The sequence below is a fragment of the Marinobacter alexandrii genome (assembly GCA_039984955.1).
In the GTDB taxonomy this organism is placed as follows: Bacteria; Bacteroidota; Bacteroidia; order Cytophagales; family Cyclobacteriaceae; genus Ekhidna.
The window spans coordinates 57,672-101,601 of the sequence record JBDWTN010000008.1 but is presented as its reverse complement, the minus strand read 5'-3'; the positions used below and the strand labels follow the sequence as shown (position 1 = coordinate 101,601).

Annotated in this window: 38 protein-coding genes and 2 pseudogenes (1 of these 40 running past the window's edge); 13 read left to right on the top strand and 27 right to left on the bottom strand. The window is 38.3% G+C overall.

Features of this window, described 5'->3' with window-relative positions; all coding sequences use genetic code 11:
- On the bottom strand, nucleotides 1-180 hold a 180-nt coding region (locus tag ABJQ32_21295; GenBank protein ID MEP5292201.1), incomplete at its 3' end, for a hypothetical protein.
- Nucleotides 181-490: 310 nt separating this feature from the next.
- Between ABJQ32_21295 and ABJQ32_21290 the strand changes: the two genes are divergently transcribed.
- From ABJQ32_21290 to ABJQ32_21275, 4 genes are all read left to right on the top strand, one after another.
- On the top strand, nucleotides 491-697 hold the full coding sequence (locus ABJQ32_21290) for a hypothetical protein (GenBank protein MEP5292200.1): 207 nt from the start codon (nucleotides 491-493) through the stop codon (nucleotides 695-697).
- Nucleotides 698-792: 95 nt separating this feature from the next.
- Nucleotides 793-3,228 carry a glycoside hydrolase family 9 protein gene (locus ABJQ32_21285; GenBank protein MEP5292199.1) on the top strand — a complete coding sequence of 812 codons (2,436 nt, stop codon included), beginning with the start codon at nucleotides 793-795 and terminating at the stop codon, nucleotides 3,226-3,228.
- 3 nt (nucleotides 3,229-3,231) lie between these two features.
- Entirely contained in the window at nucleotides 3,232-3,972 is a 741-nt protein-coding gene (locus ABJQ32_21280) for a sugar-binding protein (GenBank protein MEP5292198.1), read from the top strand.
- Nucleotides 3,973-4,045: 73 nt separating this feature from the next.
- Nucleotides 4,046-5,140: a serine hydrolase gene (locus tag ABJQ32_21275; GenBank protein MEP5292197.1), complete on the top strand. Its 1,095-nt coding sequence runs from the start codon at nucleotides 4,046-4,048 to the stop codon at nucleotides 5,138-5,140.
- A 28-nt stretch (nucleotides 5,141-5,168) separates the two neighbouring features.
- Here the strand turns inward: ABJQ32_21275 and ABJQ32_21270 are convergent, their stop codons facing one another.
- The 3 genes and pseudogenes from ABJQ32_21270 to ABJQ32_21260 form a co-directional block, all read right to left on the bottom strand.
- On the bottom strand, nucleotides 5,169-6,047 hold the full coding sequence (locus ABJQ32_21270; GenBank protein ID MEP5292196.1) for an AraC family transcriptional regulator: 879 nt from the start codon (nucleotides 6,045-6,047) through the stop codon (nucleotides 5,169-5,171).
- A 1,476-nt stretch (nucleotides 6,048-7,523) separates the two neighbouring features.
- Nucleotides 7,524-7,691 (bottom strand): annotated as a pseudogene (locus ABJQ32_21265) (thrombospondin type 3 repeat-containing protein).
- Nucleotides 7,686-7,856: pseudogene (locus ABJQ32_21260) on the bottom strand (thrombospondin type 3 repeat-containing protein). The pseudogenes ABJQ32_21265 and ABJQ32_21260 overlap by 6 nt, the downstream one beginning before the upstream one ends.
- A gap of 329 nt (nucleotides 7,857-8,185) precedes the next feature.
- Between ABJQ32_21260 and ABJQ32_21255 the strand changes: the two are divergent.
- From ABJQ32_21255 to ABJQ32_21245, 3 genes are all read left to right on the top strand, one after another.
- Nucleotides 8,186-9,580, top strand: a complete 1,395-nt coding sequence (locus ABJQ32_21255; GenBank protein MEP5292195.1) for an amidohydrolase family protein — start codon at nucleotides 8,186-8,188, stop codon at nucleotides 9,578-9,580.
- 46 nt (nucleotides 9,581-9,626) lie between these two features.
- On the top strand, nucleotides 9,627-10,256 hold the full coding sequence (locus ABJQ32_21250; protein MEP5292194.1) for a CPBP family intramembrane glutamic endopeptidase: 630 nt from the start codon (nucleotides 9,627-9,629) through the stop codon (nucleotides 10,254-10,256).
- 102 nt (nucleotides 10,257-10,358) lie between these two features.
- The gene (locus tag ABJQ32_21245) at nucleotides 10,359-11,081 is read left to right on the top strand and encodes a DUF547 domain-containing protein (protein ID MEP5292193.1); all 723 of its coding nucleotides are present in this window, start codon (nucleotides 10,359-10,361) and stop codon (nucleotides 11,079-11,081) included.
- Between the two features lie 78 nt (nucleotides 11,082-11,159).
- Here ABJQ32_21245 and ABJQ32_21240 read toward each other — a convergent pair whose 3' ends face one another.
- The 11 genes from ABJQ32_21240 to ABJQ32_21190 form a co-directional block, all read right to left on the bottom strand.
- Nucleotides 11,160-11,717 carry a porin family protein gene (locus ABJQ32_21240; GenBank protein ID MEP5292192.1) on the bottom strand — a complete coding sequence of 186 codons (558 nt, stop codon included), beginning with the start codon at nucleotides 11,715-11,717 and terminating at the stop codon, nucleotides 11,160-11,162.
- A 101-nt stretch (nucleotides 11,718-11,818) separates the two neighbouring features.
- Nucleotides 11,819-12,430 (bottom strand): NADH:ubiquinone reductase (Na(+)-transporting) subunit E, encoded by a 612-nt coding sequence (nqrE, locus tag ABJQ32_21235; protein MEP5292191.1) that lies wholly within the window; start codon nucleotides 12,428-12,430, stop codon nucleotides 11,819-11,821.
- 12 nt (nucleotides 12,431-12,442) lie between these two features.
- A complete protein-coding gene (locus ABJQ32_21230; protein MEP5292190.1) occupies nucleotides 12,443-13,156 on the bottom strand; it encodes an NADH:ubiquinone reductase (Na(+)-transporting) subunit D in 714 nt (237 codons plus the stop codon).
- Complete coding sequence (gene nqrC, locus ABJQ32_21225; GenBank protein ID MEP5292189.1) at nucleotides 13,153-13,902, bottom strand: NADH:ubiquinone reductase (Na(+)-transporting) subunit C; 750 nt, start codon at nucleotides 13,900-13,902, stop codon at nucleotides 13,153-13,155. The genes ABJQ32_21230 and nqrC overlap by 4 nt, the downstream gene beginning before the upstream one ends.
- Nucleotides 13,889-15,079, bottom strand: coding sequence for an NADH:ubiquinone reductase (Na(+)-transporting) subunit B (locus tag ABJQ32_21220; GenBank protein ID MEP5292188.1), 1,191 nt, complete (start codon nucleotides 15,077-15,079; stop codon nucleotides 13,889-13,891). The genes nqrC and ABJQ32_21220 overlap by 14 nt, the downstream gene beginning before the upstream one ends.
- 5 nt (nucleotides 15,080-15,084) lie before the next feature.
- Nucleotides 15,085-16,449, bottom strand: coding sequence for a Na(+)-translocating NADH-quinone reductase subunit A (locus ABJQ32_21215; GenBank protein MEP5292187.1), 1,365 nt, complete (start codon nucleotides 16,447-16,449; stop codon nucleotides 15,085-15,087).
- A 140-nt stretch (nucleotides 16,450-16,589) separates the two neighbouring features.
- Entirely contained in the window at nucleotides 16,590-17,480 is an 891-nt protein-coding gene (locus tag ABJQ32_21210) for a 4-hydroxy-3-methylbut-2-enyl diphosphate reductase (GenBank protein MEP5292186.1), read from the bottom strand.
- The gene (gene cmk, locus ABJQ32_21205; protein ID MEP5292185.1) at nucleotides 17,470-18,135 is read right to left on the bottom strand and encodes a (d)CMP kinase; all 666 of its coding nucleotides are present in this window, start codon (nucleotides 18,133-18,135) and stop codon (nucleotides 17,470-17,472) included. Before cmk ends, ABJQ32_21210 begins: the two co-directional genes overlap by 11 nt.
- 148 nt (nucleotides 18,136-18,283) lie before the next feature.
- Nucleotides 18,284-19,162, bottom strand: coding sequence for an ACP S-malonyltransferase (gene fabD, locus ABJQ32_21200; protein ID MEP5292184.1), 879 nt, complete (start codon nucleotides 19,160-19,162; stop codon nucleotides 18,284-18,286).
- Nucleotides 19,163-19,200: 38 nt separating this feature from the next.
- Complete coding sequence (locus ABJQ32_21195) at nucleotides 19,201-19,620, bottom strand: DCC1-like thiol-disulfide oxidoreductase family protein (GenBank protein ID MEP5292183.1); 420 nt, start codon at nucleotides 19,618-19,620, stop codon at nucleotides 19,201-19,203.
- The gene (locus ABJQ32_21190; GenBank protein ID MEP5292182.1) at nucleotides 19,599-22,478 is read right to left on the bottom strand and encodes a gliding motility-associated C-terminal domain-containing protein; all 2,880 of its coding nucleotides are present in this window, start codon (nucleotides 22,476-22,478) and stop codon (nucleotides 19,599-19,601) included. Before ABJQ32_21190 ends, ABJQ32_21195 begins: the two co-directional genes overlap by 22 nt.
- Nucleotides 22,479-22,702: 224 nt before the next feature.
- Between ABJQ32_21190 and ABJQ32_21185 the strand changes: the two genes are divergently transcribed.
- The 3 genes from ABJQ32_21185 to ABJQ32_21175 are packed head-to-tail and all read left to right on the top strand — an operon-like array spanning nucleotide 22,703 to nucleotide 26,162.
- Nucleotides 22,703-23,371 carry a succinate dehydrogenase cytochrome b subunit gene (locus ABJQ32_21185; GenBank protein ID MEP5292181.1) on the top strand — a complete coding sequence of 223 codons (669 nt, stop codon included), beginning with the start codon at nucleotides 22,703-22,705 and terminating at the stop codon, nucleotides 23,369-23,371.
- Nucleotides 23,372-23,383: 12 nt separating this feature from the next.
- Entirely contained in the window at nucleotides 23,384-25,393 is a 2,010-nt protein-coding gene (locus ABJQ32_21180; protein MEP5292180.1) for a fumarate reductase/succinate dehydrogenase flavoprotein subunit, read from the top strand.
- A 7-nt stretch (nucleotides 25,394-25,400) separates the two neighbouring features.
- Complete coding sequence (locus ABJQ32_21175; GenBank protein ID MEP5292179.1) at nucleotides 25,401-26,162, top strand: succinate dehydrogenase/fumarate reductase iron-sulfur subunit; 762 nt, start codon at nucleotides 25,401-25,403, stop codon at nucleotides 26,160-26,162.
- 80 nt (nucleotides 26,163-26,242) lie between these two features.
- Here ABJQ32_21175 and ABJQ32_21170 read toward each other — a convergent pair whose 3' ends face one another.
- Nucleotides 26,243-27,409, bottom strand: a complete 1,167-nt coding sequence (locus ABJQ32_21170; protein ID MEP5292178.1) for a thioredoxin fold domain-containing protein — start codon at nucleotides 27,407-27,409, stop codon at nucleotides 26,243-26,245.
- Between the two features lie 190 nt (nucleotides 27,410-27,599).
- On the opposite strand from ABJQ32_21170, the gene ABJQ32_21165 reads away from it, so the two are divergent.
- The gene (locus ABJQ32_21165; protein MEP5292177.1) at nucleotides 27,600-30,056 is read left to right on the top strand and encodes an ABC transporter permease; all 2,457 of its coding nucleotides are present in this window, start codon (nucleotides 27,600-27,602) and stop codon (nucleotides 30,054-30,056) included.
- Between the two features lie 181 nt (nucleotides 30,057-30,237).
- A complete protein-coding gene (locus ABJQ32_21160) occupies nucleotides 30,238-30,963 on the top strand; it encodes a lysophospholipid acyltransferase family protein (GenBank protein ID MEP5292176.1) in 726 nt (241 codons plus the stop codon).
- A 54-nt stretch (nucleotides 30,964-31,017) separates the two neighbouring features.
- Here ABJQ32_21160 and ABJQ32_21155 read toward each other — a convergent pair whose 3' ends face one another.
- Together ABJQ32_21155 and ABJQ32_21150 are read right to left on the bottom strand one after the other, a co-directional pair.
- Entirely contained in the window at nucleotides 31,018-33,627 is a 2,610-nt protein-coding gene (locus ABJQ32_21155; protein MEP5292175.1) for an ABC transporter permease, read from the bottom strand.
- Nucleotides 33,617-33,958 carry a helix-turn-helix transcriptional regulator gene (locus tag ABJQ32_21150; protein MEP5292174.1) on the bottom strand — a complete coding sequence of 114 codons (342 nt, stop codon included), beginning with the start codon at nucleotides 33,956-33,958 and terminating at the stop codon, nucleotides 33,617-33,619. Before ABJQ32_21150 ends, ABJQ32_21155 begins: the two co-directional genes overlap by 11 nt.
- 200 nt (nucleotides 33,959-34,158) lie before the next feature.
- Here ABJQ32_21150 and ABJQ32_21145 point away from each other — a divergent pair, with 200 nt between their 5' ends.
- Nucleotides 34,159-34,341: a hypothetical protein gene (locus ABJQ32_21145; GenBank protein ID MEP5292173.1), complete on the top strand. Its 183-nt coding sequence runs from the start codon at nucleotides 34,159-34,161 to the stop codon at nucleotides 34,339-34,341.
- A gap of 205 nt (nucleotides 34,342-34,546) precedes the next feature.
- Here ABJQ32_21145 and ftsZ read toward each other — a convergent pair whose 3' ends face one another.
- The 9 genes from ftsZ to mraY form a co-directional block, all read right to left on the bottom strand.
- Entirely contained in the window at nucleotides 34,547-36,103 is a 1,557-nt protein-coding gene (ftsZ, locus tag ABJQ32_21140; protein MEP5292172.1) for a cell division protein FtsZ, read from the bottom strand.
- Between the two features lie 70 nt (nucleotides 36,104-36,173).
- Nucleotides 36,174-37,469, bottom strand: a complete 1,296-nt coding sequence (gene ftsA, locus ABJQ32_21135; GenBank protein MEP5292171.1) for a cell division protein FtsA — start codon at nucleotides 37,467-37,469, stop codon at nucleotides 36,174-36,176.
- Nucleotides 37,470-37,494: 25 nt separating this feature from the next.
- Nucleotides 37,495-38,253 carry a hypothetical protein gene (locus ABJQ32_21130; GenBank protein MEP5292170.1) on the bottom strand — a complete coding sequence of 253 codons (759 nt, stop codon included), beginning with the start codon at nucleotides 38,251-38,253 and terminating at the stop codon, nucleotides 37,495-37,497.
- A complete protein-coding gene (gene murC, locus ABJQ32_21125; protein ID MEP5292169.1) occupies nucleotides 38,246-39,640 on the bottom strand; it encodes a UDP-N-acetylmuramate--L-alanine ligase in 1,395 nt (464 codons plus the stop codon). Before murC ends, ABJQ32_21130 begins: the two co-directional genes overlap by 8 nt.
- Nucleotides 39,637-40,716 carry an undecaprenyldiphospho-muramoylpentapeptide beta-N-acetylglucosaminyltransferase gene (gene murG / locus ABJQ32_21120; protein MEP5292168.1) on the bottom strand — a complete coding sequence of 360 codons (1,080 nt, stop codon included), beginning with the start codon at nucleotides 40,714-40,716 and terminating at the stop codon, nucleotides 39,637-39,639. Before murG ends, murC begins: the two co-directional genes overlap by 4 nt.
- A gap of 26 nt (nucleotides 40,717-40,742) precedes the next feature.
- Entirely contained in the window at nucleotides 40,743-41,894 is a 1,152-nt protein-coding gene (locus ABJQ32_21115) for an FtsW/RodA/SpoVE family cell cycle protein (protein ID MEP5292167.1), read from the bottom strand.
- 118 nt (nucleotides 41,895-42,012) lie between these two features.
- Nucleotides 42,013-43,392 carry a UDP-N-acetylmuramoyl-L-alanine--D-glutamate ligase gene (gene murD, locus ABJQ32_21110; protein MEP5292166.1) on the bottom strand — a complete coding sequence of 460 codons (1,380 nt, stop codon included), beginning with the start codon at nucleotides 43,390-43,392 and terminating at the stop codon, nucleotides 42,013-42,015.
- The gene (locus ABJQ32_21105; GenBank protein MEP5292165.1) at nucleotides 43,392-43,760 is read right to left on the bottom strand and encodes a hypothetical protein; all 369 of its coding nucleotides are present in this window, start codon (nucleotides 43,758-43,760) and stop codon (nucleotides 43,392-43,394) included. The genes murD and ABJQ32_21105 overlap by 1 nt, the downstream gene beginning before the upstream one ends.
- A protein-coding gene (mraY, locus tag ABJQ32_21100; GenBank protein ID MEP5292164.1) for a phospho-N-acetylmuramoyl-pentapeptide-transferase crosses the window boundary here: on the bottom strand, nucleotides 43,760-43,930 show its final stretch. 1,005 nt of this gene lie beyond the right edge of the window; only the last 171 of its 1,176 coding nucleotides appear in the window; the start codon falls outside the window, past its right edge; its stop codon occupies nucleotides 43,760-43,762. Before mraY ends, ABJQ32_21105 begins: the two co-directional genes overlap by 1 nt.

Here is a 43,930-nt window from a genome sequence, read left to right as displayed (position 1 = left end):
ATACCCATACATCCGCATCCATCTCAAAAGCTGACCGTGTTCTTCCAATTGGCCCGTATACTTCATCCAAATTTCCTGCTTGGTGAAGCTACCGGTAAGGTATTCTTTAATGATATCCTGGCGCTCTGATAAACTTATCTCTCTACCACGTCGTGTGTTTCCATTCTTGAAATAATTCATTTGATTTACAATAAATTGTGTAAACCTATTTCAGGACAAGACAAACTGACTCTGGGAATATTCTATATCAAGGTGCCTTGGTCATTAGAGATCAAATCACATTTTTGATATGGTAACGACTAAAGACCCCAGCGACCGGACAATCAACTACATTCAATTCTAAAAACATACATGTAACAAAAACCATCATCCATAAGCTAATCGAGTCATTTGCAAAAACTGGTGGAACTAGATGATTTTATCGATATTTGAAGAACCCATTTTAATAGGAGCTAACATTATTGACTTAATCATCAAACAACCCTTTATTATGAGAAAAATATTCCTAATTGCTGCTTGTTTCTTGTTCCTCTTTGGATGTAATACGAATCCAAACAAAGAAGCCAGAATTCAAAAACTTGAAACTGAAATAAAGCAAACACTAGACAAAGTTGACGAACTTGAAAATAAAGTTCAAGCACTTGAAGTTGCAAATGATCAACTTAAAACAAGGATTACTGAGCTTGAAAAGCGATAGTGACATATATAAACAGTGCGATTTTTAGGGTCAGCTATAAAAACTGAAAAAACCAGTGCACCTTGAGTAAATAATCAGAGGTTTTAGATATAATAATGATGAGAATTGCTGTTTTAGTTTCACTATTGACCGGTCTAAATTGGGTCATCTATGCACAAGATGGATTGAAAATCAATGAATTAGACTATTTTGAAATGCCCGGTCTAAACGTTACTGTTTTTAGTGACATTTACCCCGATGGGCACCAAACAGGCGTAACTATTATCCAACATGGAGTCAGAACAGCCGCTAACGGTGATTTGCGCTTAGAAGCATCTCCCGGTCAGTGGTCTCCCATACCGAAAGGTGGAAATTTATCCGTAGACAAAATAGAAAATACTATCTCCCAAGAACTCTGGTACCCGGACTCATCCAAAAACAGAAAGGGCTTTAATCCCATCATTTATCCAGATCTACAACTTAAATACAGTGTATCGGTTACTCCTACAGAAGGAAGCTCATTTAAGGTAGAAGTACATTTAGATGAACCTATTCCAGATGAGTGGCATGGCAAAATCGGCTTTAATTTCGAGCTATTCCCTCAACATTTGTTTGGAAAATCCTACCTCATGGATGAGCAAGTTGGGTTGTTTCCTATCCAACCCAACGGACCTCTAAACCCTCAAAACGAACAAATTGCACTTCCCTTGGCTACTGGCAAAAAACTGACTGTGGCTCCAGAAGAAAACCTACAACGACTAACGATCACAAGTGAAAGTGAATTAGAGCTTTGGGATGGACGTACCAATCATAACAACGGATGGTTCATTGTCCGATCAGTCATCCCCAAAGGGAAAGCAAAGAATGCGCTGGAGTGGGTCATAACACCAAATGTGGTAAAGGACTGGACATACAAACCTGCCATTCATGTTTCGCAAGTGGGCTATCATACAAAGCAAAAAAAGAAAGTTCTCTTAGAAACTGGCAAAACGATAAACGAGGCAACAAACCTAACGCTCTACAGAATTACGGATTCAGGTAAAGAGGAAGTAGCCTCCGTGATTCCCAAAGTATGGGGGCAATTCCTTCGCTACAACTATTTTGAATGGGATTTTAGCAACATAGAAAAGACTGGCATCTATCAATTTGCCTATGATAGTATCAAATCCAACCCATTTCAAATAAGCGATGATATTTTTGAGAGACATGTATGGCAGCCGACTCTGGAATATTTTCTACCGGTGCAAATGTGTCACATGCGCGTCAACGAAAAGTATCGTGTTTGGCATGGCCTGTGCCACATGGATGACGCTTTGATGGCACCTCTAGACACCAATCATTTCGACGGGTATGTGCAAGGGTCCTCCACTCTCACTTCATTTAAACCTCTGGAACGAGTGGAAAAACTAAACGTTGGTGGTTGGCATGATGCCGGAGACTATGACTTGCGCGTTGAATCACAAATTGGAACAGTCTGGAACCTGGCCCTTATGGTGGAAGAATTTGGCCTCAACTATGATGCTACTCTCATCGATCAGGAAAAACATATCGTGGAAATTCATACACCCGATGGGAAATCTGATGCCTTGCAGCAAATTGAACATGGCTTGATCAGTATATTAGGAGCCACCAGATCAATGGATAGGCTTTATAGAGGAATTATCTGTTCAGATATAAGGCAGTACACACTCTTAGGAGATGCTTCGGTCATGACAGACAATATTCCCTACTCGAAAGAGTCCGGACTCCCTTTAGATGATCGTTTGGTCTTTACAGAGGACAACCCCGATCGAGAAATGTATGTGATAGCAGGCTTGGCAGCATCAGCCAGAGTTTTGGAAGAATCTAACCCTGAACTCAGCAAAGAATGCCTGGAAACCGCTTTAAAACTCTACAACAGAGCCAAATCGAAAGCAAAAACACCTTCAAAGGTTCTGGCCCTTTCAGAACTGATCATCACAACCAAAGATCAATCCCTTATCAAAGAGTTTGTTTCACTGCAGGATGATATCGTCAAAAACATTGATAAATCGGGATGGGTGATTGGACGTGCCATGTCATTCATCACAGATAAGAAATTTAAAAAGACCATCTATTCGGCCGTTCAAAACTATCAGAATAGATTGAATGAGGAGGCCAAAGAATCTCCTTTTGGAGTTCCTTACAAACCTAATATCTGGGGTGCTGGCTGGTCTATTCAGCAGTTCGGGAAAGAGCAGTATTTCTTTCACAAAACCTGGCCTGAGTTGACAACTTCTGACTTTTTCATCAATTCGTTCAATTTTGTATTGGGTGTTCATCCTGGAGAAAACACCATGTCTTTTGTGTCAGGGGTAGGTTCTAAGTCCGCTACTGTTGCCTATGGAGTTAATCGTGCCGATTGGTCTTTTATTCCAGGAGGTTCAATCTCAGGAACAGCGCTCATAAAGCCGGATCTACCAGAATTAAAGATATGGCCTTACTTCTGGCAACAAACGGAATACGTAATGGGAGGCGGAGCTACTAACTACATGTTCTTGGCACTAGCAGTTAAAGAGCATTTTAAAGAATAAGACATGAGATTGACGATCATCGCGTTCTCTATTGTTATTCTACTATTCAATTGTAGTCAGAAGCCCACCAAAAAACGCTTTAAGGCTCACTATACTCATCTCGCACCGGTTGTTGACGGAGATGCTAAAGACTCTATTTGGCATGCCATACCCTACTGGAACACGGAACAATATACCTGGATCAACAACGTAAATTCAGAGCCTCCAGCAGCTGACTTTTCATGGAAATACAAGTTAGCTTGGGACGAGAATAAGTTTTATGTCCTTGCGGAAATCAGGGATGATGTGATTAGTGATGTACATCCAGATCCAAAAAATTTGTACTACCAAGATGATTGCTTTGAGGTTCTATTTGATGAGGATAACTCTGGAGGAGACCATGAGGTAAGTTATCAGGCGTTCGTCTACCATATATCCATTTTGCATGATGTTCTTGATATTGACACTGAAGGAAACCGAGTCCTACTCAATGATCATGTAGAGATTCGAATGGACACCTTGAATGGAACAAGCATTTGGGAAGCCGCCTTTGATATTTATGACGAAGGTTACATCTCAACAGATAAAAGTAACCCTGTAAAACTTCATAAAGGTAAGGTGATGGGTTGGGGCATGGCTTATTGCGACAATGACGGGGAAGAAAACCGCGATCATTTCATAGGTTCACATTTCATTCCCGGCAAAGACAAAAACGTTACGTGGAGGTCAGCGGATGCTTTTGCTGAGGTCAAGTTAGTTGAATAAAGATCCATGATCTATATTCATCTGGTACTCAAGCACAATATTTTAGCAATAACAACATACCAGATAAACGATAATGAAAAAAATAGCAATCTCTAGTATTATCATTCTATCAATTATCAATACTTGCTATTCACAACAAAGTTATACTTACTCGGAACCGAATAAACTTGAAGACGCGTGGCTAACAACCAGTTTACATTCTCTGAATGTAGATACGTCAAGAATATATCAGTTATTCACTCAAGTCTTAAATAACAAGAATGAACTTCATAGTGTTTTATTGGTAAAAAACGGCAGACTCATCATTGAAGAGTATTTCAATAACTATTCTGTAAATAAGCAGCACGATCTTCGTTCTACTACAAAAAGTATACGATCCATTTTGATGGGCATTGCAATTGATGAAGGTTTTATTGTCAGTATAGAGGACCCCATATCAAAATATCTAAAAAGTCATTCCGTGTCCAAAAATCAAGATTCCCGAAAAAAGGAAATCTCTATCAAACATCTACTGACCATGTCTACTGGTCTAGATTGCAATGATTGGGATAAGAAGTCCGCTGGACAAGAAGACAAAGTGTATAAAAAGAAAGACTGGATCCAGTATACACTTGATCTCCCTATGATTAATGATCCTGGTACAGTTTCAACTTATTGTTCAATGGGTGTGTTGTTAATAGCGGAAATAATCAGTCAGGCTTCAGGCTTGGCTATAGACGAATTTGCTGAAAAATACCTGTTTAACCCTTTAGGAATTACCAATGTAAGTTGGGGACATACCTCGTCCAAAGAAGTTATTCCTTCAGGGAAAAGGATTTACATGACATCACGTGATATGGCAAAAATCGGACAGCTTGTACTCAACAAAGGAAAGTGGGATAATACCCAGGTAGTGTCATCGAAATGGATTGAAGAGTCCACTACTCCAAAAACAAAAATTACGGGTATTGATTATGGTTATTTATGGTGGAACATTCCATTTAAAGCAAAAGAACAAGTAGTTTTATCAAAAACCGCAACCGGCAATGGTGGTCAGTATATCATGATTTTACCGGAATTAGATATGGTGGCCGTGTTTACAGGAGGTGCCTATAATTCACAAGAGGATAAGTTGCCTTTTGCTATCATGAATAATGTTTTATTGCCAACATTTGATAGCGATAAGTAGTCATAATTTCAAAACATCAATAAATCCATTATCTCTTATACAGTGCACTAAATTCTGAAGGGGTTAGTTTTGTCCATTTTTTGAAGAGGCGTGAAAAGTAAGCATAGTCATCGTATCCTAACTCATAAGAGATCTTAGCTAGCGAAGTTGAATCATACACAATCAGTCGTTTTGCTTCCAAAATCACACGTTCCGTGATTAGCTGTGTAGTGGACTTTCCGAGTGTTTCCTGGGTCAGTCGATTTAGATGACGAATGGTGATATTCAGCAAATCAGCATATGCTGATGGTGATTTCTCTTGTTTGAAGTTTTCCTCAATCAATTGCTCTAATTCCCTGAGGTATGCTGAGTAAGCATCCATCTTCACCAAATTTGCATTGACTGGATTCAAATAGACCCTACTGATATCTATATAAATACAATTGAGTAATGAAACAATCTTTTTTATTGACCACACATCCCGATTTCTATATTCTTTAAGAATTAAATTAAATGCATTGGATACTTCGCTTAGCTCACCTTCTTTCAAGGTAAGCATGGATGGATTTCGTACAGGATAGAAAAATGGAAAATCATAAATGGATTGCTCCGTAAAAGAAATTTCATAAAACTCCTGAGAGTGAAAAAAAATAATCCCTTCAATATCATCCGACAGTTCCCAATTATGCGCCTGTCCAGGATTAAGCATAAACACACTTCCGGGACTCACGTCGTATTTTTCAAAATCAATTTCATGCGTACCCGAGCCTTTAGTAAAGAGGACTGTTAAGAAAAAATTATGCTTATGAGGAGCCGTGATATTTTTAGAGTGAGTTTCAAGGTGCTCTCGTAAATCATTGCAATAGAAATTTACTAATTTCTCATTACCATCAAACTCACTAATACTTAATATACGGACTTTACTCACCACCAAATGTCTTAATAATCCAAATTTTAGAACCTTGCATTCAATACTTTAATTACACGTTCTCGCTTATTTTGTATTAACAAAATACATCATTATGTCTAGTTTATTTAAAAATATACAACAGGAAAAATGCCCATCATGTAGTAAGGATAAGGTATTTAGCACAAAAGGAAATGTCTTTTTATTTAAAATGCCATTGATGAAAGAAAAGTGTTCCAATTGTGGATTCAGATTCGAAAAAGAGCCTGGTTATTTTACAGGAGCTATGTATATCAGCTACGGCCTTTGTATTATTGAAATGGTGACGATTTTTATGCTGTTTCAACTAACCACGATTCATTCAGACTATTTGATCTATTTTCTTTCTCTCACCGTGATTCTATTGTGGCCCTTCAACTTTAGGATGTCTAGAATTATTTGGATGTACTTGATATAAAATAAAAGCCTCATTCAAAAAAATTGAATGAGGCTTTTACCTATTGGGTGTATTAGCATCTAGTCATTACCAACATATTTGGTAAACAAGTTTTCTAAATCCATAATGAAATCTTCGTAGTAATCTTCGCTATTTACTGTAGACTCATCTTTGAATTCAAGAAATACGATTACCTCTTCAGACCCATCTTCTTCTATAACAACATCTGCAATCTTGAGGTCTTTGTAAAGCACTTCCAGGTCAAGGAAAGCATTGATTTGACTAACAGAAGGATCTTCAATCTGCAGTAACTCTGCAATTCCTCCAGCAGACTGGATTGTCAAATTATTACTGTATAACTCAAACGTAAGCTTCAAAAGGCTTTTCTCTGTCAGGTTTGCATAGTCATCGCTATCCAACTCTACTTCTGCCTGAATACCTGTGGAACAAACACTACCGTCAGTAGAAAAGTCTAGATTCACTGAAAATTCAGTAGAGGAAGCCTGACTGATCATCACAGACAATGTATATGGGTTGAGGTATAAAGACAGGTCAATCTCAACTGGAATTGGGAACCCTCCCACAGGCTCATATTTTACACCGCTAAGGCCTATCGCCACCACTTCTTGACTATCAATTACCAAAGAAACATCTAGGGTAGTAGGTAGATTTATTGGTTCATCCTCTAGTAAAACTTCCACATCGTTGTAATTCCCAATAGTGAGTACACTATTGTTAGATGTTTTATCTGGACTTGAAGGGAATTCAAGCACGACTCTTTTAGTCTGATTTTCGTTCCGTGACCACATTTGATTTGAATGATCATATGTATAGGTTCCTTCTACATCATCAATACTGAATCCTTCTCCTTCCGGTACAACTTCAGTAAGCGAAGAAGTCAAATCATTAATCCAATCAAGATTTAATGTATCTCCATTAGATAATCCCATAAAGTCCGTAAGAATGGACTCTACAGCAAGTCCACTTTCAAAACTCATAATGCAGCCCAGCGTAGAATCAAAAGATTCTTGCACGTTTGCTTTATCTTGGGTTACCGTTGTTGGATCACAGGCATCTCCTATGCCGTCACCGTCAGTATCTTCTTGATTAGGATTCGCTAATTCTGGACAATTGTCCACATCATCAGGAATTCCATCTCCATCTTTATCTTCTTCACAGACATCTCCTATTCCATCCTCATCACTATCTTCTTGATTTGGATTGCTCACTAAGGGACAGTTATCTTCATCATCTACTATCCCATCTCCATCTTGATCATCTCCGCAGACATCTCCTATCCCATCTCCATCACTATCTTTTTGGTCTGGATTACTAACTAAGGGGCAATTATCTTCTTCATCAACAATACCATCTTCATCTGTATCAGGTGGCATTTCTACCTCATCATCTTTTGTACATGAGATAAAAACTACCATCATAAGCATGGCAATAAAAAGCATTGCTGATTTTACAGCTTTTTTAATAGCGGTATTAAATATTGTTTTCATGGGTGAACATTTAGCTGAAATTGGCATTTGAGGCGTGGCGCACCTCTTTGGAATATAAAGATGCTTAAAAAAATTTAATATTTTGTACTAATGCAAGATTAATTTGTATTAAAATACTTTATACATAGCTCTTTTACTGAACAAAAAAATACTGAAGTAGAAATAGGATAATTCACTTTCAACTACTTTTAGGAGAAGATTAAGACAAAAAAACCATGCCCTACAAAATCACGCTACTCTCATTGATCATTCTATTCTTTTCTTGCACGTCCACGGAAACAGAATCATTTGACCTCTTGATAACCAATGCATCAATCCTTGACATTTCTGAAGGTTCTATATCCAAGCATAAGGTCATTGGAATTTCCAATGATACAATAAGGCTAGTAGCAAGCGTCGAATCAGTCAACAGGTATACCGCTGACCAAATAATTGATGCGAAGAATAATTTTGTAATGCCAGGGCTATGGGATATGCATGTCCATTTTCGCGGGGGAGATTCTCTTATTGCCGAGAACAAAGACCTCCTGCCCCTTTATATCGCTCATGGGGTGACAACCGTGCGGGATGCTGGAGGAGACATAACACCAAGTGTTCTTGAATGGAGAAGTGAAATAAGGGATGGAAAACTTCTTGGGCCAGACATTTTCACCTCAGGACCAAAGTTTGATGGCGTTAACCCTGCATGGGACGGTTCCATTAGAATTGAAAACACCAATGATATTGACCCAGCTATGGATTCCCTCATGCAATTGGAAGTAGATTATTTTAAAACGTACGATGGTAGTCTTTCAAATGAAATGTACTACGCCTTGATTAAAGAAGCGGAATCACGTAACGTAAATATCACCGGCCATATGCCGATGAACGCCAGCTTAATGAAAGCAGTAAACCTCGGGTTAGATGGGATAGAACATCTTTACTATGCATTAAATGCTACTTCTCCCATGGGGGACAGCTTAACACAACTTAATAGGGGTTATGGTATTCTTCCTGAACTTCTAGAGTCCTATGATTATACGCTTGCAAATGAAGTGTTTATAAAATTAGCTTCAAAAAATTTTTATGCGACTCCTACTCTCTACATAGGAAAAATCCTCAATCAACTTCCTTTTGATGATCACAGCGAGGATTCTTTACTCACCAGTATGGGAAAGGGAATTCAAGAAACATACTCAAGACGGATAAAGTCAGCAATGAGCAGATCAGCATCTGCTCAGGAATTTAACACTTCCATGCGCGAAAAATTTGTTGAGATGGTAAAGCCTATGCACGAAGCTGGCATTAATCTTCTAGCTGGATCTGATTGTGGAGCATATAACTCATATGTGTACCCTGGAGCTTCATTGCATGGAGAATTGTTTATGCTGGTAGAAGCAGGGCTCACTCCCCTTCAAGCGCTTCAAACTTCAATCATCAACGGCCCTCAGTTTTTTGAATTGGACAATTATTTTGGAAGCCTAGACGTAGGTAAAGTGGCTAATCTCATTATTCTTTCAGAAAACCCTACACAGAACATACAGAGTATCAAAAAGATTGAATGGGTAGTCAAAAATCAAAACACATTCAATGCTGATCAGCTTAAATTAATGATTACCCTTAAAAAATGAGTTAGGGTATTTGAGGTTCTCTTTAATTTGTGATGCCATTAGTTACATGTCATCACAAAATCACCGTTCTTTTGAAATTGTTGCTGTCTCAGTTACCGCATTAGGCAAGTTCCTATTCTACGATGTTTTGAATCTTCGACTTGTGTTTATCTTATTGATGTTCGGGTTTTGGAGTACCTATATAACCATGAGAGTTAGAAATCATTCTGAACTCTTCAAAAAATGGGGATTTAGGGTGGATAATTTCAACCGTGTCTTAAGACGCGTCCTTCCATTTGGAATAGTTTCTTTTATGGCGTGTTTATCTATTGGCTACTATCAAGATACTATTAACATAACCTGGCATATTATTCCAATCCTTATTCTATATCCAGTTTTTGGTGTGCTGCAGCAATTTTTAATCATGGCACTTGTTGCAGGAAATCTTCAAGAATTAAACCGCATTAAAGCGCAATCAATCATTATAATCACATCAATCCTATTCGGAATACTCCACTACCCCGATTGGTGGCTAGTTTTAGGAACCTTTATCCTCGCATTATTTTACACATATACTTACTTGAAAAACAGAAATCTATATGTATTAGGATTTTTCCACGGGTGGCTTGGGGCTCTATTTTATTACACTGTTGTTGACAAGGATCCGTTCACTGAAATTTTCGGTTTTATATTCTAGAATAATAATTTGTCCCTATAAATACACTTCTAGTTGAAAAAAATCGAATTCGGAACTTAATTAATCCCATGAGGTTTAACTTCTTCCAAAACCAAGCTATTTATGAAGAAGATTATGCTCACCATTGTATTGTTCACAGTTTTCTCCGTTACTTTCAGTCAAACTGGAGATGCTACTCTTGTATTTGATGATTTCAATTCCTTTCTGCAAAAAGAAGTTGTTTTTGGACTTGTTGACTATGGGGGATTAAAAGAAAATCCAGGAAGACTCAATAGCTTAGTTGGTCTAATTGCAACCTACAACCCCAAAGACTCTTCAGACGATCATCGTACAGCGTTCTACATTAATGCCTACAATATCTTAGTAATAAAACAAGTTGCTGATAACTATCCTATCAATAGTCCCATGGATGTTAAAGGTTTTTTTAAAGAAAACACCTTCCTTATTGCAGGTGAGACATTAACATTAGATCAAATTGAATTCAAAAAACTGATGGAGCCAACAAAGGACCCAAGAATTCACTTCGCTTTGGGGTGTGGAGCAAGGAGTTGTCCATTTCTTTATGATAATGCCTTCTATCCAGATAAAATTGAGGAGCAGTTAGAGTTTAGAGCTAGACAGATAATTGAACGTCCAAATTATGTATATGCAGACTTGGAAAACGATAAAGTAATTCTGAATAAAATTTTTGATTGGTATGGAGACCAATTCAATTTAAAAACAGGATCACTGATCAAATATGTGAATAAATATAAAGGATATAAAATACCGGAGAGCTTTGCTGTAGAATTTCAGGAATATGATTGGACACTCAATGATCGATAATTCTATCTGATATATATCCAAACACAAAGAGCCTGAGCAAAATGCTCAGGCTCTTTTTATTCTACTATTAAGTAGTTTTTACTTACCTAATTTAAAAAGGCTGTATCCGATAGATAGTTGGAATGTTTTATTCTTAATTTCTTCTCCTACTCCAGCATCATTGATGTCAGACAATCCGAAGACATACCTAGCAGAAAACTGAAGTCCAAAAGGTGCATCCCATCCAGCTCCTACAGCAGCTGAAAGATCAGAACTTTTTAAACCATCCTTGATATCCGTTCCATCTTGATCTTCAGCGTTTAAAAGAACTCCAAACTGAGGTCCCGCTTGTAGATTAAGTCCTGCCGGAAGATAGAGTTTCACCATTACAGGTACATTCACATAGTTAAGATTAACCTCACCTCCACCTGAGAAGCTCGATCCTTGCTTTGAAAACAATACTTCAGGTTGAACACCTAAGTTTGCAAATTTAAAAAGCCCGTATGCTCCTGCATGAAGTGATGTAATCGACTCAGAACCAGAAATGTTCGTATTCGCAAAGTTTGCGCCTGCTTTAATTCCAAGTGATACGCTTGCCTGACTAAAAGCAAAAGCAGAGATAAGTACAAGAGATAATGTTAGTAAAGTCTTTTTCATAATGTTATCGTTTTGTATTAGTAATATAAAAGGTGTCATACACCTAAATAAAGACATAAAAAAAGGGTGATAGACACCCTTTTTATTAGATTTTCTTAAAATTATAGTGCTACACCTATAAATGACTTAAAGGCTAGTCCCATTAGTCCGGTAATTAGCATAGTAATCCCTAATCCTTTTAATCCGTTTGGAACATGTGAATACTTCAAGCGTTCTCGTATTGCAGCCAATGCAATAATAGCAAGGAAGAAGCCAGTTCCTGATCCGAATCCAAAAGCTGTTGCCTCCACAATCGTGTAATCTCTCTGAACCATAAAGAGTGATGATCCCAGAATAGAGCAGTTTACGGCTATCAACGGTAGGAAAATCCCCAATGACCCGTATAGGGATGGTGAGAACTTCTCAATAATCATTTCCACAAGTTGGACCATCGCTGCAATTACTGCAATGAATATGATAAACTGAAGAAATGTAAGATCAATAGTGGCAAAGTCTGATCCTAACCAAGCTAATGCTCCCTCTTTCAATACTTTCTCTTGAATTAGCCAGTTGATTGGAACTGTAATAGTCAATACGAATATTACAGCCATACCCAAGCCAAATGCTGTTTTTACTTTCTTAGACACGGCAAGAAAAGAGCACATGCCGAGGAAGTATGCGAAAATCATGTTATCAATGAAAATCGCTTTGATTGCTATATTAAATGCTTCCATAGTTATTTAAGATTAGTGCTCTACGTAACCGTTTTTAGTTCTTTGTATCCAAATAATCACCCCAAGTAAGATGAATGCTCCAATGGAATCTACCATCAAACCGTTCGTTTGTAAAGAAGTGCCCAATAAACCACCCAATGAACCGTACACATCAAACTCTAATGGAGTGCCGATGAATACTGTTCCTCCTCCTAAGAGTTCTCTAAAGAAAGCGACCACCAAGATGATCCATGCGTATCCAAATCCACTACCAAAACCATCAAGAATTGAATCATACGGCTTATTTGCCATTGCAAATGCTTCTAGACGTCCCATAACAATGCAGTTGGTGATGATCAATCCAACATATGCTCCCAAAATTTTATACATATCATAGCTGTACGCTTTCAATACCTCACTTACCAATGTTACAAGTGTTGCAATAATTGCTAATTGAACTATAATTCGAATCCTATTGGGAATAATATTCCTCATTACCGAAGTAATAAGGTTTGAAAATACAATTACGAAGATCACGGCAATTGACATGATCATCGTTGGCTTGAACTGTACTGTCACAGCAAGTGCTGAACAAATGCCCAATACCTGAACAGTAATTGGATTATCCTCATTTAGAGGATCTGATACAATCCTTTTTCTCCTTTTAGATAATAAAGGCTCAGACGGTTCCTTAGCAATTGCTGCTACAGCCGACTCTTCTGAAATTTCTGCTATTTCTTCACTCATAAACTTGCTGTTTTTTGAGATTTAGTTTTTTCAATAAAAGCGGAGTAACACTCCAAATAATTTTCCAACATCGCATTGACTCCTTTTCCAGTTATCGTTGCTCCAGACATTCCATCAACTTGATGTTGACTAAGATTGGCATTACCCTCTCCTTTAACCATGCTGACGCTTACCAGCTCTCCTTGGTCATTATATATTTTCTTTCCAACGTATCGTTGTTGCACCGTTGGCTCTGTAATACGAGCGCCCAATCCAGGCGTTTCTCCTTTATGATCAAAGGCTACTCCTTTAACAGTATTTAAGTCTTGACCGAAAGCAACATAACCTGATATCCAATCCCATAAACCAGCGCCGAAGGTTGGAAAAATATATGCCTCTATTTCACCCGATTCATCTAAAAAGGTAAATACTGGATACATTCTTTCCTGAGGATCATACTTATAATTCTTTTGGATATTTACCTTTTCAGCTACTACAGGATTACCCTTTTGGTCTGTGGTTACCTCTTTTCCATTTATATCAACAACAACAGATTTTACTCTCTTATCATAAATACGAAGAATCTCATTGGGATCTTCAATAGTAGAAATATCCATAACGGCTCCAAGGATCTTCTTCTTGGTGTCGAGCTCTACTTGTTTATCCTGCAATGGTTTCAACCCTACTGAGGTAAGGGATAGAGCACCTCCAAATACCACGGTTAGACCGATGGAGAAAAGGATCACATATAAATTAGACTGTCGCACGTTTTAATCTTCTTTTCTTATTTGCTTCAACAACATAAAAATCAATGAGTGGAGCGAATACATTCATAAACAATATGGCTAACATGATTCCCTCAGGATATGCTGGATTAATCACACGAATTAATACAGTAATTACGCCTATCAGGAACCCATAAATCCATTTTCCTAAATCGGTATGAGAAGCACTTACAGGGTCAGTCGCCATAAATACTGCTCCGAAAGCTAAACCACCTATCACTAAATGGTAATGCGCAGGCATTTCCATAAAACTATTTCCGCCCGTAAGATTGAAAAGTCCGCCCATAGCTAGTGTTCCTAAAACAACACTTAGGATAATTTTCCAACTCCCTACACCTGTAGCAATTAGTATTATTGCTCCTATCAAACACATTAAAGTTGATGTCTCACCAATACTTCCAGGTATTATTCCAATAAACATGTTCCAAAAATCAAACATGCCTGAGTACCAATGGTTGGATGCGAGTTGCATCATGTTCGTTCCATTACCTGCCGCTTCGGCACCATATGCTAAAATGGTTGCCCCAGAAAACCCATCTACCGGAGTTTTATCTCCAAAGTACGTCCACACATCACCAGAGATTTGTGAAGGGTAAGCAAAGTATAAAAACACTCTTGCTGTTAGGGCAACATTCAAGATATTCATCCCGGTACCTCCAAAGACCTCTTTGCCTATTATTACAGCAAATACGGTTGCTAAAGCAACTTGCCACAAGGGAATAGTTGCTGGCATAATGAGCGGAATTAACATTCCAGTTACTAAGTATCCTTCCTCAACAGGTTTTTGGTAGATCACACAAAAAGTGAACTCCGTCATCAACCCAACACCGTAAGAGACGGCAATTATTGGTACTACCTTGAGAATGCCAATCCAGAATTTATCTAGGATTGATGCCTCAATTCCGGTTGCTATAAAATGCTGATGACCAACATTCCACATGCCAAAAATGAGGCAAGGTATCATTGCGATGATAACTGTCATCATCAAACGCTTTAGATCCGTTGCATCTTTTATTTGTGCCCCTTTCTTACCTGTTATTATATCAGGCGCAAAAAAGATAGTTCTATGCCCCTCATATAGCGGGTAGAACTTTTCGTATTTGCCACCTTTTTCAAAAAGTGGCTTCAAATCGTCGAATTTTTTCTGCAAAAACTTCATTCCTGCTATCCTTCTTTAATTAGTTCAATTCCTTCTCTAAGTATTTCCTGAATTGGATTCTTGGAAACGTCTACAAATTCACAAAGAGCAACGTCTTCTTCAATCACCTCATATATTCCTAGTGCCTCCATGTCATCATAATCTTCAGCCAAGATTGCTTTAAATAGATAAGTAGGGAGAATATCCATAGGCATTACTTCTTCAAATGCTCCACTGATCACGAAATTTCTTTCTTCACCATAGGTGTTTGTATTTACTTCAAACTCCTTATTCTTTCCATTTAAAAAAGTCAACATTCCAAACGCCTTGTGGAAACTTAATTTATTTGTAGATGGTTTAATCCATCCTAAAAATTCCTCATGCTTCCCTTCAGGAATGACAGTGATTTGATTACTGTAGTAACCGAGGTATCCCTCAGCTCCTATACCTTCTCCACTCAATACATTTCCCGAAATATATCGGTTATCTGTTCCTTCCGCCTTCTCACTTATCTTATTTAGACATGCTCCTGCGAATAGCTTAGTATATCCTCGTTCGTTCATTTGAGACCCTGTAAGTGCTACCAGTCTCGAGGTGTCATATATACCTTCAGTGAAGAGTTTGCCAATCACTGCAACACCAATAGGGTTCACCGTCCAAACAACATCTCCTTTCGCTATCGGATCAATATGATGAATTTGTACGCCAACATTTCCCGCAGGATGCGGTCCTGTAATATTGTTAACCTCAACGTTTTTCATCTGTGAGAAAAGTTGAGATACTTCAGCTTTACTATTGATATTCAAATGAACATTACCAGCTGTGAATTTTTTAAGAATATCAATTCCTGCTTGAAAGTTTTGTTCATGCCCTTGAAGTATGTAGGCATAGTCCGGAGCAAGAGGACTGCTATCAAAAGTTGAAATAAAGATGGACTTTGGAGAATCGGCAGGATTCGCAACAATCCCGTAAGGTCTTTGGATGATATTCAACCATCCTCCAGATTTTTTTAATTGATCCAGCGCATCTTCTTTGGATATTCCATTTATATCAGATGAAGAATACTTTTTGAATTTCTCGAACTCTATTTCTTTATCTGCAAGAATTTTAACTTCTAGTACTTTGCGTTTTTCACCTCGCTTGATTTCGACTATTTCACCACTCACTGGTGATGTATACAGAATATCTTCTTCATTCCGCTCGAAGAATAGTGGTGATCCCGCTTTCACATTATCACCTTCCTTCACCAACAACTTTGGCCTACTTAAACCTGCAAAATCAGTCGGTTTAAGCGCGTAAGTGTCCGGTTGAGGTACTTCGATTATTTTATTTTCTGCCTTTCCGGCTAGGTTCAAGTCAAAACCTTTTTTCAGCTTTATTGTCTGAGACATATTTCTTACTTGGGAGAACGTCTAAAAAAACGAGGCAAACTTAATCAATATCAGATTTAACCTCGGTCTAATTTTCAATAAAAAACCTTGTTTTATAGCTTTTGGAAATAAACCAAATTATAATCATATGGTTTGGTCAATTATGCAATTGCTGGTTCATTTTCTTTCAGGAAATCTGCAACCTGTTCCATTAACCATGTTGGAGTCGATGTTGCCCCACAAATTCCTACTGAATCGCCTGGTTCAACCCAGGACAAATCAATTTCTTTTTCACTCTCCACAAAATAACTTCTTGAATTGTATGTCAGACATACGTTATATAATGCCTTCCCATTCGAGCTTTTTCTACCTGCCACAAAAATGATCACATCATGCTTCTGAGAAAATTTCTCCATATGAGGCTCTCGATTAGAAACTTGACGACAAATGCTGTCATTCGCCTTAAAACCATCTTCCACCGTGAGCAGTCCTTCCGATTTTATTCTTTTTTCAATTTCCTCTTTAATAGAGTAAAAGCCTTTTGTACTCTTTGTTGTTTGGGAAAAAAGCGTAATAGGGCGAGAAAAGTCAATCTTTTCTAAATCATCAGACTCAGTAATAATGATCGCTTCATTGGATGTTTGCCCAGTCAATCCGATTACTTCTGCATGTCCCGGCTTACCATAGATAACCAATTGACCTTCCCGATTTTTAGACAGGTCATATGCATTCTTTACTCGATTTTGCAATTTCAAGACTACAGGACACGATGCATCAACTAGCTCGATATTATTTTCAATAGCAATTTGATAAGTTTCAGGCGGTTCCCCGTGCGCTCGGATTAATACTTTACAATCCTTGAGGTTCTTCAGCTCTTCTCTTGTAATTGTTCTCAGTCCTTTGTTATAAAGACGTTCAACTTCCATGGAATTATGAACTATATCTCCAAGACAATAGAGTTCATGTCCTTCGATCATTTCATCTTCCGCCATTTGAATAGCAAATTCAACACCGAAACAGTATCCAGAATTTTCGTCAATTTCAACCTTCATATGTTATGGATTCGGCCATTTTAACAATTTTATCTATCTGTTGATCCAAAGTTAGATCAGAAGTATCAATCTCAAATGCATCCTCTGCCTTTATAAGCGGGCTATCTTCTCTACTACTGTCGATATCATCACGTTCTTTCAGATTTGTTTTGATGGTATCTAGATCTTCTTCAATTCCTTTTGTCGCCAATTCTTTTCTTCTTCTTTCTGCTCGAATATCCATATTAGCTGTCATAAATAATTTCAACTCTGCTTCTGGAAATACAATTGTCCCTATATCTCTTCCATCCATTACTACCCCCTTGTCTTCTCCCATTTTTCGTTGTTGTTCAACCAATTTCGTTCTCACGATGGATATTGCACTTATCTGACTCACGTTTTGATTGACATCCATGGTTCGAATTTCAAAATCAACATTCTTCCCATTTAGAAAAATAGAACTGTTATGAAATGAAATATCACAATTTTCTAGGCCTTTTTCAACCTCAGCTAGTTTTAAAAAATCAATTCCATTTGTGATAAAAGAATAAGTAACAGCCCTATACATGGCACCACTATCAATATAGGTATAACCTAATTTTGAGGCTACTTGTTTAGCTGTGGAACTCTTGCCAGTACCTGAATAGCCATCAATCGCAATTACAATTTTATTCATCAGCAATCCTTGATTGGACATGGGATAGGCTTCCCTTTCTTTATTTTCTTTTTGTTCTTACCATTAGAAGAAGACGGCCCCTTTTTACAACCCTCCGCTCCTATCAGGATTGTGCCTAAAAATAAAATGAATATGGCTTTATTGAACTTCATGAAATACCTTCCACAATCATTTCTCTATCTACCTTTTTAACCAGTCCCTGCAACACCTTGCCAGGACCGCATTCCGTGAAACTGGTGGCACCATCAGCGATCATATTTTGCACACATTGTGTCCATCGAACAGGTGAAGTCAATTGCAAAACAAGATTTTTTTTGATTGATTCAATGTCTGAATATCCTTTTGCATCTACATTTTGATAAACCGGACACTTTGGATCATTGAAGTTTGTGTCCTGTATTGCATCTGCTAGTTCTTCTCTGGCTGGCTCCATCAATGGGGAATGAAAAGCTCCTCCTACAGGCAATATCAATGCTCTCTTAGCACCAGCCTCTTTTAATTTCTCACAGGCTACATTTACCGCTTCAATTTCTCCACTAATCACTAATTGACCCGGGCAATTATAGTTTGCTGCTACAACAACACCATCAGCATTCGCGCAGATTTTTTCTACTACTTCATCCTCTAGGCCTAAAACAGCTGCCATAGTTGATGCTTGCATTTCACATGCTTTCTGCATCGCCCGCGCTCTTTTTGAAACCAATGAAAGACCATCTTCAAAATTTAAAACTCCATTTGCAACTAAAGCCGAAAACTCACCCAGTGAATGTCCTGCCACCATGTGAGGGTTAAAATCATCGGAAGTAATTGCTGCAACTACGCTATGAATGAATATTGCAGGTTGAGTAACCTTAGTTTGTTTTAGTTCATCATCTGAACCTGAAAACATAATACTTTTAATATCAAAACCAAGAATATCATTAGATGAATCTATAAGTTCTTTTGCTTTCGAGTGGTTAACGTAAAGTTCTTTTCCCATCCCAGAGAATTGGGCGCCCTGACCAGGAAAGACGTATGCTTTGCTCATAAGTAAATGTTTGTTCCTTGCAAAAGTAGGCAATCCATTTAATCGATAAATCGATTTCTTAGCTCAGGTGACGGGATCATACATTGATCCTTTTCTCCAAACCATTTGTATCTATTTCTAGCAACTATATCGTAGACCCAATCTCTTAAAAAAATTGGGACAATGATAAAAATATAGAGTAATGGTAATAGACCTGAGAGACTTTTAGAGATTTCAAGAACAGCACTGCTTTTTTTCCTGATTGTATCTCCATCTTTGAGAATGATACTTTGAAGGGAATTCTTATCTCCTAATAAATAATATGGCAAGTTTTGCTTAGCATATCCTGACTGCAATGAAGCAAAAAGAAACCTTTCTTTTTTATCCTTTTTTAGGATAAACTGGATAGAAGAGTTGCAGAGATTGCAAACTCCATCAAAAAAAATAATTGGCTTTTTTATCGAATGATCTGTACCCACCCATTAATAACTTCAACATCACCTTCAGGGTTCAGTCCAACAAAACTTACTTCAGCTGAGTAATAATAAACTCCAGCTGGCAATTCTTTTCCTGCATTTGACTTTCCATCCCAATTAATGAAAATCGTATTTTCGGAAGAAACTGTTCCTTCACCGCCTATTTCCCTATCCGAAGAATTGTATGTAAATAGTTCTGCTCCTGCCCTACTAAAGGCTTTGAAAATAACCGATTCAACAAAACGAGGGCAATCACCATTGTTCGTAAAAGGAGTGAACGTATCATTTACACCGTCTCCATTTGGTGTAAACACATTTGGCAAAATGTATTGAGAGCAATTTTCATTGCAAATAATTTCCGAAATCTGGCTTTCATTTCCCGATCGGTCAACAGCGGTTATGTAATAACAAAAAGCGAGTGAGTTCAACGGGAGGCCTTGATTGAAAATGTCACTATCATGAATAAATTCATTTCCAGTAGTTACATCTAAGAGAACGAATGTCTCAACTTCCTTTGATCTTGATATATAAATTCTGAAAAAAGAAATATCATCATCACATTCTGGAGCAATATTGGATTCCCAATTCAACACATTTCTTAATTCTTGATTAAGTCCAGCAGCTTGCCTTTCGCAAGAAAATTGAGTCTCACAGCTAAAATTACTATCCGAAGTGAAATTCACCTCTATGAGAGGACATGGTGGAATCGTATCACTTGGTTGAGCACAAATAATTTGAGACCTATTGATTAACGGCTCTGGCAAAAGGTCATTATCATAACTTCCAAATGTCGTGACGAAGTAACAATATTCAGTTTCTTCATCCAGCTCAACTCCATTAAAATCTCCTGTATCAAGGTAAGTTAAACCATCGAGTGTTACTTCCACAGAATCTATTAACTGAATTGACTCAGGGTCCCCATTTACTACGTTATCTCTCCATATATAATGGTAGGGGTATTCCTGCACATTGATAGACCATGGAACACTTGCAGTCCAATCCAATTTAATTCCTCCGACAAGGGCCGACGGTTCCAATCTTACAGATGAGGCTTGCTGCGAGGTGTCTACCGGCTGGTCAGTATTATCATAGAGAACAATTCTATATGAATAAGAAATATCTTCTGTATTTAATCCTGAATCAACAAAGGTCGTGTCTGTAGAAGGTGGTCGTACTGAAGTAAATGTGCCTCCAAAGCTCTGACCTTCTTTTCGAAGAACTTCATATGTATATGTTGGAGGAAATGCTGCAGCATTAATTTGATATGGAGGAGTCCATTTAACCAAAATTTCTCCAGCTGTTTCACTTGTCGACTCAATATCTACATTTGTAATGATAGGCACATCAATTAGCAAACTATCACACGCTTCTTCGGATGCGATACTTTCACCTCCGCCTGGGGATGGAAACAATGCAACTAAGCGGTAACAATAATTTGATCCTGAAGATAGACCTATATTATTATTACTATCTAAATAACTGGTATCAGAAATATCAAGTGTCTCGATGAGCGCATATCCTGAGTTTTCAGGAATTCCTGGATTACATGTAGGGTCTATCTCAAACTCCCCAACTCTCCTCCAAACTTGCATTGAGTCTGCATTAGTACATGAGTAAGGGTCCCAGTTCAATTGCATACTTCTTCCAGGACGAGTTTCAGCTACAAGTCCTTCAGGAGCTGGTCCTACTACGGTAATTCTCCACGATTCAAAATTTACTTGACCTGGTGGATTCGTAATTCCTGGAATAGTGGGACTGTCCGTTGCTTTGAACTGTACTTCATAGGGTGCTATTCTAACTAGCCCACAATCTGTTTCCCACTCAAAATTTAAAATTGATGGTGGCCCTTGAAATTCTGCGGGGTTGGGCCTTACACTAGCAGCAGGTGAAATCTCAAACGAACCTCCGAATGCTTCTATCTTAACTGGGTCTCCATCTGGATCAGTTCCCGTAATAATACCAGTAATAATATCACCTGCAACTACACAAGTATCCTCAGGTACTTCAAGTTCAGGGGGATCATTATCATAATTCCAAATTATAATTTGCATATCCCTTGTAACAAAACCAAGTCTTATTAAGACACCATTAATCCTTCTCCATTCTTCAACTACAAAAGCAACATTGAACTCCCTGTTTTCTTGATCTGGTATTGTTGCTCCGCCAGGTGCATTCCATGTTAATGTGCCCGTGACTGGATCAATTGATAAAGTTGGCGGACCGTTTTTACTCTGATTGCCTTCAGCAAAATTTGTATAAAATGAGGGGTCTATAAGCGTTTGATAACCATTTACTTCTAAGCCTTCATCTTGTTTTGGGTTAGTGAAATAATAGGAAAGACTATCGCCATCAGGATCAAAAGCTCCTGGATTATGTTCGAAAATTGCCCCTACAACACCCTGGTCAATTGGTGGCACAGTAAAAAAAGGAGTACTATTTGTTATCAAAGGATCTATAACTACTAAAGTTTCTACATAAAATGAAGTACTTACAGAACCAGATATATTCTGAATATTCGCATTTCTAAAATCTTCCTTGTAGCTAACCAGGTAATTCGAAGCACTTGAATACGTATACACAAGTGTGAATTCCCACTTTTCAACTCCGTTTCCTATATTTTCTATTTGCCCCCAAGGAATTCCCTCTCCCGGGTCATCTCCATAAAAATTACCATCTCCGTAATCAAAAATGCCTTGTCCAAAAGGCACTCCATCAATATCACGGTACCCAATAAATGTAAACTGATAGGTTAGACCTGTTACCCTTTTAGCGATTACTTCGCCAGCTCTAATATGAGTTGCGTTAGCTATCATTGCCGAAAGCATAAAAAAGAAGACAAATAAGAACCTCAGGTATTTCATAGAAACTAGGTTAAACTTACGTAAAACTAAAAAGCTTTAATACATAACGAATATTTACCAAACAAGAATTGTGCTTGACTGGTTATTTATTTCAACAACACTTAAAGTTTTAATACTTACTCTTGAGATAGATTTATTATTTAGAACCAGTCAAAAAAGAAATTTGAATTGCCAGACAAGCTTTCTGAATTTACCTTTGGCTAAAATCCAATAACCCAATTTAAATGAGCAAGCAACTTTTTTCAGGCAGCATTGGTAGAAAATTCGCCATGGCACTTTCTGCGCTATTCCTGATCATATTTCTATTGCAGCATTTCACAATAAATTTCACTTCTGTATTTAGTGAAAAAACATTCAACGAACTATCTCATTTTATGGGCACTAATCCGTTGATACAATTTGTGATGCAGCCAATTCTTATGTTTGGTGTGACTTTTCACTTCATCATGGGATTTGTGTTGGAAATTAAGAATCGAAATTCACGTGCAATTAAGTATGCTAAGAATAACGGAGCTGCTAATTCTTCATGGATGTCGAGAAATATGATTTGGAGCGGATTATTCATTCTCCTTTTTCTATTATTTCATTTCTACGATTTCTGGATCCCAGAAATGAATTACAAATACATTGAAATGAATCCGGAAGATCCAAATCGCTACTATGAAGAAGTGGTTCACATGTTTACTAGTCCTGGTCGAGTAATCGTTTATTGTCTGTCATTCGTATTTCTTGCTTTGCATTTACTTCACGGATTCCAGTCTGCTTTTCAATCGATGGGTGCGCGCCACGATAAATACACTCCGACTATTCAAAAAATTGGTCGTGCTTATGCGATTTTGATTCCAATTGGGTTCATCTTCATTGCTGTTTTTCATTATGTCAATTCCCTTTAAGAAATAAGAGGCATGTCAACATTAGATTCTAAAATACCTGAAGGTCCAATAGCTGAAAAGTGGACCAATCATAAAAACAATATTAAACTAGTCAATCCTGCTAACAAACGATCCATTGATGTGATTGTCGTTGGTACAGGCCTAGCTGGTGGATCAGCTGCAGCTACTCTTGCTGAGCTTGGTTACAATGTGAAAGCATTTTGCTATCAGGATTCACCAAGAAGGGCACACTCAATTGCGGCACAAGGAGGCATCAATGCAGCAAAAAATTATCAAGGAGATGGTGATTCTACTTATCGTCTTTTTTATGATACTGTCAAAGGAGGTGACTATAGGTCTCGAGAAGCCAACGTATATAGACTAGCCGAAGTATCTACAAATATCATCGACCAATGCGTAGCTCAAGGAGTTCCTTTTGCCAGAGATTATGGAGGGTTATTAGATAACAGGTCGTTTGGAGGAGTACAAGTTTCGAGAACCTTCTATGCTAAAGGTCAAACGGGTCAGCAACTTCTTTTAGGTGCATACTCTGCCATGTCTCGTCAGATAGGCAAAGGTAAAATCGAGATGTTTAACCGTCATGAAATGATGGATCTCGTAATGGTAGATGGTAAAGCCAGAGGTATTATAGCAAGAAACCTTGTCACGGGAGAAATTGAAAGGCACTCTGCACATGCCGTAATTATCGCTTCAGGAGGTTATGGAAATGTTTTTTTCCTGTCAACCAATGCGATGGGGTCAAATGTGAGTGCAGGATGGAAAATTCATAAAAAGGGTGCTTATTTCGCAAATCCTTCCTTCACACAGATCCATCCTACCTGTATTCCACAACATGGTGAACAGCAATCTAAGCTCACCTTGATGTCGGAATCTTTGAGGAATGACGGTCGTATTTGGGTGCCTGCTAAAAAAGAAGATGCTGAAGCCATAAGGGCTGGTAAACTAAAACCTACTGACCTCAAAGAAGAGGATAGGGATTATTATTTGGAGAGAAGGTACCCATCCTTTGGTAATCTGGTTCCAAGAGATGTGGCTTCCAGAGCTGCTAAAGAACGTAGTGATGCCGGTTTTGGGGTAGGCACTAATGAAACAGGTGAAGCAGTTTATTTAGATTTTGATGCTGCCATCATGCGCTATGGGCAGGAAGAAGCGAATGTAAAAGGTATCCATGATGCTTCTGATACCAAAGTGAGAGAGCTTGGTGAAAAGGTGGTTGAAGCCAAGTATGGTAACTTGTTTGAAATGTACCAAAATATTAGTGGTGACAATCCATATAAGACTCCAATGAAGATATATCCTGCGGTGCATTATACCATGGGAGGTGTGTGGGTAGATTATAATTTGATGACCACTATTCCTGGTTGTTACGCACTTGGTGAGGCTAATTTCTCAGACCATGGAGCAAATAGACTTGGTGCATCAGCACTGATGCAAGGTCTTGCTGACGGATACTTTGTGATTCCTTACACTATAGGGGATTACCTAGCGGATGATATTCGAACGGGTGCAATATCGACGGACAGCAAGGAATTTAATGAAGCAGAAAAGGTCGTTCGTGAGCGTATTGAATTTTTCGTAACTAATAAAGGTGAGCATTCGGTTGATTACTTCCACAGGCGATTGGGTAAGATTATGTGGAATCAGGTTGGAATGGCCAGAAACGAAAAAGGTTTGAAAGATGCTATCAAAGAGATCAAAGAATTACGTGAGCAATTTTGGAAAGAAGTGAAAGTACCGGGTTCAGCAGATGGTATTAACCAAGAACTGGAAAAGGCTGGCAGAGTGGCTGACTTCCTAGAACTAGGGGAATTATTTGCCAGAGATGCATTAGAACGTAATGAATCCTGTGGTGGTCATTTCAGAGAGGAGTACCAAACAGAAGAAGGTGAGGCTGTTAGAGATGATAAAGGATTTACTTATGTATCAGCATGGGAATATACAGGTGAACCATCTAAAGCCAAACTACACAAAGAAGATTTGAAATACGAGAACATTGAGTTGAAGACTCGTTCTTACAAATAATAAAAATATGTCAGCAGCAAAAGAATTAAACCTTACACTAAAGGTCTGGAGACAGAAAAGTGACAAAGATCAAGGAAAAATGGAGACTTATCAGGTTTCTAATATTTCCATAGATAGTTCTTTCCTTGAGATGATGGATATTTTGAATGAACAATTGGTAGATTCAGGTGATGAGCCTATCGCATTTGATCATGATTGTCGTGAAGGTATCTGCGGAAGTTGTTCTATGTATATCAATGGTGAAGCACATGGTCCTGGCAGAAGGATGACTACTTGCCAACTACATATGAGATCTTTCAATGATGGAGATACTATTTATGTTGAGCCGTGGAGGGCAAAAGCTTTTCCGGTAATAAAGGATTTGGTTGTAGATAGAAGCGCTTTTGACCGAGTAATGAATGCGGGAGGTTTTATTAGTGTAAATACTTCCGGTAATACGCAAGATGCGAATGCTATCCCAATCGATAAACATGATGCTGACAAAGCATTTGATGCCGCTACATGTATTGGATGCGGAGCTTGTGTTGCTTCCTGCAAGAATGCTTCTGCTATGCTATTTGTCTCAGCTAAAGTATCTCAGCTATCACTCCTGCCTCAAGGTAAAGTTGAAGCTAAAGAGCGAGCGCAAAATATGGTGAAGCAAATGGACGAAGAAGGTTTTGGGAACTGTTCTAATACCGGAGCTTGCGAGGTAGAATGTCCTAAAGGAATTTCTCTAGAAAACATCGCCAGGATGAATAGAGAGTACTTGAAAAGTAGCATAAGCTAAAGAATCACATATAAAAGATGAAGCCCGCATATATTTGTGGGCTTTTTTATTTGTAGGAGCTTCTATCTAAGAAGAGGCTCTTATTCCCCTTCAAATTTTTTCAGTTGATGCTTGTAATGGGAAGTATCATCGTATAATTCTTGAGCTAATTCAAGTGCGCGTTTTTCTAGCTCTATTGCCTTTTTCTTGTTGCCTAGCTTAAACTGAAGTGAAGCATAAGTATCTATGTTTGAAGGTTCTGGAAGCTCGTCGACCGCTTGTTGAGCCCATGAAGAAGCTATTTCCAATTGATTTCTATTTTCTACAAAAAGATAAAATTTCCACGCTAGTTCATTTAATTGATCAGGATCTTCAATTTCTGTCATACCTACTAACTCTATTGCGAAATCAGCATAACTGATCCAATTCTCCGTAAACTCTGCATAGTGAAGGTTCATCATCAATTTCAAAGTGTCTGATCCAACAAAGGATATATCCTTCATCTGATGTAAAAGCGCGCGCATTGCAAAATCATGCAATTCCTCCGATTCAAATATTTCCTGATACTGAGAAAGGTAAGTATCATACAATTTTGCATCGACTATATCCTGACCAAGCTTATTTTCAAATGCAGGTTTATTTTTTTGAACATACTGAAATTCACGACTATAAATATCCCATTGATAGGTAGCGAAAACCTCCCATGCAGTTTCATTTGCTAAATCATTTACGTTGACACTGTTCAGGTAATTACTTGCAAATTTTTCTGCATCTAAGCAAGCTTCTTCCAATAGTTCCAGATAATCAAGCATGAAGTCGACAGATCTATCCCCTTGATCATATCTATTCTCTAATGATGCTAATGTCTTGCTATCAGATAGCGCCTCATTAGCCAGGTCTAGAAATTGAGTAGCATCCATAGCACCGCATCCGCGATGAATTACTTTACCATCTCCATCAATAAATAATAGAGACGGAAATACGCTTACGGTATAATGTTCTGCAAGCTCTACCCCTGGATAATCCTCCATATCCATATGGACATTTATGAAGTTTGAATTGTAGTAATTGGAAACTTCTAAATCAGAGAATGTATACTCCTCCATCTCCTTACATGGCTCGCACCATTCTGCATAAGCATCAAGGAAGATTAACTTATTTTGTTGTTTAGCTTTTCTTAACGACTCTTCCCATGTGCCTTCCTCAAATGTTATTTGAGCAGTCAAGGAAATTGGGATGAGAAAGAATAAGAATATATATGCTTTCATTCTGAACTTTTATGAGATTTTGGACAAATATAGGTGTCTTCAAGGCACATTTAAACTAAAAAACGCACACCATATTGTGCGTCAGCGAACAATAATTCATTTAAAAAAAATATAAATGCTTGAAAATCAGATTTTTAAGATCTTGGCATACTTCTTATTAACTATATAGTCTACCAAAACCTCTTGACTAATGCTTAAGAACTATCTAACAACGATCTTTCGGCAGATTAAAAAGAACAAAATATTTTCTTTCATCAATATCTTCGGTCTCGCCTTAGGGATGGCAGCATGTCTCGTTATTGCCCAATATGTCAGCTTTCATAAATCATTCGACAAATTTCATTCTAATTCTGAAAGAACCTTCCGTATTGAAGGAGAGGCATATAAGAGTGGTGAATCATTGGGAAAAACTGCCTCAACTCCTGCAATGTTGGCATATACATTGAAAGAAACAGTGCCACAAGTACAAAGCATTGCCCGTTTTTATGATTATAACTATGCGAATAATACGATCATTTATAACTACAATGAGAAGCAGGTTAATTTTAAGCAAAGTCAAGTATATGTTACTGAAAGCGGACTTTTCGATATATTCGACCTTGAGTTTGTAGCCGGTGGAAGTCAGAAGTTCGATGAGCCACAAAAAGCTATTCTATCAGAAAGTGCTTCAGTTAAATACTTTGATGATCCTCAAAAAGCCATTGGTTCAAAGTTTACTTTAAGCGGAAATAATGGTACTCATGAGTATGAATTGGTTGGGGTTATAAAAGACGTTCCAGATAACTCTCATCTCAGTTTCGAACTGCTCCTCTCCTTTCCTTCTCTTGACAATTACTCTAAGGGAAGAAATAGCTGGACTCAAAACGGAATGATATCTTATGTGATGCTGGAAGAGCCCGGCCAAAAAGGTCAGGTTCTTGATGAAGTGAAAAACCTATATGATCAAAACATTAAGCAATCAATAGGCAAGAGTGGTTATTCAGTAGATTACTATTTTCAACCAATCACTGAAATCCATTTAGATCAAGAAAGTGCGGACATTTTTCGAGCAGGGCTTGATGGGAAAATCATCTTAATATTAAGTTTGATAGCCATTATCATTCTTGTAATCGCCTGGATTAATTATATGAATTTATCTCTTATTCGTACAATCGAGCGATTGAAGGAAATGGGGATCAGGAAATGCATGGGATCTTCGATGAAACAGATTACTCAGCTTTTTGTACTTGAGGCATTCATCATGAATGCAATTGCTTTTGGTTTCGCACTTCTTATCACTCAAATAGGAGAAAAATATCTACTCGAAATTACTGGCCTTCCTATATCAGCCTTGATGAATATGGAAATACTTCTATTGCTAGGAGGATTAATAGTGGTTGGGACTCTACTTATAGGGTTCTATCCTTATGCATTATTAAAGACTATTAATATGGTTAATGTCCTAGTAGGTCAAAGAGGCAAAGTAGGTGGGACTAAATTGCGAAAAGGGCTCGTATTTGTTCAGTTTGTAATCACCTTCATTCTTATAGCGGGGACAATTACCATTTACAATCAAATAAACTACATGCGGGATGCGGATCTTGGAATTGAGATAGAAAATATTCTAGTCATTCAGTCACCTCCAGGAGATGTTGGTTCCGAGCAACGAGAAGACGTAGATCGCTTCAGAACTCTGAAAACGGAGCTTCTTAAGCAAAGTGGTATTGCCGAAATTACTAATGCTGGGGAAATCCCAGGAGAGCAGGTGGGATGGGGTACAAGCATCTACCTAAAAAATGAATCCAGAGCAAATTCAGTTCAGACTGGTTTGATTTCTATGGACACAGACTTTCCATCATTTTTTGGAATTGATGTAATTGCTGGTAGAGCATTGAGGGAAGGTGATGATCCATGGACTAAACAAGATGTGGTTATCAATCAAAAGCTGGCAGAACAATTAGGATTTGACACACCTGATGATGCTTTGGGTGCTGAGTTATCAGGGTTCTTTGCACCTCTTACCGTAAGAGGCGTTTTAGAGAATCATCACCACACATCTTTACATGACGATTATCAACCGCTAGCTTATATATTGAGCTCCTGGACAGAATATTACTTCATAAAAATGAAGCTGGATGACACAAAGGGGGCTTCTAGAAGTAATCAGCTTGCTGACTTAGTAAGCTCCGTTAAAGGTGAGTGGAACAATGTATTTACTGATTATCAGATGAACTACTTTTTCTTAGATAGCGCCTTCGATGAGCAATACACAGAAGACGTCCGCTTCGGAAAGATTTTTAGTGGATTCTCTTCACTTGCAATCTTGATTGCTTGTTTAGGTTTGTTTGGATTAACATCATTCACCATCCAACAACGAACAAAAGAGATTGGGATTAGAAAAGCGCTAGGAGCTTCAGCTAAGCATCTGGTGCTTCTCTTATCAAAAGAATATCTGATTTTAACTGGAATAGCATGCATATTAAGTGTCCCTGTTGCCTATTTAATCATGAACAAATGGTTAGAAAGCTACACGTTCAGAATTGATCTTGGTTGGTGGTTCTTCGTAATACCGGTAGTCTTTGTAATAGGAATGGCAATTCTAAGTATCATGTCTAAGATCTTAAGTACTATTAAGACTAATCCCATTGATTCTTTGAGAGATGAATAGCATATTATAATGCTCTTTGTGAATGGTAAAACGTCTTTCTGATAGTTTAAGGTTTTATTATAGATCGTTTTGGTAGAATGAAGAAACGCCCGATCACCTACTCTACTATAGAACCCCGCTAGATGCGGGGTTTTGTTTTATCTACCTTTGAGCTTTGTAGTTTAGGAATTAGAAAAACTGTATGTCTAAAAAGAATGTATTCGGTCAAAAAATATGGCTTAAGAAGAAGATTTTTAGAGTAGTTGGCAGCTTTGTTAGGTCGCGACTTTTGAATCCAAATAACGTCGTTATTTCAGGAGCTGAAGTGCTTCCGAATCTGCAAGCACATGGAGTTCTATTTATTTCAAATCATCAGACTATTTTCACAGATGTAATTGCTATGTACAATGCCATGTTTGCTGCTTTAAATGGACAAGTAAACTCTATAGCAGATGGAAGTTATTTGAAAAATCCTAAAGTGAATGTGTACTATGTAGCTGCCCGTGAGACTATGGAAAAAGGACTGTTCCCTAAGATTCTAGCATATGCTGGTGCTGTAAGTGTAGACAGAACCTGGAGACAAGGAGATGATATGATCAAGCGAGAGGTTAATCCAGATGACACAAAATCCATTGGTATGGCCATAGCAGATGGTTGGGTTGTCACCTTCCCTCAGGGTACAACACGTGATGGTGCGCCTGTAAGAAAAGGTACTGCGCATATCATTAAACAATATAAGCCTGTGGTTGTACCAGTACGCGTTGATGGTTTTAGAAAAGCTTTTGATAAAACTGGATTAAAAAGGCTACAAAAAGGTGTAGATCTATCATTGAAATTCAGTCAGCCTTTGGATATTGACTATGAAAAAGATACTGTGGACGATTTGGTAAACAAGATGAGCTTGGCGCTTGACATAAAAAGCCCTTGATCTATGTGTAACCAAGGGCTTTAAGTGTTTTAAGAAAATTGAAGCTACTCCTATCTATTCATATCTCATTATTTCAGAAGGATTACTTGCTGCTGTTTTATACGTTTTAGCACCTATGGTTATAAAGGCTACTACTGCTGTTATTGCACCTCCAAGTAAAAAAATTGGCCAACTATTTAATAACTCTATTCTATAGGCAAAACCATCAAGCCATCCTGATACAAAGTACCACGAAAACGGAATTGCCATTAAAGATGATATAAGCACTAGGACTAAAAATTCGTTCGATATCAAATAGATTACTTGCTTGACAGAAGCGCCCAATACTTTTCGAATGCTTAATTCTTTCTGTCTTTGCTGGGCAGAGAAGGAAGCCAAACCAAATATTCCCATACATGCCAAGAAAATGGAGAGAATGGCAAAACCTGTAAAAATTCTTGCCTGTTTTGCTTCTTCCTCATACTGTTGCGCAATAGAATCATCTAAAAATCGACTACTCATTGGAAAATTTGGTGAAATTCGCTTATAGATATCTTCTACTTCTTTCACCGATTCACTCAGATTATTGGCATCAATTTTTGCTGCAAAAATCCTTGCATCATCATCTCCTGATATAATTACAAGTGGTTCAATTTCAGTTTTGAGGCCTTTAAAATGATAATCCTTAAAGACTCCAATTATCCTATGATCCAAATTCCAAAAAGAACCTCTCACCTTTTTACCAATAATATCTTCTGCTGAAAGGCCTGTTGATTTAACAGCACTTTCGTTGATCATCATTACCGATTCATTGTCAGAAGAAATATTTGAATCAAAAGCTCTACCTGCCACTAACGAGATATCAAAAGTCTTTAAGTATTCTGTATCCGCGAAAATAGTGTTTAAGTGAACCGGCTCTTCAATTCCATCTATCTCGATAGGTGCGTTATCATGAAACCCTCCAGGCTCTCCTGAAGCGGAAGTAACACTTTTGACAAAACGGCTGGATTTTAAAAGATCTTTAAAAGTTTCATGGTTTTCGCCAATTGGAGCATTGTTGCTTTCTATAATCAACACCGCTTCCTTATCAAAACCAAGGTCTCTATTTTGAACAAAACTTAATTGCATGTAAATCAAAGACGTTGCAATTATTAGAAATATTGACATAGAGAATTGGAGAATGACCAAGCCCTTTCTAACTATGATATTCTTACCCAAAGCTGGTTTTCCTGTTTTTAATACTTTCAAAGGATGAAATGATGAAAGTAAAAGCGCAGGATATAGTCCAGAGGCAATAACGATAACAATAAAAAGGCTTGAAAAGAAAACAATAACAAGCGGGTCTTGCCAGTTAAATATGACATTAAGATCGAAGAATTGATTAAAGCTCCCTTTTAACAATTCACTTAACAATATGGAGGCCAATACAGAAATGAGTAAAATTACAAGTGACTCTCCGAGAAACTGAGCTATTAATCTTCCTTGATCTACTCCTAAAACTTTTCGTACTCCCACTTCTTTTGCACGCTTATATGATTGTGCGATAGAAAGGTTTATGTAGTTGAAACATGCAATAAACAGAATAGCTAAGGCGATACTGCCAAGTGTTATTACATTGACTGTACTTCCATGCTTAATGTCTGGAAATTCAAATCTGATCTCATTAAAATAAAGATCACCAAGCGACTCCAACTTTATTCCCCATTGCGTCCCAAGTCTTTTAAAATCTTCGCCCATATATTTATTCATAAAGTCTGGAAACTGAGATTCCAGGTAGTCTGCTTCTGCAGGAGTATTCACTTTTATGTATGTGCAGAGTCCATGATTGAACCAGCGACCAAACCACTCGAATGAATCGAACAGATCAATCGAGAATACCATATCAAATCGTAGGTGAGATTTAGTGGGGAAATCATCAAATACTCCACTAACCGTATATTTATAGTCACCTGCATCGATATCCAATATCTTTCCAATAGGGTCTTCATCTCCAAAATATTTCTCTGCAATCTTCTGGCTTATCACCACATCATTTGCTCCAGAAAGCACGGTAGCAGGATTTCCTTTTTTTAGTGGATATGAGAAAAAGGTAAAGAAATTGGCATCTGCAAACACAATGTCTTCCTCGTAAAAACTCTTGTCTTCAAATGTGACCAATCCACGTTCGAAAAGCACTCGATTTGTAGATTGAACTGTCTCCGGGAAATCATTGGCTAATGCTCCAGCATATGGTCCTGAAGTGGGCGATACTGGGTAAACATCTCCTGTATTGTTTGAAGCCATTCGGACTACACGATATATCTGATCTTTGTCTATGTGAAAAGAGTCAGTATTCAGTTCATTCTCTATATAGAAATACAGGAATATGACTGACGTAAGCCCTACAACAAAGCCTAATAAGCTTATGATAGTTGTAGAGCGATGATTCATTAAGTTACGTATTGCAATTTTCGGGTTGAAATTAAACATAGGTCCTTTGTTTTTGAGTTTGAATAATTGAAGAAATGAGGGTCGCATGTAATGAAGTACCTGATACCAGTATCTCACAAAAAAGAATGATTTTTTCTCAGTCCTTAGTAGCAGGTAGTATTCTTCAAGGTTGCCTTGAATTTCCTCTACTAAATCATTCTTGCAAAGCCATTTGACTAGCTTCAGTGAAAAAGTAAGGGTAGCGTCAATTGGCATAGACAACCTTCAGTGCAAATTCCGGAACATTGTTCCACATACTGTTGCGCGTCTCCTTGACTTCAGTAAGTGCAGTTTTACCAGCGGCTGTGAGTTCGTAGATTCTCTTCTTCCTACCTCCTCTTTCAGCGGTAGCACCTCCTAAACTTGACTTGAGCAAGTCCTTACTCTCAAGTCTACTTAGTGTAATGTGAATTGCTCCCATCGCTGATTTTCGATTTGCTTGATTTACAAGCTCCTCTTTGATTTTTAGGATATAAGCTTCTTCTTGAAGTATAAGTACTGTAAGAAGTAACAATTCTTCGAATTCACCTATTGCGTTCTTTCCCATTCCATTATTAGTTTCTATTTTGTAAATTTCTATACGAGACTAACATTTAATTAGTTTCGATAATGTAGAAAGAAATAAGTAATTGTTGCGGATATGATCGAATTTGTCTCCTTCAACTTATTGACTGTTAGGTTGAAATAGAATTTCTTGTAATAAATCAACAGAAAGAACCACCAACTGTATATACATTTTACAAATCAATGAAAAAAGATAAGAGTACATCGTTGGTCATAATTGGAATTATGTTTTCAACACTCGGATTAACAATCTTCAATGAAAATCAAATCCTACAATACATTTCCTTAGGCTTGGGGGTTCTAATTGGCATTTATGCAGCTTTTAAGTCTGATAGGGATCGAAAAGAGTCCGCAAAAAATAAATAAGTCTTAGTTTTTCTCTCCTTTAAAAAAATTAAACCCCGACCATGGCCGGGGTTCATTCTTGGCAGAATACCGGATCATGTCCGGCACATGTATGACTAACACCTACGTTAACCATGTCTTTAGGACAGATAACCGTCATTGCGAACGAAGTGAAGCTATCTCAATATTAAGATCGCTTCGTATTCACTCGCGATGACGTAGATTATCAATCCACGTTATCATGCAAGAATTTATTATTTCCGAGAATCTGATTCTCCTCGTTCAAGTTGAATTTTGAAATATTTCGCTCAGATGAATGAGGTACATTCTGAAGTTTTACTTTCTTGCGCTCATATGCGGGCACGTCTAAACGCTCCTTAAACTCTTCTGTTGCCATTTCAAACTTCTTGTCATCAAACATAGCCTCTCGCTCTGCACGTTCTTGTGCGAGTCGAACTTGCTTAGAGTCAGGAGATGCTGTAAAAGCATCATTGATACTTACCTCTTCCTCATCAATTTCTTCCTCTCCTTCAAAGCTATTCGTGAAGTCAAATTCAAAAGCAGGCTGTTCCACTCTTTGTTTTTCTCCACTTTGGTCTTCTTCCTCAACTTCTCTTTTTATTTCATCTTTCAATGAACTGAATTCATAAGTCCAATCTTCTACTTCATCCTTGTCACTTTCGTTTTCAATCTCGAACATGAAATCCGAAGTAGTGTCTTGTTTTTGTGTTTCACTGATCTCTTTTTGAGAGTTTAAGTCAAATCGTCTTGCTTCCTCTTCTTTAGAGATATACTCCCCATCCTCATCTACTTTGCCAAAACCAGTAGCAATTACAGTTACCCTAATGTTTTCACCCAGTGTGCTATCTACACCGTGACCGAAGATCACTTCTGCATTATCTCCCGCATATTCTTGAATGTAATCGGTAATGTCTGTCAGTTCATCCATTTGAAGTTCAGCCTCTTCACCAGAGATGATCGAAAGCAAGATTTTCTCTGCCCCAAAAATGTCATGTTGATTCAACAATGGAGAGTTCAATGCTTCTTCTGCTGCTCTACGCGCTCGGTTGTCTCCTATAGTTTTTGCTGATCCCATCACGGCAGGTCCTGCACCTTTCATCACTGTCTTTACGTCTTCAAAATCCACATTCACATATCCCGGAACAGTGATAATCTCTGCAATACCTTTAGCAGCAGTTGTCAATACATTATCTGCCTGCGCGAAAGCATCACTTATGGAAAGGTTACCATAGATTTCACGAAGTTTATCATTCATGATTACTAGTACGGTATCGCAATACTTTTTCAATTCTTTGATACCTTCTTCAGCAGCTTTCATTTTTTTCTTGCCTTCAAAAGCAAATGGTGCTGTTACGATTCCTACCGTAAGGATATCTAACTCGCTAGCTACTTGCGCAATTACTGGAGCGGCACCAGTACCGGTACCACCACCCATTCCTGCAGTAATGAAAACCATTTTAGTGTCTTGCGAGAGTAGGTCCCGAATTTCTTCTTTGCTTTCAATTGCGGCATTTCTGCCTCTTTCAGGATTTGCTCCAGCTCCCAACCCACTTGTCAGGTTATTACCCACCTGAAGCTTGTTTGGTACTGCACTACTTTCTAGTGCTTGATGATCTGTATTACAGACCACAAATTCTACGTCCCGGATCCCCAGGCTGTACATGTGATTAACAGCATTGCTGCCACCACCGCCAACACCTACCACCTTGATGATGGACTTGTGATGAGACGGTAAGTCGAATTGATACATATTTTCTGCCATAATTATTAAGTTTTGAGTTATGAGTTACGAGTTATGAGCCATCTCGTGGCTCGCAACCAATTACTCTTCACTAACTAATTTTATCATCAAAATCATCGATTAAAAGACCTTTCGTTTTCTCCAGAATATTGGAAAAGAACTTATTGCCTTGTTTCATCTTTTTCTTTCCTTCTCCTTTAAAAGAGGGAACCTCGGAATACCTTGCTTCTCTAATATCCAATGCTTTAAATCCTGAAAGCACCAGACCAACAGTAGTCGCAAACATTGGGCTTTTAGCTGCATCCACTTTGCTTCTACCCAGATGTTCATTTGGATATCCAATTCGCGTGTCTAAGCCAGTCATATATTCAAACAATTGGCTCAAGTTTGTCAATTGAGAGCCTCCTCCTGTCACCACAATACCTGCCGCAAGTTTTTTATTGTAACCTGAACTAATAATCTCTGTATGAGCGAGTTCAATGATTTCTTCCATTCTAGCTTCAATGATGTGCGCAAGGTTTTTAATAGAAATCTCTTTTGGAGGTCTATTCCTCAAACCTGGAATAGATACGATCTCATTCGGGCTTGCTTCTTCAGATATCGCTTTACCAAATTTTGTTTTCAGAAGTTCTGCCTGATGTTCCATCACCATACAGCCTTGCTTGATATCCGATGTGATAATATTACCCCCAAAAGGGATCACAGCTGTGTGACGAATAATGTTGTCATAAAACACGGCGACATCCGTCGTTCCACCACCAATATCAACCAGGCAAACACCGGCTTCTTTTTCTTCATCACTTAAAACAGATAAGCTGGACGCGAGTGGTTCCAAAATGAGATTCTCAATCTGGAGCCCAGCTTTTCTCACACACTTGTTTATGTTGTTGATTGCGTTAGTCTGTGCTGTAATGATGTGGAAGTCTGCTTCTAATTTCACCCCAGTCATTCCAACCGGATCCATGATGCCATCTTCATAATCTACTATGTAGTCCTGAGGCATCACATGGATAATTTCACTACCTGGAGGTGTTACAATTCTGTGCATATCACTATTCAGGCGACTTAAGTCTTCAATAGTAATCTCCCCTTCTGAATCTTCACGAGTGATCCCACCATGATGTACCGCGCTCTTAATATGCTGCCCTGCAATACCTACATTGACCACTTTCACATCTATTCCTGACTGCTCACTTGCTTCTGCAATTGCTTTCTCAATAGCTCTTACAGTTTTGTCAATGTTGGTTACAATTCCACGAATCACACCATCAGATACTGCCTTGCCCATGCCTAGTATCTCCAGCTTTCCGTATTCATTCTTCTTACCAACAATGGCACAGATCTTTGTCGTGCCTATGTCTAATCCAACGATGATTTTATCTTCCATAATATCTATAATTTCTTGGTGATTACTACTCGCAAATAATTTGATTTTCAAACTTCAAATTGACCCTACTATAGCTGTTCCAGCCCTTCTTGGGTAATATTTCTTTATAGAAAGTCATCAGTTTTGAAAATTTACTTTCAAAGTCTTCTGGCCTTCCAAATTCTATAATCTGTTTTGTTACTTGTGGAAACATGTCTACTTCTCCATCTTTCTTTACAACAATATGAGCTATCTGAGCTTTCCAAAAATCGTCAGCTTCAATAAATGTAAGTAGATCAAAAACCTGCATTCCGTATTTAGACTCATTCAGATTTTCCTCCCATACAAAGTCAAATTCCGTTTCCACTAACGGTACCCTAGCCGTATGTTTAGCATTTACTGGGAGAACACGGCCTTCAGAATCTATGTAGCGATCATTTTTTCCGTCTACAAAAAGTCTGGCTATCGGTTTACTCTGCTTGACCTTGACCTGAAGATTTCCCTTTAGATCTCTATATACCTGAGCATCTCTTACAAAAGGATTGGTTTCAACGCGTTCTTCTAAAATTTTTGGATCTAAATCTCCCATCTCTACTCCTATCACATAATCCGCACTCTTGTCAGTCATCAAGTCCACTACTTCCAGCTGATCAGTGAAGAAATTCCCCTCCTGCTCAAGTATTTCAACTTTAACTCCTTCTACAGGACGGCCATTATTTTTTATGCTCACAAATGTGATTAGGGAAAGCAAAAGCAATCCGCTGAACGAGTAGATCAATATGTTTTGCTTCTCTTGCTTACTCATCTTCTTCAGATTTTGAGTTGAACTTGTTTCTCATATAGTCAGCAACTTTTGGAACTTCACGATCAATATCACCAGCACCAATGGTTACCACAATATCAAGGTTATGGTTATCTAGTTCCATGAGCAGGTAATCTTTTGGAACCATCACCTTCTTTTCATTCTCCATCAAATCAAAAATTGATTTTGAAGTAACTCCAGGAATCGGTTCTTCGCGTGCAGGATAAATATCCAATAGGATTACTTCATCTGCTTTATCTAAAGCTTCTGCAAATCCTTTCTTGAAATCATCGGTTCTGGAATATAGATGCGGTTGAAAAATAGCCGTGATCTTACGCTTGCCTGCCAGTGATCTTACAGATTTTAAAAAAGCCTCAATTTCTTGCGGGTGATGAGCATAATCATCAATCAATGTTGTGTGAGGACTTCTGAAGATGTATTCAAAACGTCGCTTAACGCCAGCATAAGTCTTCATTCTTTTCCTGATCTCCTTCCCTTCCATTCCCAAATCCAAGGCAACCGTTATGGCCGCCAAAGCATTTTCTACGTTGTGATATCCAGGAACCTCGAGATGTACATCTGCGATTTTCTCCATTCCGTATCTGTAAGTAAATACGAATGCTCCATTTACAATTCGAAGCGCATCAGCTACAACATCGCCATTCTTGATAGCGTACGATACATATTTATTTCCAGGGTTGATTTTGAACCCAGCATCGGAATACATCAATACTTTACCTTCTTTTGGTGTCTTTTTCACAAACTCCTCATATGTGTCAAGCATTGTGGTTTCATCTCCATAGATATCCAAGTGGTCTGGATCTAAGGAAGTGATAATCGTGTAGTTAGGATTCAATTGCATGAATGAGCGATCGTATTCATCTGCTTCTACGACGATAGGTGCGTCTCGATCTCCAATAATCAGGTTTGTACCTGTATTGGTCATAATTCCACCAACAAAAGCTGAGCAACCCTTCCGAGAAGCGCTAAGCAAATGGGCAATCATTGAGGTTGTTGTGGTTTTTCCGTGCGTACCGGCTACAGCTATCGTAAAATGATTTTTAGTAATCATCCCCAAAACTTCTGAGCGTTTCATAACGGTAAACCCACCGTCAAGGAAATAGTTAAGTTCTAAGTGATTTTCTGAAACTGCGGGTGTAAAAACGACTAATGTCCCCTTTTTCTTTAGAAATGTATCTGGAATAAGATCTAATTGATCTTCATAGTGAACTTCAATACCTTCTTCTATAAGTTTTTTTGTAAGACTTGACTCTGTCTTATCATAGCCAGCAACCAACGCTCCATTTGCATGAAACCATCGAGCTAATGCACTCATACCGATACCTCCTATACCGATGAAAAAGACGTTATTTACTTCTTTTAGTGTCATGCAATTAAACTTATTACCTCATTTGCAATATCAGTAGCCGCATTTTCATGCGCCATGGCTTTTATATTCTCAGACAATTTTTCTTTCCTGTTTTTATCATTCAGTAGGCTGATTGCTTCATCAATAAGCGTTTCCACAGCCTCTGTATCTTTCACCATTTCAGCAGCATTGTTTTCCACCAGAGCCATTGCATTGATGGTTTGATGGTCTTCAGCTACGTTTGGAGATGGCACTAATATGGCAGGCTTTCCGGTGAGCATTAATTCGGCAATAGAAAGTGCTCCGGCTCTTGAAACAACTACATCCGCACAAGCGTACGCAAAATCCATTTGGAAAATGAAGTCTTTCAAAATCATCTTTCCATCATATGTATTTGAGCGTTCAAGCATTTCTTCATGATAAAATCCTCCGCACTGCCAAATCAATTGGATACCTTCTTTTTTTAGTTTTTCGAGACCTGCCAATAAGCTTTCATTGAGCGTTCTGGCTCCCAAACTCCCACCTATTACAAGAAGTGTCGGTTTGCTACTGTCCAGCTCAAAATGTTTATATGCTTCAGTGATTCTATTTGGATTAAGCTTAATTGTTTTTCGAACTGGATTACCTGTGACTACTAGTTTGTCAGCTGGAAAATATTTTTCCATCCCTTCATGAGCTACACATATTTTTTTCACTTTTTTAGCTAGCCACTTATTGGTTAAGCCAGCATACGAATTTTGTTCTTGAATGAGTGTTGGAATTCCCTTTCTGGTTGCTGCATAAAGCAAAGGACCACTTGCATAGCCACCTACACCGACTACTACATCGGGCTTAAATTTTTTCAATAAAACGTATGAGCGCATAATGCTTGAGCATAGCTTGAATGGGAACATGAGATTCCCTGCCGTAACCTTTCGTTGGATTCCACTAATCCAAAGTCCTTCGATTTCAAAACCCGCAGCAGGAACTTTGTCCATCTCCATCTTTCCTTTTGCTCCTACAAAAAGAATCTCTACATGCTGAAGCATTTCTTTCAATGCCTGTGCTATAGAAATAGCTGGATAGATGTGGCCTCCTGTGCCTCCTCCACTAATCATAATGCGATATGTTCGTTCCTTTTCGATTATGCAGCTTCTTTATATTGATTTCCAATGGTCCCTCCAAGGTTACCTCGCTCACCACGACTCACGCTAAGAATAATACCCAATGCAATTCCTGCGAATAGCTGGGATGTACCTCCCATGCTTATGAATGGAAGTGTCAATCCTGTAACAGGACCTAAACCCACGGCAACCCCCATGTTGACTAGCGCTTGCATGACAAGCGCAAAACTCAGTCCCGCTGAAAGTAGCCCTCCGTATGCACGATCATTATCTTCTGCCGCTTTCATTCCCCTGTAAAGCAATGCGAGGTATAAAAACAGAATAACGATTCCACCGATGAGCCCATACTCTTCGAGAACAATTGCATAAATGAAATCTGAATACGGATGTGGAAGAAAATTTCTTTGATCACTTTGTCCAGGTCCTTTTCCAATTACTCCCCCTGAAGCAATTGCTATATATGCTTGCTTAGCTTGATATGGTGTATCATCATTTATAAAATCTTCGACTCTGGACATAGCCGTGCCTCCTCTCTGGCCAACCATAAAGGCGACTGATCCAAATGCTGAACATATTAAGACAAGCATTGCCAGGTACTTAACTGGAACCCTGCCAATGAATAGCACAAGCATGCATGTCAAGAATAAGAGAATAGCGGAAGAGAAGTTTGTCAATGCGATTAATCCGCAAATTAATCCGATCCAAAAAAGCATAGGAACTATGGCTTTCTGGAAGTCATCAATTGATTTCTGTCGCTTTGAAAGCATACTGGCCAACGTGACAAGTAATGCTAATTTGGCTAAATCAGATGGTTGGAATGCTTGATTGATAACAGGGATTGTTAACCATCTTGAAGCTTCATTGATGTTCGTCCCAAATACCCAGGTGAATAACAAAAGAGGCACACATAGCCATAGAACAAGCTTCGAAACTTTTGAATAATAGCGATAATCTAACCGATGTGCTAGCCAAATTGCCACTAGGCTGACTAATACTAAAACTGAATGTTTTATCAGGTAATACTCCGTATTGCCACCCATCATTTTATATGCCAGACTGCCGGTAGCACTATAGACCACCATGATGCTGAATAATGAAAAAATGAGAACGATGAACCAAATCACCGGGTCTCCTTTCAGGTTTCGATATGCCCAATTTTTTACGCTGTTCATGATACGAGTTGTTTTAGATTCAACATCCTCTTGCAATCTTCTTGAGATACAATCCTCCCCCTAGCCCCCTCCAAAGGGGGAAATCGTTTTATTTCGGATGGGGCGGTATTCATTCTCATTACACTTCTTTCGCTTTTAGTTTCTTACTCAACTTGGTTACTTCACGTTTGAATTTGTCTCCTCTGTCTTCGTAGTTTGAGAATAAATCGAAGCTGGCACATGCTGGTGATAGCAACACCACGTCTCCTTCTTCTGCTAATTGATACGCTTGTTGAATTGCTTTTTTTGCACTATCAACTTCAATAATCTTATCCAGTTTAGAATCAAAATATTCAGTTAATGCATGGTTGTCTTTACCCATACAGATCAGCGCTTTGACCTTCTTTTTGACAAGTTTTTCTATCTGTCCGTAATCATTTCCTTTATCTATACCACCGGCAATCCAAATGATATTTCCTTTAACACCATCTAAGGCGTAATACACTGAATCCACATTAGTAGCCTTGGAATCGTTAATGTATGCCACTCCATTAATTTCTTTCACAAACTCCAATCTATGTGGCGCGTTTTTGAAATTCTTCAACCCTTTCAGCACTTTCTCAATCGGAACTTCCATGCAGAGCGCACTCAAAACAGCTGCCATGCTATTCACCATGTTGTGCTTCCCTATAAGAGAAATTTCGGAAAGTGGAATTTGGTATTTTTTAAAATCTTCTTTGAACTGGTAATTGAAGATTAGGTGTTCGTCTTTTAAGTAAGCATTCAACTTATTATTGTTAGAAGCAGTCATAGCAAACATGCTTGCCTCCACTTTCCTCTTGTTAATCTCTTCAGTAACAGGTTCTGAATCTGCACAGTAGATAAATGCTTGTTCGTTGGTCAGGTTTTCAATAATGCGAAACTTAGATGTCACATATCGATTGAAATTATACTCATATCGATCAAGATGATCAGGGGTAATGTTTAGCAACACGGCAACATCTGGTCGGAAATTAGTAATTCCATCTAGTTGAAAACTACTTACTTCTACTACATAGTAATGATATCCACCTTCGGCTACCAATCCGGCTAGGCTCTTTCCGATATTACCTCCTAAGGCAACTTTATATCCAGCTGTTTTTAACAGATGATAGGTCAGTAATGATGTGGTTGTTTTTCCATTGGTCCCTGTAATAGCGACCACTTTTGCTTTGTCTATAAACCTATAGGCAAACTCCACTTCGGAAATGACAAGGATTTCCTTATGTAAGAGAGTTTGAATCAAAGGAACCGAATCAGGGATGCCTGGGCTTTTGACCACTAGCGACGCATTTGTAATCAGCTCTTCCGAATGTCCGTTTTCTTCAAATTGTATATCCTGACTTTTCAGTGACCTTCTTCGGTCAGGTGCAATACCCCCTCCGTCAGACAGGAATACATCATAGCCCTTCTGCTGAGCAAGCATAGCAGCACCTATACCGCTCTCACCTCCGCCTAATATGACTATGCGTTCGTTCATTAGTCTTCTTTTTTAACTTTTTTGTCAATGATATGATCGAAACATTTAGAGTAGATAGAAACCAACTCATACCCATCTTTCAAGAAATCATTGATCAAACTAATCTTCTGCTTCTTATTTGCCATCTCTAGTTGATCCAGAATGAACAGCACTTCGTCTGTTTCATCTTCCAACTGGCTCATGATTTGATTGAACTTTATTTCTGATGATGCAGAAACAAGTTTCAGAAAACGTTCGTCAATTTTTCTTGCACTTCTAATCAACATAGAAGTAGCTTGAACTAGAGTTCCAGAAGGAATCAGTTCAGAAAGCTGTACTGCACTTTTCTGAAATTTTTCGTTTAATTCGTGAATTTGTGTTACTGTCATTACCTGATTTTTAGGGTTGCTAGTGTGAAAATGGCTAAGAGTATTCCTACGGTCCAGAAGCGAGCCACAATTTTTGCTTCATGGATTCCTTTCTTTTGATAGTGATGATGAAGAGGAGACATCAAGAATACTCTTCTACCTTCACCGTATTTCTTTTTGGTGTATTTGAA

What these genes read in the sequence shown, in the direction of transcription:
- ABJQ32_21290 (MEP5292200.1), top strand. Translation starts at nt 491, where the DNA reads ATGAGAAAAATATTCCTAATTGCTGCTTGTTTCTTGTTCCTCTTTGGA.
- ABJQ32_21285 (MEP5292199.1), top strand. Translation starts at nt 793, where the DNA reads ATGATGAGAATTGCTGTTTTAGTTTCACTATTGACCGGTCTAAATTGG.
- ABJQ32_21280 (MEP5292198.1), top strand. Translation starts at nt 3,232, where the DNA reads ATGAGATTGACGATCATCGCGTTCTCTATTGTTATTCTACTATTCAAT.
- ABJQ32_21275 (MEP5292197.1), top strand. Translation starts at nt 4,046, where the DNA reads ATGAAAAAAATAGCAATCTCTAGTATTATCATTCTATCAATTATCAAT.
- ABJQ32_21255 (MEP5292195.1), top strand. Translation starts at nt 8,186, where the DNA reads ATGCCCTACAAAATCACGCTACTCTCATTGATCATTCTATTCTTTTCT.
- ABJQ32_21250 (MEP5292194.1), top strand. Translation starts at nt 9,627, where the DNA reads ATGTCATCACAAAATCACCGTTCTTTTGAAATTGTTGCTGTCTCAGTT.
- ABJQ32_21245 (MEP5292193.1), top strand. Translation starts at nt 10,359, where the DNA reads ATGAAGAAGATTATGCTCACCATTGTATTGTTCACAGTTTTCTCCGTT.
- ABJQ32_21240 (MEP5292192.1), bottom strand. Translation starts at nt 11,717, where the DNA reads ATGAAAAAGACTTTACTAACATTATCTCTTGTACTTATCTCTGCTTTT.
- nqrE (MEP5292191.1), bottom strand. Translation starts at nt 12,430, where the DNA reads ATGGAAGCATTTAATATAGCAATCAAAGCGATTTTCATTGATAACATG.
- ABJQ32_21230 (MEP5292190.1), bottom strand. Translation starts at nt 13,156, where the DNA reads ATGAGTGAAGAAATAGCAGAAATTTCAGAAGAGTCGGCTGTAGCAGCA.
- ABJQ32_21220 (MEP5292188.1), bottom strand. Translation starts at nt 15,079, where the DNA reads ATGAAGTTTTTGCAGAAAAAATTCGACGATTTGAAGCCACTTTTTGAA.
- ABJQ32_21215 (MEP5292187.1), bottom strand. Translation starts at nt 16,449, where the DNA reads ATGTCTCAGACAATAAAGCTGAAAAAAGGTTTTGACTTGAACCTAGCC.
- ABJQ32_21210 (MEP5292186.1), bottom strand. Translation starts at nt 17,480, where the DNA reads ATGAAGGTTGAAATTGACGAAAATTCTGGATACTGTTTCGGTGTTGAA.
- cmk (MEP5292185.1), bottom strand. Translation starts at nt 18,135, where the DNA reads ATGAATAAAATTGTAATTGCGATTGATGGCTATTCAGGTACTGGCAAG.
- fabD (MEP5292184.1), bottom strand. Translation starts at nt 19,162, where the DNA reads ATGAGCAAAGCATACGTCTTTCCTGGTCAGGGCGCCCAATTCTCTGGG.
- ABJQ32_21190 (MEP5292182.1), bottom strand. Translation starts at nt 22,478, where the DNA reads ATGAAATACCTGAGGTTCTTATTTGTCTTCTTTTTTATGCTTTCGGCA.
- ABJQ32_21185 (MEP5292181.1), top strand. Translation starts at nt 22,703, where the DNA reads ATGAGCAAGCAACTTTTTTCAGGCAGCATTGGTAGAAAATTCGCCATG.
- ABJQ32_21180 (MEP5292180.1), top strand. Translation starts at nt 23,384, where the DNA reads ATGTCAACATTAGATTCTAAAATACCTGAAGGTCCAATAGCTGAAAAG.
- ABJQ32_21175 (MEP5292179.1), top strand. Translation starts at nt 25,401, where the DNA reads ATGTCAGCAGCAAAAGAATTAAACCTTACACTAAAGGTCTGGAGACAG.
- ABJQ32_21170 (MEP5292178.1), bottom strand. Translation starts at nt 27,409, where the DNA reads ATGAAAGCATATATATTCTTATTCTTTCTCATCCCAATTTCCTTGACT.
- ABJQ32_21165 (MEP5292177.1), top strand. Translation starts at nt 27,600, where the DNA reads ATGCTTAAGAACTATCTAACAACGATCTTTCGGCAGATTAAAAAGAAC.
- ABJQ32_21160 (MEP5292176.1), top strand. Translation starts at nt 30,238, where the DNA reads ATGTCTAAAAAGAATGTATTCGGTCAAAAAATATGGCTTAAGAAGAAG.
- ABJQ32_21155 (MEP5292175.1), bottom strand. Translation starts at nt 33,627, where the DNA reads ATGCCAATTGACGCTACCCTTACTTTTTCACTGAAGCTAGTCAAATGG.
- ABJQ32_21150 (MEP5292174.1), bottom strand. Translation starts at nt 33,958, where the DNA reads ATGGGAAAGAACGCAATAGGTGAATTCGAAGAATTGTTACTTCTTACA.
- ABJQ32_21145 (MEP5292173.1), top strand. Translation starts at nt 34,159, where the DNA reads ATGAAAAAAGATAAGAGTACATCGTTGGTCATAATTGGAATTATGTTT.
- ftsZ (MEP5292172.1), bottom strand. Translation starts at nt 36,103, where the DNA reads ATGGCAGAAAATATGTATCAATTCGACTTACCGTCTCATCACAAGTCC.
- ftsA (MEP5292171.1), bottom strand. Translation starts at nt 37,469, where the DNA reads ATGGAAGATAAAATCATCGTTGGATTAGACATAGGCACGACAAAGATC.
- ABJQ32_21130 (MEP5292170.1), bottom strand. Translation starts at nt 38,253, where the DNA reads ATGAGTAAGCAAGAGAAGCAAAACATATTGATCTACTCGTTCAGCGGA.
- murC (MEP5292169.1), bottom strand. Translation starts at nt 39,640, where the DNA reads ATGACACTAAAAGAAGTAAATAACGTCTTTTTCATCGGTATAGGAGGT.
- murG (MEP5292168.1), bottom strand. Translation starts at nt 40,716, where the DNA reads ATGATTAGTGGAGGAGGCACAGGAGGCCACATCTATCCAGCTATTTCT.
- ABJQ32_21115 (MEP5292167.1), bottom strand. Translation starts at nt 41,894, where the DNA reads ATGAACAGCGTAAAAAATTGGGCATATCGAAACCTGAAAGGAGACCCG.
- murD (MEP5292166.1), bottom strand. Translation starts at nt 43,392, where the DNA reads ATGAACGAACGCATAGTCATATTAGGCGGAGGTGAGAGCGGTATAGGT.
- ABJQ32_21105 (MEP5292165.1), bottom strand. Translation starts at nt 43,760, where the DNA reads ATGACAGTAACACAAATTCACGAATTAAACGAAAAATTTCAGAAAAGT.